The following is a 52,980-nucleotide window of genomic DNA, read 5'->3' on the forward strand; positions in this document are numbered from 1 at the left end:
AACGACGCGGGGTGGAGCAGCTCGGTAGCTCGCTGGGCTCATAACCCAGAGGTCGCAGGTTCAAATCCTGTCCCCGCTACTGAAAGACGAAGGCCTGGATCCTCAAGGATCCGGGCCTTCGTCATGTGTGCGGGTCGATCGTCATGTGTTCAGGTCGATCCCGGGCAAAGGCCGGGTCGTACAACCCATGTGGGGAAGCTGTGTGCTTGAGTTTGCCAAGTCGTCGTGTCGGGAAGTCGACAAACCGCTGAAGTGACCTCACTGGCTGCGGTATACCAGGTGTACGCGGGTTACAGGTGATGCGACGATGGGTCTTATGGGGGACAAGGCAAGGTTGTTGGAGACGGACCGGTTTGTGCATGCGCCCGATGACGGGCGCGAATCCGACCTGCAGATGGACGCGATGGAGGCCGCCGAGGCCGCCGAGGCGTCCGATGCCGTGACCGAGTCCGGCCACCGCCGGGCCGCCGAGGCGGGCGACACCGCCGCGATGAGCGCGCTCGGTGCGATGCTGCTGCGCCGCGGTGACCTCGACGGCGCCGAGCCGCATCTGCGCTCCGCTGCCGCCGCCGGGGACCGCGCCGCGGCCAATAACCTGGGCGTGCTGCTCCACCAGCGGGGCTACGGGGACGAGGCGGCCGGCTGGTGGCGGATCGCCGCCGTGGCCGGTTCCGCCGCCGCCGCGCACGCCCTCGGGCGCCACTACCGCGAGCGCGGCGACGAGCCGGCCGCCGAATACTGGCTGCGCCAGTCCGCCGAGTCCGGCCACTGCCTGGGCGCCTACGCCCTCGCCGACCTCCTGGAGCACCGCGGTGACATCGGTGCCGAGCGCTGGTTCCGTACGGCCGCCGAGCGTGGCCACCGCGAGGCCGCGTACCGCCTGGCCCGGCTCATCGAGGACGGGCGCGACGCGGACCACCGCACGGTCCCCGCGTACGGGGAGCTGAGGCAGCAGGAGGAGGCCGAGCAGTGGTACCGCCAGGCCGCCGCGCGCGGCCACCGGCGGGCCGCGCTCCAGCTGGGCGCGCTGCTGGAGGAGCGCGGTGACGTCCAGGAGGCGGGGCGCTGGTACTTGTCCGCCGCCAAGGACGGGGAGGCGCGCGCCGCCTGTGCGCTGGGCTTCCTGCTGCGCGACGCGGGCGACGAGGAGAGCGCCGCGGAATGGTGGCGGCGCGCCGCCCAGGACGGCGATGGCAACGCTGCCAATGCGCTCGGGGCGCTGCACGCCGACCGCGGTGAGCTGCAGACCGCCGAGCGCTGGTACCGCGTCGCTCTGGACGCCGGGGATGTCAACGGCGCCTACAACATCGGGCTGCTCTGCGCCGGGCAGGGCCGGGAGGGGCGCGGCGAGCAGTGGTACCGCCGGGCCGCCTACGCCGGGCACCGTGAGGCGGCCAACGCGCTGGCCATTCTGCTGCTTCAGCGCGGCGACGCCGCGGGGGCCGAGCCGTGGTTCTCCAAGGCTGCCGAGGCGGGCAGTGTGGACGCCGCGTTCAACCTCGGCATCCTCTTCGCCGGGCGGGGCGCGGAGCGTACGGCGCACACCTGGTACGAGCGGGCGGCCGCGGCCGGGCACACCGAGGCGGCGCTACAGGTCGCCATCGTGCAGCTGCGGGACGGTGAGCTCCAGGACGCGGAGCGGAATCTGCGCTGTGCGGCCGGTGGCGGCAGCGCCGAGGCGGCCTTCCGGCTCGCCGACCTCCTCGACCGCCAGGCGGCGGCCGCGGGCGAGGGGCTGGCGGACGGGGAGCGCGCGGCGGATGACGAGAGCGTGCAGTGGTACGAGCGGGCCGCGCGCCAGGGTCACCGTCGCGCCCAGGTCCGGGTTGGCATGTTCGCGGCGGCGCGCGGGGAGACCGTCGAGGCCGCTGAGTGGTACCGCGCGGCGGCCGAGGCCGGGAGCCGTAACGGCGCCTTCAACCTCGGGCTGTTGCTGGCCCGCGAGGGCAGCCTGCCGGAGGCCGCCCTGTGGTGGCAGCGCGCCGCCGAGGCCGGGCACGGCCGGGCGGCGCTCCGGCTGGCGCTGCTCGCCGCCCGGCGCGGGGCGCTCGCGGAGGCGCAGAGCTGGTGTGCGCACGCCGTGGAGCTGGGCCCGCCGGAGGTGGCGGAGCGTGCGGCGCGGCTGCGTACGGCGCTCCAGGAGGAGCTCAGCGCGTAGCGGGCGGCAGAGGTGTCCGGAAGCCCGGAACCCGGCGAACAGGCCGGGTCCCGGGCCCTCCGGAAGGAATTTGCGCTGGTCGTCGGGCCGGGGTTAAAGTGTGGAACACAACGACGCGGGGTGGAGCAGCTCGGTAGCTCGCTGGGCTCATAACCCAGAGGTCGCAGGTTCAAATCCTGTCCCCGCTACTGAAAGACGAAGGCCCGGATTCTCCGAGAATCCGGGCCTTCGTCGTACTCATCTCCGCAGCCGGTGGCCGACCGCCTCCGCGTACAGACTGCGGTCGACGAGCCGGTTCTCCGGCAGCGGTGCTCCTTTGGTGACGCCGGCGTCGCGGTAGGCCCTCTGGAGCCGGTCCGTGGTGCCCTTTCTGATCTCCCAGTCCATCCGGAGCGAGGGCACCGAGGTGAGGATCTTCGCGTCGACGTCCAGCAGCTTCGCCAGCTCGGCGACGAAGGCCCGGTCGGCCTTGTAGTCGCCGGCGAAGTAGGTGTTGACCGTGCGGAGGTAGGCGCGCAGGAAGGCGACACCGGCGTCCGGGTCCCGCTGGAGCAGCGCCGGGCCGTAGAGGGCGCCGCCGAGGGGTTCGCCCCGGGGCTGGCCGCCGAGGAAGGCGTATTTCCCGTCGCCGTCGACCCGCCGCCAGACCGGGTCGAGCAGCCAGGCGGAGTCCACCCCGCCGCCGGTCAGGGCGGTCAGGACGTCGGCGGAGCCGAGCTGCTGGAAGGCGGCCGAGTCCAGGCGGGCGCCGTGGCCGGCGAAGGTCCTGGCCATCGGGTACATGATCACGGAGCCTTTTCCGATCATGGTGCCCAGCTTCGTCCCCTCCAGGGAGGCCGAAGAGGCGCGCTCCCCGCTCTTGAGGCGCACCCACAGGCCGCTCCGGGACTTCGGGGCGGGGGAGAAGTTGCCGGCCACCCAGCGGAGGTCGAAGCCGCCGTGGACGCCGTTGACGACGGCGGCCTCGGGGGCGGCCCAGAGGGCGTCCAGTTCGCCCTTGGCCAGCAGCGGCAGCGCCTCCGGGGTGGGCAGTACCTTCAGCCGGACATCCAGGCCCTCCTTCTTGAACTCGCCCCTGGAGAGGGCCAGCCGCAGCGGGGCCACGTACTCGGCGTTGAGGGTGCCGGTGGCGACGGTGAGCGTCCGGCGTTTCGTGAGCGGGCGCGGGGCGGGCGCGCCCTTGGCGCAGCGGGCCGGGGCGCGGTCCGGGGCGAGGTCGGCGGGGTCGGTCCAGGCGGCCGGGCCGCAGCCCGCGACGGGCTTGATGGTGCGCGGCCGGGCGGCGGAGGGGTGGCCGTCGGGGGCGGCGCAGCCGGCGGCGAGGGCGAGTGCGGTGATCAGCGCGGCTGTGGTGGTGCGGATGCGCATGGGACCTCCGTACGGGGCGGCGTTCGGTCGGACGGGGTGCGGGATCAGCTCCGGGGGCGGCCGCGGTCACGGGGTGCCCAGGGGGTGAGGAAGCGCCCGGCCAGCCGTACGAGCTCGGAGAAGAGCACACCGAGGACGGCCACGCAGACGATGCCGACGAACATCACGTCGTTCTGGAACAGGGCGCGGGAGTCGAAGATCAGATGCCCGAGGCCGTCGGTGGCGGCGATCTGTTCCGAGGCGACGATGACCAGGACGGCCACGCCCGCGGCGATCCGGGCGCCCACGAGGACGGCGGGCAGCGAGGCGGGCAGCAGGACGTGCCGGAACATCTGCCAGGGGCCCGCGCCGAAGACCTGGCCTGCCTCGCGGTGGCCGGAGGGGATGGCCAGTACTGCCGCCATGGTCGAGATCCAGACGAAGAAGAAGACGGTGGTGGCGACGAGGGCGACCTGCGGGCCCTCGCCGAGCCCGAACATGTTGAGGAAGACCGGCAGCAGGGCCAGCTTGGGAACCACGTACAGGGCGTCCAGGAGGGGTTCGAGGGCGGCCCGTACGAGTGACAGCGAGCCCATCAGCAGGCCCAGGAGATAGCCGGTGACGGTCCCGGCGGCATAGCCGGCCAGCACGCGCCGGAGGGTGGCTCCCATGTCCGGCCACAGTTCGCCGGCCAGGGCGCGGTCCCAGCCGTCGGCCAGGATCGTCGTGGGCGCGGGGTAGATGCGGGCGTCGAGCCAGGTCCGGTCGGCGGCCAGCTGCCACAGCAGCACGAGCAGCAGCGGTACGGCGGCGGCCAGCGAGATCTCCAGGGTGCGCCGACGGCGGTAGGTGCGCCCGGGGCGCAGTTCCCGGGGGCCGGGGCGGCGGACGAGGAGGCGGTCGGCCGCGGCGGGCCGGTCGTCCTCGTGGCCGGGCCGGGGGAGGGCGGCGGTCATACGGAGACGGCCCCCTCGGTGGTCCGGTGCGCGGGGCCGCCCCGGTCGACCTCGTCCCGCAGCAGCTGCCACAACTCCGCCTTGAGGGCGGTGAATTCGGGGGTGGTACGGACCTCGCCGGTGTGGGGGCGGCCGAACGGCGGGCGGCGTTCGGCGATGATCCGGCCGGGGCGGGCGGACATGACCAGCACCCGGTCGCCGAGTACCAGGGCTTCTTCGAGGCTGTGGGTGATGAAGAGGGTGGTGGTGCCGGTGGTCTGGGTGAGGTCGAGCAGTTCGTCCTGGAGGACGGTGCGCAGCTGGGCGTCGAGGGCCGCGAACGGCTCGTCCATCAGCAGGATTCCGGGGTCCACGGCGAGGGCGCGGGCCAGGGCGACGCGCTGGCGCATCCCGCCGGAGAGCGTGGCCGGGTAGGCGCCGGCGAAGTCGGCGAGCCCCATACGGGTGAGCCAGGAGCGGGCCCGTTCGTCGGCCTCCTTACGGGGGACGCGCTGGAGGTCGAGGCCGAAGCGGACATTGCCCAGCACCGTCTTCCAGTCGTAGATGCCGTAGTCCTGGAAGATCATCGCGGCCGGGCGGTCGGCGCTCACCCGGAGTTCCAGTTCGCCGGCGCTGGGGCGCAGCAGCCCGGCGGCGATGCGCAGCAGGGTCGACTTCCCGCAGCCGGAGGGGCCGACGACACAGACGCATTCGCCCGGCGCGATCTCGGCGTCGACGGGGCCGAGGGCGGCCAGCGCCTTGCGGCCGCGGCCGAAGGAGCGGGCCAGGGCGCGGGCGCGCAGGGCGGGTGGGGTGGCGGGGCCGGCGGCCGGTCGGTGCGTCGCGGAGGAAGGGGGCGGCTCTCCCACGGGGTGCTCCTTGCGGAGTGCGGACAGGGTGCCGCCGTGGTGCGCGGCCCGGGGCCGGTGGGGCCCGGTGGCCGGAAAGCGCGGCCCGCCGACGATATGACGGTGCGTCAGATTCGGGCAAGGGGCTTGCGGGCAGGGTTGTGCGGTGTGGGGAGGCGGGGAGGGGTGACGGTGAGGGCGCGGGCGACGGATCGGCCGGGCATGCGAAGGAGCCCACGGCCGGGTGGGCGTGGGCTCGCTGGGGCCTATGAGGTGATCGGGTGCGGGAGCGGCCCGGACGGGGGCCGGCTTGCGCGGGCGTCAGGACGGGGCGCTGCAGGTGGGGCAGATGCCCCGGTAGGTCACGGTGACCTCGGATACCTGGAAGCCGTAGCGCTCCGGCTCGGGCAGGGCGGACAGCGGGTCGCCCTGGAGGTGGACGTCCCGGATCGTGCCGCACTGCGAGCAGACCAGGTGCTGGTGGTCGTGGTGGGCGTTGGGGTCGTAGCGCTTGGCCCGGCCGTCGGTGCTCACTTCGAGCACCTCGCCGAGCGACACCAGCTCGCCCAGGGTGTTGTAGACCGTCGCGCGGGAGATCTCGGGCAGCCGGGACGACGCCAGCGCGTGCACTTCGTCAGCGGTGTAGTGGACGTGGTCCCCGTCGAGGACCTCGGCGACGACGCGTCGCTGCGCGGTCAGCCGCCAGCCGCGTCCCCGGAGCCGTTCAAGCAGGTCACTCATGCCATTCACCTATCAGTCAGATAGACCCAGCGTAGCAGTGGGGGATCCATCACCGGATCGTGTACGAGTTTCACATCCTTCTTGACTTAGACATTGTCCAATGTAGGATCGTGACCGGCGCAAGCCAAGGGCAGGTGGAGAAGACTTTTCAGGAGGCGCACGTGTCGGTAGAGAGCACCACTGGACCGCTGACCACGGAGTCCGGGGCCCCGGTCGGGGACAACCAGAACAGTGAGACGGCGGGCATCGGCGGACCCGGCCTCATCCAGGACCAGCTCCTGATCGAGAAGCTCGCGCACTTCAACCGGGAGCGCATCCCGGAGCGCATCGTGCACGCCCGCGGCGCCGGTGCGTACGGCACCTTCACGGTCACCGCGGACGTGACCAAGTACACCCGCGCCGCGTTCCTCTCCGAGGTCGGTAAGCAGACCGAGACGTTCCTGCGCTTCTCCACGGTCGCGGGCAACCTCGGCTCCGCCGACGCGGTGCGTGACCCGCGCGGCTTCGCGCTGAAGTTCTACACCGAAGAGGGCAACTACGACCTCGTCGGCAACAACACCCCGGTGTTCTTCATCAAGGACGCCATCAAGTTCCCGGACTTCATCCACACCCAGAAGCGCGACCCGTACACCGGCTCGCAGGAGGCGGACAACGTCTGGGACTTCTGGGGCCTGTCGCCCGAGTCCACCCACCAGGTCACCTGGCTGTTCGGCGACCGCGGCATCCCCGCCTCCTACCGCCACATGAACGGCTACGGCTCGCACACCTTCCAGTGGAACAACGAGGCCGGCGAGGTCTTCTGGGTCAAGTACCACTTCAAGACCGACCAGGGCATCAAGAACCTCACGACCTCCGAGGCCGCGGAGACCTCCGGCCTCGACCCGGACAGCCACCAGCGCGATCTGCGGGAGTCCATCGAGCGCGGCGACTTCCCGAGCTGGACCGTCCAGGTGCAGATCATGCCCGCGGCCGAGGCGGCCGACTACCGCTTCAACCCCTTCGACCTGACCAAGGTCTGGCCGCACGAGGACTACCCGCCCATCGAGATCGGCAAGCTGGAGCTCAACCGCAACCCGCAGAACATCTTCGCCGAGGTCGAGCAGTCGATCTTCTCCCCGCACCACTTCGTGCCGGGTATCGGCCCGTCCCCCGACAAGATGCTCCAGGGCCGTCTCTTCGCGTACGGCGACGCGCACCGCTACCGCGTCGGCATCAACGCCGACCACCTGCCGGTGAACCGCCCGCACGCCACCGAGGCGCGCAGCCACGGCCGGGACGGTGTGCTCTACGACGGCCGTCACGCCGGGCGGAAGAACTACGAGCCCAACAGCTTCGGCGGCCCGGTCGAGACCGGCCGTCCGCTGTGGCAGCCGGCCGCCGTGACCGGCCCCACCGGCGAGCATGTCGCGCCCTCGCACGCGGAGGACGACGACTTCGTCCAGGCCGGCACCCTCTACCGCCTGATGGCGGAGGACGAGAAGGAGCGCCTGATCGACAACCTGGCGGGCTTCATCGCCCAGGTCTCCCGCGATGACATCGCCCAGCGGGCGATCGAGAACTTCCGCAAGGCGGACGCGGACTACGGCAAGCGACTGGAAGCCGCGGTCCAGGCCCTGCGCGGCTGAACGGGCGCCCTGTGCGGCTAAACCTCCCCCACGCTTAAGGCGCGGGGGGACCCCCATCGCTTTCGCGGAGGTGGTTGCGCGCCGTGGGGGTTGCTCAATTGTCGCTGCCGTAAATAAGCGAAGAGGCCGGATGCCATGGGGCTTCGGCCTCTTCGTGTTGCGGCTCCGGGGGGGGCGGAGCTGTGTGTGCGTCAGGCGGGTACGGGGCGGGCCCGTTCCGTGGTGGTCGACCAGCAGCGGATGATGTCGCGTACGGAGACCACGCCGACCGGTTCCTGGTCGTTGAGCACGATCAGATGGCGGAAGCCGCCGCGCACCATGGCGTCCGCGGCATCGTCCAGGGTCCAGTCCGGAGCGGCGAAGACCACGTCCGGGGTGGTGTGGGTCTGGGCGGTCTCCCGGTCGGGGTTCTCGCCCGCGCCGAGGGAGTTGAGGATGTCGCGCTCGGTGAGGATGCCGATGCCGCAGGTGTCGTTGTCGAGGACCACGGCCGCGCCGATACGGCGGGCCGCCATCAGCTGCGCCGCCTGGCGGAGGGTGTGAGCGGGCCCGATGGTGAGGACCACCGTGCTCATGGCGTCTTTGACGTGCATGGGCATGGAGTGGAGCCACCTCCTTGGTGAATGTGCTTGCGAAGGGATTCACAAGTTCACAAAGTGGGGGATTCTCATGTTCACATGCCTCCGCCGATGCAACAAGGGGCAACTGCTGGACGGTTGTCCTAATGCGCGCCCCGCCGCAGGTCAGTGCGGGGAGTCGCCGAGATAACCCAGCAGATCCTCGTGCAGCAGACCGTTCGAGGCCGCCGCGTTGCCGCTGTGCGGGCCCGGCTTGCCGTCCAGGCCGGTGAACTGTCCGCCGGCCTCCTTCACCACCACCGCACAGGCCGCCATGTCCCACAGCGACAGCTCCGGCTCCGCGCAGATGTCCACCGAACCCTCGGCGATCATCATGTACGGCCAGAAGTCCCCGTAGCCCCGGGTGCGCCAGCAGTCCCGGCTCAGATCGAGGAAGCCGGCCAGCTTGCCGCGCTCCTCCCAGCCGGTCAGTGACGAGTACGCGAACGAGGCGTCCTGGATGCGGCCGACCTGGGAGACCCGGAGACGGGTCGCGGAGGTCAGGCTGCGGCCGGTGAAGGCGCCCAGGCCGTCGGCGGCCCACCAGCGGCGGTTGAGTGCCGGTGCCGAGACGATGCCGACCACCGGGCGGTCACCGCCCTCCCCGCGCTCCATCAGCGCGATCAGCGTCGCCCAGACCGGCACCCCGCGGACATAGTTCTTCGTGCCGTCGATCGGGTCGATGATCCAGCGGCGCGGCCCCGCGCCCTCGCTGCCGAATTCCTCGCCGAGCACCGCGTCCCGTGGCCGGGCCCGCTGGAGCTGGCTGCGGATCAGCTCTTCGGCGGCCTTGTCCGCCTCACTCACCGGTGTCATGTCCGGTTTGGTCTCGACCTTGAGGTCGAGGGCCTTGAAGCGCTCCATGGTGGCGGCGTCCGCGGCGTCCGCGAGAACATGGCCGAGGCGAAGATCATCGTGATAGTCGGGCATGTGCGAACAGTATCCATTGGTATACGCCGGAGCCACACGACCATGCGCCGCCCGGCGTGTGGCGGCCCGCCCGCCGCTGCCGCGACGGCCCTTGACAGCATCTGGCGGTGCGTCAATTCTGTGCGCACACCGGCTACCCGGGGCCGGCGGCCGGGGAGGCGACGGATGCCCGCAGCGCGTGAATCCTTGCTGGACGCCGCCTACACGGCGCTGACGGAACGGGCCTGGACGGCCGTGCGGATGGTCGATGTCGCGGCCGCGGCCGGGGTGTCCCGGCAGACGCTCTACAACGAGTTCGGCAGCAAGGAGGGGCTGGCCCGCGCCCTCGTCCGCCGGGAGACCGACAACTACCTCGCCGGGGTCGCGCGGGCGCTGTCCCAGGGCTCCCCGGCCGCCGGCGCCAGGCGCGACGCGGCGGGCCGGGTGGCGGCCGCGGCCGCCTGGACACTGCGGACCGCGCGCGCCAACCCGCTGGTCAGGGCCGTACTGACCGGGTGCTGGAGCGACCGGCTGCCGGCCCCCGCGGGCGCCGGTGCCGCGCCGCCGCACTCCAGCCGGCCCGGCATCCCCGCCCAGCGGACCGCGCCGCCGGGCGACGGGCCGCTGCCGGGGCCCGCCGAACTCGTCGGCCGCTTCTGCGACCAGGCGGTCGCGGCGCTGGAACCGGACTGGCCCGAGGAGGCGCTGCCCGCTCTGTGCACCGCCTGCGAGACCGCGGCGCGGCTGACCCTGGCCTGTGTGGTCGCTCCCGTGGCGCCGGGGGCGGCGCCGCCCGCGGAGCGCGTACCGGCCCGGCGGTCGCGCCGGGAGCTGGAGACGGAGGTGGTGTCCCGGCTCGTACGGGGCGCCTTCGCCCGGATGCCGGGCGATGTGCGGCCGGGGGAGCACTGCTGACGAGGCGTCAGCTTCGCGGCGGGAGGGGAACCAGGAGCAGGGCGGCGGATGACGGGCGGGCGGGGACCAGGGCGGCGGACGGCGCCGGGCGAGGGCTGCGGGCGGGGTGCCGGTTCAGTGGGCGGACCCCGACAGCTGGAGTCCGACCACCCCGGCGATCACCATCGTGATGGAGACGATCTTCAGGGTGGAGACCACATCGCCGAGGAAGACCATGCCGTAGATCGCCGTACCGGCCGCACCGATACCCGTCCACACCGCATACGCCGGGCCGACGTCGAGCCGGCGCAGCGCCAGCGTCAGCAGACCGAAACTGCCGAGCGCGAAGGCCGCGAACGCGATGGTCGGGAACAGCCGGGTGAAGCCGTGCGTCAGCTTGAGGCTGACCGCGAAGCCGGTCTCCAGGATCCCCGCCACCACGACCAGCAGCCACGCCATCGCCATGTCCCATTGCCTCCGTCAGCCAGGGCCTGTCCGGCGGACCGACCCAGCGCCTGTCTCAGGTGAGCGACGACGGGGCGTCAGAATCACTCCCTATGGCCCCGTCCGGGCGATCAGGGCGCGATGGACCGCTGCGCCGACCTTGGTGTGATTATGCCTTTACCTCACACGGGCGGCGGCAAACTTCGGCGATCAGTCGCCCTCGCGTCGCTCACGGGTGGCCAGGAGGCGGCGCAGGGAGTAGAGGCGGGCCGGATCGGCGTGGCCGTCGCTGACCCACTCGTCCAGCGCGCAGTCCGGTTCGTCATGGCTACAGGCCCGCGGGCAGTCCGCGGTGCCCGGCTCCAGATCCGGGAAGGCGTGGATGACCCGGGACGGGTCGACGTGATGCAGCCCGAAGGACCGGACGCCGGGGGTGTCGATGACCCAGCCCGAGTCGTCGGGCAGCGGCAGCGCCAGCGCGGAGGTGGTGGTGTGCCGCCCGCGGCCGGTGACCGCGTTGACATGCCCGGTGGCCCGGCGGCGCTCCGGGACCAGGGCGTTGACCAGGGTCGTCTTGCCCACTCCGGAGTGTCCGACGAACGCCGTCATACGGCCCGCGAGGCTGGCCCTGATCCGCTCGGCGGCGCTGCCGTCGGCGAGTTCGTCGCGATTGGTGACGACGTAGGGGACGCCGAGCGCGCCGTAGGACTCCAGCAGGGTGTCCGCGGACGCCAGATCGGATTTGGTCAGCACCAGCAGCGGGTCGAGGCCCGCGTCGTAGGCGGCGACCAGACAGCGGTCGATGAGCCGGGGGCGCGGCTCGGGGTCGGCGAGCGCGGTGACGATCGCGAGCTGGTCGGCGTTGGCGACCACGACCCGCTCGAACGGGTCGTCATCGTCGGCCGTACGGCGCAGCGTCGAGGAGCGCGGCTCGACCCGGACGATCCGGGCGAGGGTGTCCTTGGTGCCGCTCAGATCGCCCACGACGGCGACCCGGTCGCCGACCACCGCGCTCTTGCGGCCCAGCTCACGGGCCTTCATCGCGGTGACCGTACGGCCCTCGATGAGGCAGGTCAGCCGGCCCCGGTCGACGGTCAGGACCAGGCCCTCGCCCGCGTCCTCGTGCTTGGGGCGGCGGTTGGTGCGGGGGCGGTTGCCCTTGGGGTTGGGGCGGACGCGGATGTCGTCCTCGTCGGGGTTCTTTCCGTAGCGGCGCATGGCGGCGTCAGCCTCAGCCTCTCCGGGCCGGCACGGCCGCCGGGTCGAGCATGTCCGTCCACATCGCCGGGAAGTCCGGGAGTGTCTTGGCGGTGGTGGCGACGTTCTCCACTTGCACACCGTCGACGGCCAGGCCGATGACCGCAGCGGCGGTGGCCAGCCGGTGGTCCTCGTAGGTGTGGAAGACCCCGCCGTGCAGGGGGCGCGGGCGGATGTGCAGACCGTCCGCGGTCTCGGTGACATCGCCGCCGAGCTCGTTGAGCTCCTTGGTGAGGGCGGCCAGCCGGTCGGTCTCGTGCAGCCGGAGGTGCGCCACCCCGCGCAGCGTGGAGGGGGAGTCGGCCAGCGCGGCGACCGCGGCGATGCCGGGGGTCAGCTCGCCGACCTCGCTCAGGTCGACGTCGATGCCGTGGATCCGGCCGCTGCCGGTGAAGGTCAGCCCCCGGTCGGTCAGCTCGCACGAACCGCCCATGGTGGTGAAGATCTCGCGCAGCGCGTCACCGGGCTGCGTGGTGTGCTCGGGCCAGTCCGGGATGGTGACCCGGCCGCCGGTGACCAGCGCCGCGGCGAGGAACGGCTGGGCGTTCGACAGATCCGGCTCGACGACCAGATCACGGCCCAGCAGCGCGCCCGGGGTGACCCGCCAGACGTTGGGCTCGCCGCCCGCCTCCGGGGTGTCCACCTGCGCGCCGACGCTGCGCAGCATGTCGACGGTCATCCGGATGTGCGGCATGGAGGGCAGCGCCGCGCCCACGTGCCGGACCTCGACGCCCTGGTTGAAGCGCGGTGCGGACAGCAGCAGCGCGCTGACGAACTGGGAGGACGAGGACGCGTCGATCTCGACCCGGCCGCCGTCCAGGCCGCCGCTGCCGAAGACCGTCATGGGCAGCGCCCCGCGGTTGTCGTCGTCGATCCGGGCCCCCAGGGCGCGCAGCGCGTCGATCACACCGCCGAGCGGACGCTCGTAGGAGCGCGGGTCGCCGTCGAAACGGATCGGGCCGTCGGCGAGCGCGGCGACCGGCGGCAGGAAGCGCATGACCGTTCCGGCATTGCCGACGTCGATGGTGGCCGGGCCGTGCAGGCCCGCCGGGATCACCCGCCAGGCCTCCCCGCCACCGGGCTGCCCGGCGCCCTCCGTGGAACCGGTCGAGCTGGAGGAAGCGGTCTCCTCGATGCCGACGCCCAGGGTGCGCAGGGCCTCGGCCATCAGGAGCGTGTCACGGGAGCGCAGCGGCCGGCGCAGCCAGCCGGGCTCGGCGGAGAGGGCGGCCAGGACCAGGCCGCGATTGGTGACCGATTTGGAGCCGGGCACGGTGACGGTGGCATCGACGGCCCCGGAGGCGAGGGGGGCGGGCCACAGGGCGGGATGTGTGGGGCTCTCGGTCATGCCCTTACTTTAATGGCTGGGCAAGGGTGCCGATCTTGATCAAAAGCGCCGCAACCCCTGTGAAACACGGCACGGGCAGTGCGCTCACGTGCCGGAACCGCGTCGCCGGCGGAACCACCGGCCGGGGCGGCGGCGGAACCGGCCCCCGGCGCGGGGCGGTTGACGTCAGAGACCGAGCAGCCAGCGCCCGCCGCCGATCAGCGAGCACAGCGTCACCACGTGGAAGAGGCCGAGCCAGATGGCCGCCGGGACATGGGTCAGCCGCGCCAACTGGTCCGGGTCGGAGTCCACGGCCCCGCCCCGGCGCCGCTTCCCCTGGAGCTCGAACGGCGGCCGCACCCCGCCCAGCAGGAGGAACCACACCACCACATACGCGAACGCCGCCTGCACATCCGGCGTCGTCAGCCAGGAGACCAGCACGAACGCGGCGCCGGTGAGCACGACCGTGAGCACGCCGTAGGCGTTCCTGATCATGATCAGCATCGCCAGGAGCAGCATGGTGGCGCCCCACAGCAGCGCCGTGATGTGCCCCGCGGCGAGGAGCGCGGCGCCCGCCAGACCGAGCAGCGACGGCGCGATGTAGCCGGCCGCGGCGGTCAGCACCATGCCCAGACCGGTCGGCTTGCCCCGCGAGACGGTCAGCCCCGAGGTGTCGGAGTGCAGCCGGATGCCGTCCAGGCGGCGGCCGGTGAGCAGCGCGATCAGCCCGTGCCCGCCCTCGTGCGCGATGGTGACGGCGTTGCGCGCCAGCCGCCAGGCGGTGCGCGGGACGACGGCGCCGAGCGCGAGCACCGCCGTGGCGATGACCAGCCAGAGCGAGGGATCGGGCTGGGTCCCGAACACGCGGCTCCATATGTCCGTGAGGTGGTCGGTGTCCATGTCTCCCCTTCGTGTGGCATGGCAGTGTGGCACGCATGTGCGGTAGGTATGCAGCGAGTCGTCGCCCCGAGGAGCTGGTGGGACTCTTCGGTGTTCAGCGGTGGGAGCCGGCGGAGACCCTCGCGCCCAGTTGGAACGTGGCCCCGACGGACCCGGTGCACGCGGTGCTCGAACGTCCCCTCAAGGGCGCGGCGGCCGGGGACTTCCCACCGGGCGGTCCGGCGCGCCAGCTGCGGGCGCTGAAGTGGGGCCTGGTCCCCTCGTGGTCGAAATCACCCGAGGGCGCCGCGAAGATGATCAATGCCCGGGCCGAGACGGTGCACGAGAAGCCGTCCTTCCGGCAGGCCTTCGCGACCCGTCGCTGCCTGCTGCCCGGAGACGGGTATTTCGAGTGGGTCACCGACGCCGCGGAACGGCAGCTGGAGGAGCAGGGCAAGAAGAAGCGGCCCCGTAAGCAGCCGTATTTCGTGACGCCCGCGGACGGCTCCGTGATGGCGATGGCCGGGCTGTACGAGTTCTGGCGGGACCGGACGCTGCCCGGCGATCACCCGCTGGCCTGGTGGGTGACCTGCACCGTGGTCACCACGGAGGCCGAGACCACACCGCTGACCGGGGCGGACGGGGGCGACGGGCCGCAGTCGCTGGCCGAGATCCACCCCCGGATGCCGCTGGTGCTGACCCCGGACCGCTGGGACGCCTGGCTCGACCCGGCCCGTACCGACCCGGACGAGGTGCGCGCACTGCTGACGCCGCCGCCGGCCGGGCTGATGCGTGCCCATCCCGTGCCGACCGGGGTCAGCAACGTCCGCAACAACGGTCCCGAGCTGGTCACCGAGCTCGACGGACCCGAGGTCGGCACGCTGTTCTGAGCCGCCGCACCGGCCCGCCGCGCTGCCCTTCCCGCCGCGGCGCGGGCAGGATGGGCGTATGAGCACTGGGGCGAGGGAGACCGAGACGGTCGCGACACCGGCGGGCGATGCCCGGATCACCTGGTATCGCACGGTGGAGCCGGCGCGGGCCGTGGTGGCGCTGAGTCATGGCGCCGGCGGCGGCATCGAGGCGCGTGACCTCCAGGCGCTGGCGGCCGCGCTGCCGGCCCGTGGCTACTGCGTGGCGCTGGTCGAGCAGCCGTGGCGGGTGGCGGGCAAGAAAGTGGCGCCCGCGCCGAAGACCCTGGACACCGGCTGGACCGCGCTGTGGCCGGCGCTGGCGAAGCCGGGGCTGCCGGTGGTCGCCGGTGGCCGGAGCGCCGGGGCTCGGGTGGCCTGCCGTACGGCGCGTGAGCTGGGGGCCCGGGCCGTAGTGGCGCTGAGCTTCCCGCTGCATCCACCGGGCCGGCCCGAGAAGTCCCGGGCCGACGAGCTGACCGGTGCCGGGGTGCCGACGCTGGTCGTCCAGGGCGGCCGGGACCCGTTCGGCCGGCCGGAGGAGTTCCCGCCGGGGACGGAGCTCGCCGAGGTGGCTCACGGTGATCACGGCTTCGCGGTACCGAAGAAGGCAGGCGTCGGGGAGGCGGAGTCGATGGCCGTGATCACGGACGCGGTGGCGGGCTGGCTGGACGGGGTGTTCGGCTGACGGTCCGGCTGCCGGGGCGGCGCGGGCGGTTCGGGTGGCTGCCGGGCCGGTACGTGCCGTAGCGGCGGGCCCCGGCGGCCCGGCGGCCGGGGCGGGCGGCTCCCCGGCCCGCGGGTTCGGCCCGGTTCACCCGTCCTGTCCGCGCGGCCGGGCCCGGACATGCATCCGCTCGCCCTGTCTGCCGAAGAGGCTCAGCAGCTCCACCGGCTCGTCGCCCGCCGGGCCGAACCAGTGCGGCAGCCGGGTGTCGAACTCCGCCGCCTCCCCGGCCCGCAGCTCCACATCGCGGTCGGCGAGCAGCAGCCGCAGCCGCCCGGAGAGCACGTACAGCCACTCGTAGCCCTCGTGTGTGCGCTGCTCACGCGGACCGTCGACCGGATCGAGGATCAGCTTGAACGCCTGCAGCGCGCCCGGCTGCCGGGTCAGCGGGATCACGGTCCTGTCCCCGAGCCGCATCGGGGCCGCCCGCACCCGGGGATCGCCGACCTCCGGCGCCCCCACCAGCTCGTCCAGCGGCACCTGATGGGCCTGCGCCAGCGGCAGCAGCAGTTCGAGGGTGGCCTTGCGGCCGCCGGACTCCAGGCGCGACAGGGTGCTCACCGAGATGCCGGTCGCCTCGGAGAGCGCGGTCAGCGTCACCCCGCGCTCCTGGCGCATCCGCCGCAGCCGCGGGCCCACCTCGGCGAGTACCCGCTCGTATGCCTGATCGTTCACCCTTCTATTGCCGAAGCGGCAAGCGCATTTGTCAACCCATTGTCCGTCCGAAGTCTTGACAGCGGACCGGGAATGCCGCGGCGATCACGGCTGTTGTGCCAGGCGTAGTGCTCGAGTACGTCCGGTGAACGACGAGGAATGGGAGTCCGCCGCATGGGAATCGCTTGCCCGGCCCGCCCGGCCGCCGATCTGCCGTGGTCGCAGATGCAGGTCACGCAGCCCGCCCTGGCTGGAGCGGCGGCGGCACCGGATCGTCGTCTATTCTCCGAATCGGGTGGGTCCGCATCCGGATCCAGGACGGTGTTGGAGGAGGTGGGTCCGGTCACCGGTACCGACGCAGGGACCGACGGCACGGCTGAGGAGCAGGTCCAGGAGAGCGCCGCCGAGCGCAATGCGCGCTTCGAGCGGGACGCGCTCACCTTCCTGGACCAGATGTACTCCGCCGCGCTGCGCATGACGCGCAACCCGGCCGACGCGGAGGACCTGGTGCAGGAGATGTACGCGAAGGCGTATGCGTCCTTCCACCAGTTCCGGGAGGGCACCAACCTCAAGGCGTGGCTCTACCGCATCCTCACCAACACCTTCATCAACTCCTACCGCAAGAAGCAGCGTGAGCCGCAGCGCAGTGCCGCCGAGGAGATCGAGGACTGGCAACTGGCGCGCGCCGAGTCGCATATGTCGACCGGGCTGCGTTCCGCCGAGTCGCAGGCGCTCGACCACCTCCCCGACTCGGACGTGAAGGCCGCACTCCAGGCGATCCCCGAGGAATTCCGTATCGCGGTCTACCTGGCGGACGTGGAGGGCTTTGCGTACAAGGAGATCGCGGACATCATGGGGACACCCATCGGCACGGTGATGTCCCGTCTGCACCGCGGCCGGCGCCAACTGCGCGGCATGCTGGAGGATTACGCCCGTGAGCGCGGGCTGGTCCCGGCGGGGGCGGCGGCCGGTGACCCGCAGGCCGCGCAGACGTCGGACGCGCACGACCGGAAAGGCTCGGGATCATGAGCTGCGGAGAGCCGCACGAGAAGGACTGCTCAGAGGTCCTTGACCACCTCTACGAGTACCTCGACCGGGAGATGCCCGCCGGGGAGTGCGCAGACTTCCAGGTGCATCTCGACGAGTGCTCGCCGTGCCTGGAGAAGTACGGCCTGGAGCAGGCCGTCAAGAAGCTCGTCAAGCGCTGCTGCGGCCATGACGACGTCCCCAGCGATCTGCGCTCCAAGGTCATGGGCCGGATCGAGCTCATCCGGGCCGGGGAGACCGTCCCCGAGGTGAGCGTGCTCGAACAGGCCAAGAAGGAACAGGCCGAGCGCGCGCGGGAGGACGCCGCGGCGTCCGCGGCGGAGGAGGGGACCGGTCCGGCCGACGCGACCGGCTCCACCGATGCACGTACCGGGGCCGCACGGGCCGAATAACGCGGCACATCACCCCAAGGGGTGAGGGGCGGGGCCCTCGTCCCGCCCGATCCGCTGAACCGCCTTCCCCGGCGCCTTCGCCCCTCTATTCTCACCGACCCGAGCGCACTGTGGATGCAGCGCGCCAGGGCCCCGGCTCCCTACGAGCCCGGGGGAGCGGTGGGCAGGGCGAGGAGGCGCGATGCGAGGACTTCCGGCGGCCGCACGAGGGTATATCGGCTGCGCCGCGCCGGCCGCGGCGCTGTGTGCCGCCCCCGCTGTGGGCCTCGGCCCCGGCGCCCCCTGGAGCAGCGCCCTCGCCCTGGCCATCCTGTACGGGCTCTGCGAACAGCTGCGCCGCTGCCGGGCAGGCCGGGCCCCGTACGCCCCCGACTCCGGGGCCCCGGGCGGCTTTCCGACCGGATGGGCCGGCCCCGTTTTGCTCGCCGGGGTCTTTCTGCTGCCGCCGTCGCTGGCCGCGCTGGCCGCGGTCCCCGGCGCGGTGCTCGCACCGGCCGAGCCGCGCTTCGCCGCCGCCCGCCGGCTCTGGCACGCCGCCGAGCTGGCGCTGGCCTGCTGGGCGGCCGCCCAGGTGTTCCGGGTCCTCGGCCACCAGCCGCTGTCCGCACCGCAGTTCCCCGTGGTGCTGCTGCCGGCCGTGGCGGCCGCGGCCACCTTCTGCGGGGTGCTCGCCGTGCTCGACGGCGGGGTGCTGGCCGCCGCCGAGCGGCACCCCCTCCGCACCGCCTGGCGCGGGCTGCTGACCCGTTCCCTGGCGCCGCATCTGGTGCACGGCCTGGCCGGGCTGATGATGGCGGTCCTGTGGTGCAGCTCGTACGGACCGCCGGCGGCGCTGCTGGTGCTGCTGCCGATGTACCTCTCCTGCTGGGCCTTCGACCGGTATCACCGCGAACGCGCCGCCCACCGGGCCACCATCCGCGCCCTCGTCCAGGCCGTGGACATCAAGGACCGCTACACCCGCGGGCACAGCGAGCGGGTCGGCCGCGCCTCGGTGATGATCGCCCGGGAGCTGGGCCTGGCGGAGGACCGCATGGAAGCGCTGCGGTTCGCCGGCATCCTGCACGACGTCGGCAAACTCGGCGTCCCCACCCGGCTGTTGCGCAAGGACGGGCCGCTGACGCCCCAGGAGCGCCGGGTGATCGAGCTGCACCCCGAGTACGGACACGAGATCGTGCGCGGCATCGGCTTCCTGGAGGAGGCGCGGGCGGCGATCCTGCACCACCACGAGCGGCTGGACGGCAGCGGCTACCCCTACGGGCTGAGGGGGCATCAGATTCCGGAGGTGGCACGGGTGGTGGCGGTCGCCGACGCCTTCGACGCGATGACCTCGACCCGTTCCTACCGCCGGGCCCGGCCGGTGCCGGTGGCCGTCGCGGAGCTGCGCAAGTGCGCCGGTGCGCAGTTCGATCCGCGGATGGTCCGCGCGCTGGTGGCCTCGCTCGACCGCTACGGCTGGCATCCGGACCTGGTGACGGCGGCTCCGGAGCCCGGCGCGGGGCGGCCCGAGCGGGAAGACGCCCCGCCGCGGGACGCCGGGGGCGGGGAGCCCGTACCGGTGCCACCCGTGCCGTTGCCCGAACGGGCGGGGCGGGACGGTGGGAAGTGAGCGGCGTCGCGGAGGAGCCCCGGCGCGACCGGGCGGCCGGGCACCGTGCGGCACCGGCTCAAGCGCCCGGCGCCCCGCGCACCGCGGAGCCGGGCACCTGCGGCGGCCGCGCCGTGATCGCCGCGGTCTACGTCCCGGCCGCCGCGCTCGCGTGCTGGTCGCTGGGCCGGACGCTGTGGGACGGGCTCGCCGAGCCGGGGATCGCGCTGGCCTTCGGGGTGCTGATCACGGTGGGTGAGTTGGTGGGGCAGGGGCCCGCCCCGGCGGCCGGGGGCGCACGGGTGCCCGGGGCGCGCGAGGGCGCACCGCTCGGCGCGGCCGGCGCCCTCGCCTACGCCCTGCTCGGCGAGGCCGGCGGACGGCCGACGACCCATGGCGTCCACCAGATCGTGGCCGTGGTCCTGGCGGCCGGTCTGGTCGGCCTCGTCCCGCGGCTCGCACGCGGCGAGGGACCGGCGCTCGACCCCCTGGCGCGCCGGGTACTGACCACCGGCTTCGCCGCCACCTGCTTCCAGCCGCTCTACAACACCGGGACGCTGGGCTCCTGGGTGGCCTCCGGGCCGGTCTACCCGGTCTTCCTGATCGCGCTGCTGGCGCTGACCGCGCTGTGCGACGCGGTCCTGGTGGCCGCGCTCGCCCGGGCCCGCACCGGCTGGCCGTACGGGCCGCTGCTGCGCGACGAGTTGCGCGCACTGCTCGGCATCGGCTCCGCGGTCTGCGCCACCGGGGTGGTGATCTCGCTGGCCACCGCGGTCGCCGGGCTGTGGGCGCTGCCGGTGTTCTGTCTGCCGCTGCTGCTGACCCAGTTCGCCTTCCGCCGGTTCGCGGCCGTCCGCGCCACCTACCGCCAGACCATCGCCTCGCTGGCCCGCTCCACCGAGATCGCCGGCTACACCCCGCACGGCCATGCCCGCCGGGTGGCCGCGCTCAGCCGTGCCGTGGGCCGTGAACTCGGCCTGAACGCACCGGATCTGGATGTGCTCGAACATGCCGCGCTGATGCATGACATCGGCCAGCTCTCCCTGCTGGACCCGGTGCCGGACGGCGCGACCGCGCCGCTGCCGCCCGCCGAACAGCGCCGGATCGCGCTGCTGGGCGGCGCCGTGGTCCGGCAGACCGGCGTCCCCGCCGAGGTCGCGGTGATCGTCGAGCGGCAGGCCGATCCGTATCGCGAGCAGCCGGTCACGGCACGTATCGTCCGCACCGTCAACGCCTACGACGATCTGTCGGGGGAGTCCGCGGGGCCGGGTGACCGGCTGCGCGCCCTGGAGCGGCTGCGGCTGTCCACTGCGCGGGACCACGAGCCCCGGGTCGTCGAGGCGCTGGCCCGGGTCCTGGCCTGCGGCGGCCGGGCCGGGTGAGACGAGCGAGGGGCCCGGCGCGGGATTGTCCCCTCAGGGGAGGCGCCCCCGGCCACCAGCCGAGACCCTACCGACCGCGTATGTCCCGACAATGCCGTAAATACCACCCTGACCGACGCCCGGCGCCCCCCTGCCGACGCCCCATCCGCCCCAGCCGCCACACCCTGCCGTGAGGCCGTCGCCGGGCCCCGGAGGTCGTGGAACCCATGGGTAATGAGCGCCCTCCGAGATGGGCATGGTTGGATGCGAAGGGAGCCCCTCTCAGGGGGTTCAGGGGGTCGGCGAAGGGCAAGGAGCCGCAGGGGGACCGGCAAACCGGGCTGAGCCCGGCGGCAATCTGTGGCAGGTTGTCGAGTGGGCCCCCGGAAGGCCCCGGACGCCGCTCGGGACCCCACCTCAGCGGCATCAAGAGCAACCAGCAGGCGGGAATCGTGAGGATCTTCGGCAAGGTACGGCACCGGCCCTCCGCCTCGTGGCGGCAGGCGACCGACCGCGCTTTCACGCTGATCGGCGACGGCCGTTACGAGGACGCGGGAGCACTGCTGACCCGCGCCGCGGACATGGAGCCGTGGCTCTCGGAGTCCTGGTTCAATCTGGCCCTGCTGCACAAGTTCCGGCACGACTGGGAGCAGGCCCGGGCCGCCGGACTGCGCGCCGTCGCGCTGCTGGACCGCGAGACCGGGGCGCCCGACTGGTGGAACGTCGGCATCGCCGCCACCGCCCTCCAGGACTGGCCGCTGGCCCGCCGCGCCTGGCAGGCGTACGGCCTCAAGGTCCCCGGCGGGGGTTCCCCGTCCGGCGAACCGCTCGGTATGGCCCTGGGCAGCGCCGCGGTCCGGCTCTCCCCGGAGGGCGAGGCCGAGGTCGTCTGGGGCCGCCGGCTGGACCCGGCCCGTATCGAGGTGCTGTCCATCCCGCTGCCGTCCTCCGGGCGGCGCTGGGGCGAGGTGGTGCTGCACGACGGCGTCCCGCACGGCGAGCGGACCACCGCAGCGGGCCCCTCGTACCCGGTCTTCGACGAGATCGAGCTGTGGGCGCCCTCTCCGGTCCCCACCTGGGTGGTGCTCCTGGAGGCCGCCACGGAGGCCGACCGGGACGCCCTGGAGCGGCTGGCGGCCGACGCGGGCTTCGCGGCCGAGGACTGGTCGTCCTCGGTGCGGCTGCTGTGCCGTACGTGCTCGGAGAGCCGGATGCCCAGCGACGAGGGCGAGGGCGAGCATCTCGACCCGCACGATCACAGTGAGCCCGGCCACCCCGGCCCGCTCGGCCACCGCACCGCGGGCTCCGGCTCGCTGTGGGTGCCGGAGCGCGAATGCGGTATCGCGGCGCCGTCCGCGCTGGTCCGGGGCCTGCTGGACGGCTGGGTCGCGGACAGCCCGGACACCCGGGAGTGGCGCGATCTTGAAGAGGTCTGCTGAGGGCCCGGTCGCGCCCCCGTAGGCTGTAGGGCGACTATTCAGGGTTTTCAGGAAGGCGTACGGCGGAGATGGCCCAGCAGCCTGTGTTTGATCAAGACGGTGACCAGCGCGTGGACGAGGAGTTCATCGACGACGTCACCGGCGCCGGGGAGCGGGAGGCCGCCCACCGTGAGCGCGGCACCTCGCGACCGATCACGGTCGTCGGCAATCCGGTGCTCCACAAGGAGTGCAAGGACGTCACGGCGTTCGACGAGGAGCTCGGCCGGCTCATCGACGACATGTTCGCCAGCCAGCGCACCGCCGAGGGCGTGGGCCTGGCCGCCAACCAGATCGGTGTGGACCTGAAGGTCTTCGTCTACGACTGCCTGGACGACGAGGGCGTCCGGCACGTCGGGGCGGTCTGCAACCCGGTGCTGGACGAGCTGCCCGCCGAGCGCCGGATCCTGGACGACTCCAACGAGGGCTGCCTGTCCGTGCCCGGTGCCTACGCCGAGCTGCCCCGCCCCGACTACGCCGTGGTGCGCGGTCAGGACGCCAAGGGCGAGCCGGTCGCGATCCGGGGCACCGGCTACTTCGCGCGCTGCCTCCAGCACGAGACCGATCACCTCTACGGCTACCTCTACATCGACCGGCTCAGCAAGCGGGACCGCAAGGACGCGCTGAAGCAGATGGCCGAGCGGGAGCCCCGCTACCCCGTCGTCGCCAACGACTGAGACGAACGGGCGCCCGGCTGCCGGCCGGGCGCCCGTTCGCGTCACGACCCCTGCTGATAGGCCCGCCAGACCTTCGGCGGCAGGGTCGTGCCCAGCTTGCTCTTCGCGCCCCCGACGCCCTGCATCGGCAGCAGGTCGGGGGTGCCCGCCTTGTTGCGGAACATGGTGACGGCGGTGGTCGGCTCGTTGCCGTCCCCGGTGCCGGGAGCGGGCGTGGGCCCGGGACGGACGCCCGTCCCGTTCTTCGCGCCGGTGCCGGCACCGAAGTCCGGTTCCGCGGCGGACGGACTGCCGATGAACCACGCCGACTTCATCCGGTCGCCCGCCTCCGTGCGGCCCGCCGCCACCGGCTGCTCGGGGACCGGCCCGCCGTCCCGGCCCAGGGTGAGCCAGCCGACGAGCCGCAGGGAGTTCGACACCTCCTCGGCGACCTTGGCATCGAGCACCTGCTCGGCCTCGGGACGGTCCAGCCCCGGCACCTTCTTGCCGTCGTAGGTCATCCCGGACACCGCGTACGGCTCCTGGTGCAGCCCGCCGTTGGCGAAGGTCGTGTAGGCGCTCGCCATCCGGATCGCGCTGGGCGCGGAGGTGCCCAGCGGGAAGGTCTGTTCCAGCTGCGCCATGCTCTCCTTGCGCAGTCCCGACCGCACCGCGAGATCCCGGATCCGCTCCAGCCCTATCTCCTTCCCGGCCTGGACGAAGGGCGGGCTCTGGCCCGCCATCAGCGCCCCGCCCAGCTTCTGTGCCGGGGTCTCCTCGTCGTCCGGCGCGGTCGTGGGGTCCTCGGTGTCGTCGGCCTCCTCGGCCTCCTCCTGGAGCGCGGCCGCCAGCACGAACGGCTTGAAGGCGGACCCGGCCGGGACCGCCGAGGTGTCCGCGTTGTTGCTGAAGTGCTTGGTGGCGTCCGGACCGCCGTACAGCGCGACGATCGCCCCGTCATCGGGGCGTACGGAGGCCGCGCCGAATTGCACAAAGGCATCGGCCTCGCGGCGCTTCGGATCGATCTCCTTCCGGCGGACCTCGTTGACGGCCTTTTCCAGGCGGCGGGTGCGCTCTTTGTCGAAGGTGGTGTGAAGGTGATAGCCGCCGCGCGCCAGATCCTTGGCGGTCAGCCCCGTACGGGCCTTGATGAACTTGTTGGCGACATCGACCAGGTACCCGGTCTGGCCGGCCTGGCTGGTGGGTTTCGACAGTTTCCGGGGCTCCGGGAAGGTGCGGTACTTCGCCCGCTCTTCCTTGCTCATCTTCCCGGTGGCGACCTGCCGGTCCAGTATCCACTCCCAACGCGCCACGGCCCGTGCGTGATTGGCCTTGCTCAGCCCCGGGTCGTACTGCTCCGAACCCTTCAGCACGGCGGCCAGCACGGCTCCCTGGCTGGGGTTCAGCCGGCTGGCGTCAATGCCGTAATAGGCATGGGCGGCGGCCTCGATCCCATAGGAATCGCGGCCGAACCAGCTGGTGTTGAGATATCCGCGCAGAATGTCGTGCTTGGACTTCTGGTTGCTCAGCTTCAGCGCGATGATGAATTCCCGCACCTTGCGGGTGACCGTCTGGTCCTGCGAGAGGTACGTGTTCTTCACATACTGCTGGGTAATGGTCGAGCCGCCCTGGGTGTCCCCGCCGGTGACCATGCTGACCACGGCGCGGCCGATGCCTTTGAGGGAGACCCCGGAATCGCTGTAGAACGTGGCGTTCTCCGCCGCGATCACGGAGTTCTCCACCGAGTCCGGCACCTTGTCGAGGGTGATGTTCTGCCGGTTGACGGCACCCACGCTCACCATTTCGCTGCCGTCGGACCAGTGATAGACGGTGGCCTGCTTGCCCGCCAGCTCATTCTCGTCCGGCACGTCGATCTTCGCGTAGACCACGGCTAACAGCCCGGCCAGGCCGACCAGGCCGAGTGAGAGAACCCCGAGCCACTGACGCCATGACGGCAGCCAGCGGCGCGGGCCCTCCCGCCCCTGCCGCGGATAGTCGAGGAACCGGCGACGCCCCTTCGTTCCCTTCATACCCGGATAGAGAAGGCGGCCCCGGTTCCGGTTGCCGAGGTCACAGAACGCTCATAAACGGCGTGCCACCAGGGAGAAGAGGGGGCGGAGGCCGTCTGTTAGCTCCTGTTGTAGGTCGTGATCTGCATGTTTGGGCGGCTTGTCGCCGAAGAAGGCGGGCGGGCCCGGCATCGGGTTCGGTGGCGGCGTCGCGTCACCAGAGGGCCGATCAACGACCGTCCCCGGTCGGCGGATTACGGCTAACCTCCCCGAAATTCCGCTCCATAAATGATCTGCCGGTACTTCGCTTTACCAAAACTTGTCACCGCTATGCCCGGCTTTGGGCTGGAAGCGTGCTCTCTTCGGTTATCGCCTCAACGCGCTGTATAAGCAATCCCGGGGTCATGGCCTCTCCACTCTCTCGCCTATTGATATGCCCTCAAGGCTGCCTGAAGGCACGTGGCTTGCGCCTAAGCTGGCATGGCAATGGCAGCTTGTGCCGGAGCGGATCCAACGGGGAAGGGGCTGCAGCAGATGGCTGACAAAGAGTCATATGTCGACCACGGTGAGATGATGAAGCTGGCTCGCAGTTTTGAGCAGCACTCCTACGATCTGGAGAAGACGCTCCAGAAGTTCACCGCGGAAACCGGCGAAGAGGCGATCACCGACGGCTTCGGGGTCCTGACCGAGTCGGAAGAGGTGACCTCGGCATATATCGAGTACTCCGCGGATGTGGCCAGTGCCATGAAGGCCATATACACCCATCTCGACGAGATCGGGGCCGCGTTGAAGCAGGTCAGCAGCAACACGGAGGTCAACGATCAGGGCGTCGAGGCGCTCTTCGGGAAAAACGACGGGGGTAAGTGATGAGCGGGGACGAGTCCGTAGCCGAGGAGATCGTAGAACTCGGAATTGAGATCGTCCATCCCGGCGGACGGCCGGACGAGCTGCGCGAGGCCGCCAAGCAGTGGCGCCACCTGAAATCCGAGGTCGACCGGATCTTCGGGGCCCTGGACAAGCAGGTCAACGCCGCGGTGGGGCACACCTGGCGGGGCGAAGCCGCCGAGGCGTTCCAGGAGCACTGGAACGAGTGCAAAAAGGCCGTCGACCCGGTGACCGCGAATTTCGATGAAGCCGCCGAGGGCCTTGAGAAGGCCGCGAAAGCCATCGAGGAGGTCAATGACGAAATCGAGGACATCTACATCGAGATCGGGATCTCCGTCGGTGTCTCGATCGGCATGTCCTTCCTGACCCTCGGTGTCTCCGCCGCGGTCGGTACGGCCCGGGTGGCGATGCTGGCCAAGCGAGCCCTGGACGCGGCGGGCAGACTGGGCAGGATGCTGAGGCTCATTGCCCGGGTCTATCGGGGGATCAAGGGCTCGCGCTACCTCAGGCCGCAGTTGATGCAACGCGGCGTCAAGGCGCTGGAAGGGTTCACGGTGAACACGGCGTCCGGCACGGCCGGCGGTGTGGCCACCAGTCTCCTCTCCGGCAAGGGCCCGGAGTGGGGGACCAATCTCATGGGCGGGATCGGCGGTGCGACCGTCGGCACCGGAGCGGGAAAGGTCGCGACGGCCCTCGGCCGCGGCGATTTCGTCAGCGGTGCGGTGGGCGGTGCGGCCGGCGGCGTCACCGGCGATGTCCTGGACTCCTATCGCAAGGGCGAGGATCTCGACGGGCGGCAGACCGCGATCACCGCCGTCACCGGTGGTGCGGCAGGCGGAGTCGGTGGTTCGGCCCGGGGCTTCGACCGGGAAATGGACCGCATGGCGCGGGACATCAAGATGGAGAATCGCACTCCCGGCAACCATGAGGCGAACATGGACACCGCATGGGGCACCGCTGTCCCCATCGCCGGAGGCGTCTCCGGCAACGAGGGCAAGGACGGATTCGAAGACGTGGACAAGAGCACCAAGGACGGCCGGACGGCAGCCGAGCAGGGCACCAAGGGCCGGAACGAGACGACCACCGACGAGGTACGAGATGTCTTCGGCTGACCAGGCCGCGACCGGGGCCGCGCCTGCCCTTCAGCGGGTGGGCGCGGCCCCGCGCCGGGCCGGGGCGTGGTGCGCCGCACTGGGGTTGGCGGCCCTCACCGCCGTCTTGCCGCTGTGGCTCTTCTGGCCGGACCCACAGCCACGGCGGACGGCGATACTTGTCGCGCTGGGGTGCGCACTGGCCTGTGCCGGCGGCATCGCCTTGTTCCCGCGCGCGGCAGGGGGACGGCGGCCGTACGCCGCGATCTCCGTCGCCGAGTTCTCGGAGGGAGCGGGCGGACCCCGGGCCGTGGAAGCGGACGGGCCGCCCCGGGTGCTGCCCTCGCGCCGCGGTGTGCAGGCGCGTTCCCTGGCGTGGTACCTCGGCGTCTGCACGGTGCTGGTGACCCTTTTCGCCCTCGTGACGGGGACGCCCCAGCGGCCGGAACAGATGCAGCGGATCGTGGACGCCGGGGCGGAGTTCGCGGCCGTACCGATCGAGAAGGTCGGCGATGTCCGGCTGCACGATCCGAGCAAGGGCCACGACTACTACACCTCCACGGCGGTCGTCCGGCTTGCCCCGAAGACGGGCGGGCGGCCGGCCACGGCAACCGTCCATCCGGTCACCCCCGACCGTCCGCGCGCCGGGGGCACGGTCTCGGTCCTCTACGCCCCGGCGCGTCCCGGACTGGGCGCCTTGGCGGGCGACGAGCGCAGCCTCGGTGATGCGCTCAAGGGCGCCACGATGGGGACCGGTCAGGTCTGGATCGTCGGCATCGCCTGGGCCGCCGGCCTGGTCCTCTCCGTGGTCGGCCTCTCCCTGCGCCACGGGTTCCGTCCCTTTTCCCGGCTGGGCCGCGCCGACAGGGCGGTACGCGGGAAATACCTGGGGCCTGATTTCTGGCGGCGGGGGGACAGCAAAGAGCCCTGCTTGAAAATTGTCACCGGGTCCTCCCGCACCGCGCATTTCCTGGCCAATGTCATGGCGGAGCATGTCCCCGATTCCCTGACGGGGCAGGAGGTGTGGCTGTGCTGGGACGCGCGCCAGGGCGCCGACGGCGGGCGGCTCTCCGGGGGTGCCACACCGGCGGCGCTGGTGACCGACGACGGCTGCGTGCTGCACGGAATGCTCAAGGCCGATGATGCGCAGATGCTGGCCGCCGAGGGCGTCGCCGTCGAGAAGGCCGCCGCGGGCAACGGTGCGCCGCGCGCTCTGCGGCTGTGGGACCCGCACTCCGCCTGGCTGCTTTACGTGCCACTGGCCGTGCCGCTTCTCGCCGCGGTGCTCATCGGCTGTGCCGCGCTGCTGACCTTCGACCTCACGGGCGTCTGGCGCTGGGTGACCGGCATCGCCGGCGCCGTCGCCGGGCTGTCGCTCGGCCATCTCGCGATGAACGCCCCGTACCCGTCGGTCGTGCGCGCGGCCCTGTCCCCGAACGGGACGGATCCGGACTGAGGTCCCGCCGGGGCCGGGCAACGCGTCCCACAGGGAAACGGATCGCGGCAGACAAAGGGGCCCGCCCACGGCATCGCGCCGCGGGCGGGCCCCTTCGCCCGGACTACCGGACCGGCGGCCTACCGGCCTACCGGCCTAGAAGTCGTCGTCGAAGGAGACCGAACCCTCGACGGCGACCTGGTAGGCGGATGCCCGGCGCTCGAAGAAGTTGGTCAGCTCCTGGACGTTCTGGAGCTCCATGAAGGAGAACGGGTTCTCCGAGCCGTAGACGGGCGCGAAGCCGAGCCGCTGGAGCCGCTGGTCCGCGACGCACTGGAGGTACTCGCGCATCGACGCGGTGTTCATGCCCGGCAGGCCCTCACCGCACAGGTCGCGGCCGAACTGGAGCTCCGCCTCGACGGCCTCCTTGAGCATCTCGGTGACCTGCTGCTCCAGCTTGTCGTCGAAGAGCTCGGGCTCCTCCTGGCGCACGGTGTCCACCACCGAGAACGCGAACTCCATGTGCATGGACTCGTCGCGGAAGACCCAGTTGGTGCCGGTGGCCAGCCCGTGCAGCAGCCCGCGGGAGCGGAACCAGTACACGTACGCGAAGGCGCCGTAGAAGAACAGCCCCTCGATGCAGGCCGCGAAGCAGATCAGGTTGAGCAGGAAGCGGCGCCGGTCGGCCTGGGACTCCAGCCGGTCGATGCTCTCGACCGAGTCCATCCACTTGAAGCAGAACTCCGCCTTCTCGCGGATGGAGGGGATGTTCTCCACCGCCGCGAAGGCCGCGGCCCGGTCGTCCGGGTCGGGAAGGTAAGTGTCCAGCAGCGTCAGATAGAACTGGACGTGCACGGCCTCCTCGAAGAGCTGACGGCTCAGGTACAGCCGCGCCTCGGGGGAGTTGATGTGCTTGTACAGCGTCAGCACGAGGTTGTTGGCGACGATCGAGTCGCCGGTCGCGAAGAACGCCACCAGCCGGCCGATCATGTGCTGCTCACCCGGCGAGAGCTTGGCGAGGTCGGCGACGTCCGAGTGGAGGTCGACCTCCTCCACGGTCCAGGTGTTCTTGATGGCGTCCCGGTAGCGGTCGTAGAACTCCGGGTACCGCATCGGACGCAGGGTCAGCTCGAAGCCCGGGTCGAGAAGGTTCTTCTCGCCGGTCGTGGCGGTGTGGGCCGCGGCGGCGTTCGTTTCCGGTGCGGTGGTCATTACTGGCAGGCCTCGCAGGACTCGGGGTTTTCCAGGGAGCAGGCGACCGCCTCGGGGTCGGTGGCCTGCTGCGGGACGGGGGCGGGGGCGGCGGCCGCGGTGCCGCGCGCCGACTGGGCGATCCGGGTCGCCGGCCGCGAACGCAGGTAGTACGTCGTCTTGATGCCGCGCTTCCAGGCGTAGGCGTACATCGAGCTGAGCTTGCCGATGGTCGGGGACGCCATGAACAGGTTCAGCGACTGGCTCTGGTCCAGGTACGGCGTACGGGCCGCGGCCATGTCGATCAGCGCGCGCTGCGGGATCTCCCAGGCGGTGCGGTACAGCGCCCGGATCTCCGCCGGGATCCACTCGACGTCCTGCACCGAGCCGTTGGCCTCGCGCAGCGCGTCCCGGGTCCGCGCGTCCCACAGCCCCAGCGCCTTGAGCTCCTCGATCAGATACGCGTTGACCTGGAGGAACTCACCGGACAGCGTCTCGCGCTTGAAGAGGTTGGAGACCTGCGGCTCGATGCACTCGTACACGCCCGCGATCGATGCGATGGTCGCGGTCGGCGCGATCGCCAGCAGCAGCGAGTTGCGCATGCCGGTCAGGGCGATACGGCTGCGCAGCGCCGCCCAGCGGTCGGCCCAGCGGGGCTCGGCGTTCGGGTAGTGGTCCGGGTGCAGCACGCCACGGGCGGTGCGGGTCGCGGACCACGCCGGGTGCGGGCCGTGCCGCTCGGCGAGGTCGGCGGACGCCTCGTAGGCGGCGAGCATGATCCGCTCGGAGATACGGGTCGACAGCTCCTGCGCCTCGGGCGAGTCGAAGGGCAGCCGCAGCCGGAAGAAGACGTCCTGGAGGCCCATCAGGCCCAGACCGACCGGGCGCCAGCGGGAGTTGGACGTCCCGGCCTGCTCGGTCGGGTAGAAGTTGATGTCCACCACGCGGTCGAGGAAGGTCACGGCCGTGCGGACGGTCGCGTCCAGCCGCTCCCAGTCCATCTCACCGTTGTCGCCCAGGTGCGCCGCGAGGTTGACCGACCCGAGGTTGCAGACCGCGGTCTCCCCGTCGTTCGTCACCTCCAGGATCTCCGTGCACAGGTTGGACGAGTGCACGACCTGGCCGCGCTCGGCGGTCTGGTTGGCGGTGCGGTTGGCGGCGTCCTTGAACGTCATCCAGCCGTTGCCGGTCTGCGCCAGGGTGCGCATCATGCGGGAGTACAGCACCCGGGCCGGGATCTGCTTGAGCGCCCGGCCCTCGGCCTCCAGCTTCCGGTAGGCGGCGTCGAATGCGTCGCCCCACAGGTCCACCAGCTCCGGGGCGTCCGAGGGCGAGAACAGCGACCAGTCGGCGTCCGCCTCCACCCGGCGCATGAACTCGTCCGGGATCCAGTGCGCGATGTTCAGGTTGTGCGTACGGCGCGCCTCCTCACCGGTGTTGTCGCGCAGCTCCAGGAACTCCTCGATGTCCGCGTGCCAGGTCTCCAGGTAGACGCAGGCCGCGCCCTTGCGCCGGCCGCCCTGGTTCACGGCCGCGACCGAGGCGTCCAGGGTGCGCAGGAACGGCACGATGCCGTTGGAGTGCCCGTTGGTGCCGCGGATCAGCGAACCGCGGGCGCGGATGCGGGAGTACGAGAGGCCGATGCCGCCGGCGTGCTTGGAGAGCCGGGCGACCTGGTGGTAGCGGTCGTAGATCGAGTCCAGCTCGTCCAGCGGCGAGTCCAGCAGATAGCAGGACGACATCTGCGGGTGGCGGGTGCCGGAGTTGAAGAGGGTGGGGGAGGAGGGCAGGTAGGACAGCGAGCTGGTGAGCCGGTAGAGCTCGGCGACGTCGTCCAGCGCGCGGTCGCTGTGGTCCTCGGCGAGACCGCAGGCCACCCGGAGCAGGAAGTGCTGCGGGGTCTCGATGACCTGACGGGTGGTGGGGTGCCGCAGCAGGTAGCGCGAGTGCAGGGTGCGCAGCCCGAAGTACCCGAAGCGGTCGTCGGCCCCGTCGGCGAGCGCCCGGTCGACCAGCGCGTCCAGCCGGGCGGCGTGCGCCCGGACGAACTCCGCGGTCTCGTCGGCGATCAGCCCCTCGCGGTGGCCGACCTCGACGGAGGCGGAGAAGGCGACCGCCCCCTGTCCGGCCGCCTCCTCCGAGATCGCGAGGGTGAGCAGCCGCGCAGCCAGCTTGGAGTACTGCGGCTCGTCACCGATCAGACCGGCCGCGGCATCGGTGGCCAGCGACCGCAGTTCGGCCTCGTCGGAGCCGGCGTGCCGGCCGCGCAGGGCGGCGGCGGCCACCTTGCCGGGGTCGGTCGCGGTCAGGTCCTCGGTCAGCTGGGTCAGGGTGCGCAGCAGGGCGACACCCGGCCCGTCCTCGCCCGGTCCGCCGTCGGCGGTACCGGGAGGCGTGGCCACCACGGGCGGCACGGCCTCGGCGTCTGACGCGGGCTCCGTTGGCGCGATGGTCACGCGATGCTCTCCCTCACTCGGCGGGGGCCGGGAGGGAGGGACGCGACGGGCGCACGCGGGCATGCGGCACCCCATGACGCGCAGGGGTGCGCGGGCACACCGCGCGGCGTCCACCGGCCCAACCCTCGGGGCCCGGACGTATCGACGACCGCACCCCTTGCGGTGCGGACGTACCGTCGGCAGGTCCTCGGACTACACGGGCACGCGCCCAGGGCCGGTATCCGCCCGGCCGAGCGCGCTCCTACACCGTTGCGGGACAGTTCCGGATTCCCACCGGATTCCCCTGCGGCGACAGCGAGGACGAGCATACATGTGGGGGTGGCCCCTCAAGTGCACCCCCACATCTAGTGTGTCGTGAGTGATCACACAGTGTCTGTCAGTGGCCTCGGCTATGGTCGGTGACAGTTCTTTGTTCCGTCCCGTGGAAGAAGGAGAAGGCCTCATGGCCGCGCTCGCCGACCGGCCACACATCATGGAGGCCGAGCATTTCGAAGAGGCCGCCCGGATACTCGCCCGCCTGGAAGAAGGCGCGCGATTGGAACTCATCGACGGGAAGGTCAAGAGCAAGCCCATACCGGACGGGGATCACGGTCGGATCATCGAGTGGCTGACACGCATCTGCATTCAGTCACGACCTGAGCTGTGGCTCTACCCGGATCAGGGACTCAAGGCGGAGGAGTACCGCGGTGGCCGGGCCCGGCCGGACGGGGCACTCTCCGTCAGTGGTGCCTTTGCCGGCCAGGGGGAATGGGTCGACCCTGAGCCGGTGTTGATGGTTGTCGAGGTCACGTCCTCCGACTCCGACACGCACCAGCGTGATCGCGTGGAGAAGCCCCGTGCGTACGCGGGAGCCGGTATCCCGCTCTATCTGCTCATCGACCGGCAGGAATGCCAGGTGTCGCTCTACAGCGAACCCGACGGCACCCGCTACGAGGACGTCCGCACCGTCCCGTACGGCAAGCCCCTCCACCTCCCCGACCCCGTAGGCATCACCCTCGAAACCGAGCAGCTGAAGAACTGGGTGAACTGAACGGCGAACGGCAACGGGCCGCCGCGTCCCGGGGGAACGCGACGGCCCGTTGCCGGAAGCCGGCCGGCCGGTGGCTCAGTGCCCCGCCGGTGCCTTTTCCGTGGCCGGCGGGAGTTCGACGGCGACGCCCTCGTCGCCGGCGTCCGCCGTGTAGTCGGCGGGGCTGGTCTCGTCGATGCCTTCGGGGGCCTTGGCGGCCTTCAGGGCGAAGGTGAGGACGACGGTGACCACGACGTTCAGTACGAACGCGGTCAGGCCGATGTAGCCGATCTCGCCGATGCCGGGGATCTCCGCGCTGGAGCCGCCGAAGTGCTTCTGGGTCGGGCTGGCGACGCCGTAGGCCGCGAGCGTGCCGTAGAGCATGCCGACCGCCCAGCCGGCCAGCAGCGCCCAGCGGTGGAACCAGCGGGTGAAGAGGCCGCCGACCAGGGACGGCATGGTCTGCAGGATCCAGATGCCGCCCAGCAGCTGGAAGTTGATCGCGACGGTCTTGTCCATGGTGAGGACGAAGACCAGCGCGCCGACCTTCACCAGCAGCGAGACCAGCTTGGCGACCTTGTGCTCCTGCTCGGGCGTGGCGCCCGGCTTGAGGAAGTCCTTGTAGACGTTGCGGGTGAAGAGGTTGGCCGCGGCGATCGACATGATGGCCGCGGGAACCAGCGCGCCGATGCCGATCGCGGCGAACGCCACACCGGAGAACCAGCTCGGGAACATGTCCTCGAACAGCTGCGGGATGGCCAGCTGCGGGTTGCCCTGGATGTCCGTGCCGGCCTTGATCGCCATGAAGCCGAGCAGCGCCAGCAGGCCCAGCATGAGGGAGTACAGCGGCAGGATGGTGGTGTTGCGGCGGATCACATTGCGGCTGCGCGAGGACAGCGTCGCGGTGATCGAGTGCGGGTACATGAAGAGCGCCAGCGCCGAGCCGAGCGCCAGGGTCGCGTACGCCCACTGGGCGTTGGGGCCGCTGATCAGCTCACCGCGCGGTTTGCCGGGCACGGCACCGGGCTGGGCCAGCGCCTTGCCGGCCGAGTCGAAGATCGCGTCAAAGCCGCCCAGCTTGATCGGGATGTAGATGATCGCCACCGCGATGACGAGGTAGATCAGCCCGTCCTTGACGAACGCGATCAGCGCCGGCGCCCGCAGCCCCGAGGAGTAGGTGTACGCGGCCAGCACGGCGAACGCGATCAGCAGCGGCAGGTCCTTGACGAACCAGTTGGTGTGCTCGCCCCCGCCGATGCCCATCACGTCCAGGACGGCCTGGATGCCGACCAGTTGGAGGGCGATGTACGGCATCGTGGCCAGGATGCCGGTGAGCGCCACGGCCAGCGACAGGCCCTTGGAGCCGAAGCGGCCGCGGACGAAGTCGGAGGTGGTGACGTAGCCGTGCTTGTGCGAGACCGACCACAGGCGGGGGAGGAAGGTGAAGATCAGCGGGTAGACCAGGATCGTGTACGGCACGGCGAAGAAGCCGGCCGCGCCCGCCGCGTAGATCGCCGCCGGGACGGCCACGAACGTGTAAGCCGTGTAGAGGTCCCCGCCCAGCAGGAACCACGTCACCCAGGTGCCGAAACTGCGGCCGCCCAGGCCCCATTCGTCGAGGTTGGCGGACTCCTCGGCCTTGCGCCAGCGGGCGGCCAGGAAGCCCATGACCGTCACGGCCAGGAAGAAGAAGACGAAGACGGCCAGGGCGACGCCGTTGATGCCCTGGGTCTGGGAGGCGGCGAGCGCGCTCGTGGGAGTCACTGGTCCGCACCGCCCTTGCGGGCGCGCTGCTCACGCTGCACGAGCTTGTAGGCGAGGGTGGTGAGCGCGGTCGAGATCAGCACCCACAGCATCTGGTACCAGTAGAAGAACGGGATCCCGATGACCGTCGGCTCGATCTTGGCGTACGAGCTCACCCACAGCATCGCCACGAACGGAGCGATCAGGCAGAGTCCGGCCACCACACGCGTGGGCGTGACGACCTGTCTGCGAACCGGTGATGCGGCTGACTGGGTCATGACCGTGGCTCCGTCCCCTGGCTGTCTCCTGTGCGATCGGCTGGAAATCTATGGCAGGGCAGTGGCACGCGTCACTAGCTGTCCGCATATCGGTATCAAGAATCCACCCGGCCGCGACCTGCGCCGCCGGCCCCAGGGGGCGGATCCGGCGGCGGCAGGGCAAGGGAAGTCCGGGCGGAGCGCTGTCCGCCCGGCGCGGGTCGTGGGTCAGTCCGTGGGGCGTTGCAGCCGGGCGACGAACTTGTAGCGGTCGCCGCGGTAGACCGAGCGCACCCACTCCACCGGCTGCCCCTGTGCGTCGAGCGAGTGCCGGGAGAGCATCAGCATCGGCAGTCCGACGTCCGTGCCCAGCAGGCCGGCCTCGCGCGGGGTGGCGAGGGAGGTCTCGATGGTCTCCTCGGCCTCCGCCAGCCGGACGTCGTACACCTCGGCCAGCGCGGTGTAGAGGGAGGTGTACTTGACGAGGTTCCGGCGCAGCGCGGGGAAGCGCTTCGCCGACAGATGGGTGGTCTCGATGGCCATCGGCTCACCGCTGGCCAGCCGCAGCCGTTCGATGCGCAGCACCCGGCCGCCGGTGGCGATGTCCAGCAGGCCGGCGAGCCGGTCGTCCGCGGTGACATAGCCGATGTCCAGCAGCTGGGACGTCGGCTCCAGGCCCTGGGCCCGCATGTCCTCCGTATAGGAGGTCAGTTGCAGGGCTTGGGAAACCTTGGGCTTGGCGACAAAGGTGCCCTTGCCCTGGATGCGCTCCAGTCGGCCCTCGACCACCAGCTCCTGGAGGGCCTGACGCACCGTCGTGCGCGAGGTGTCGAACTCCGTGGCGAGGGTCCGTTCGGGCGGGACCGGGGTGCCGGGCGGCAGGGTCTCGGTGATTTCCAGCAAGTGCCGCTTGAGCCGGTAGTACTTGGGCACCCGTGCGGTCCGCGTGCCGCCGCTCTCGGCACTGCTGCCCCCGTCCGTGTCCATGACCCGCCTCTCCGACTCCTGTCGTGCTGCCGTCACCGGCGCCTCCGTACGTAGCGGCTCACATCGTGGCACGGGTGGGTTTCCCGTGCTTCCTTACAGGCCCCGGCCCGCCGGATGTCGGTCAGGTAACGGACCTGGCAGCGACTCTTATACACCCTTGACACCCCTAAAGGTCTAGGCCAAGCTGCGGGCACTGGTCTAAACCATTAAAGACCACACACCCGGCCTTTGGGGGGAGAGCGCAATGAAGCGTGGGCTCGTGGCGGCGACGGCGGTCGTGGGAATGCTGGTGGGTGTCACTGCCTGTGGGTCCGGCGGCGGCACGAAGACGGGCGCGGACGGTTTCAAGGGCCAGAAGCTGACCGTCTGGGTGATGAACGGTTCGAATCCGGCGCAGTGGACCGAGCAGGTCTCCGCGCAGTTCAAGAAGAAGACCGGCGCCACCGTCGAGTTCAAGGTCCAGCAGTGGAACGGAATTCAGCAGAAGCTGAGCACCGCCCTTTCCGAGGATACCCCGCCGGATGTCGTCGAAATCGGCAACACCCAGACCGCCGCCTATGCCAAGGCCGGTGCCCTGGCCGAACTCGGCGATCTGAAGAAGGAGATCGGCGCTGACTGGAACGACGCGTTCAACAAGGCGTCGCTCGTGGACGGAAAGCAGTACGCACTCCCGTGGTTCGCCGGAAACCGGGTGGTGATGTACAACAAGAAGATCTGGGCCGAGGCCGGCCTCAAGAAAACTCCCCGGACCCGCAGCGAGCTCTTCCGGGCCTTTGCCACCATCAAGAAGAAGACCGACGCCGAGCCGCTGTATCTCCCCGGCCAGAACTGGTACTTCTTCGACGGCCTGACCCTCGGCACCGGCGCCGACCTCGTAAAGCGGCAAAACGGCAAATGGGTCTCCAACCTCGGCGATCCCAAGGTCGCCAAGGCCATGGACATCTACCAGCAGTACCAGGCCTTCAGCACCGCCCCCAAGAACAAGGACGAGGCCACCCCACAGCAGGCCGAGATCTTCGCCAAGGGCCGTACCGGCGCCCTCATCGCCATGGGCTACGAGGCCGCCACCGCCCTCAAGGCCAATCCGCAGATGAAGAAGGACATCGGCTTCTTCACCATCCCCGGGGAGACCGCGGACAAGCCGGAGGGGGTTTTCCTCGGCGGCTCCAACTTCGCCGTCGCCGGAATGGGCAAGAACCAGGAACTCGCCAAGGAATTCCTGAAGGTCGCCCTGTCGAAGCAGAACGACCGGCAGATGGTGAAGGAGTCCGGCTGGGCTCCGAAGTCCCCTGACCTGGCCGGTGCCGCACAGGAGAATCCGGCCGTGGCGGCCGCGGCGCCGGCGGCGGAGAAGTCCGGGGGCACCACACCGCTGATTCCCCAGTGGGCCGCGGTGGAGAACATTCCGAACCCGATCAAGAGCTATATGACTGCTGTTCTGGGCGGTAAGTCGCCGGCCGATGCCGCCAAGGACGTCGAGCCCGAGATCAACGCACGGCTCGCCCAGCAGTAACGGACGCCCGGGGGAGCGCCCACCGGGCGCCGGGTGCCGGCCGGCCGTCCCCGGCCGGCACCCGGGCACCGCGAACGCACCGAGTTCTGACGGGATACGAGGGGGAGCAGGGGCCCATGGCAGTGCAGCTCGACGGAGCGGTGGAGCAGACCGCGCCGCGGACCGGCAAGGGCGGCGCACCGCCCATCCGGCGCGGCGGAGGCAGCCGGCGGGCCGCACGCGGTGCCCCCTACCTCCTGTTGCTGCCGGCCCTGCTGGCGACCGCGGTCTTCCTGGGCTGGCCGATGGTCCGCAACCTCCTGCTCTCCTTCCAGAACCTCAATATGAAGGAGCTGATCCAGCACCTCACCGACTGGCGCGGCATCGGCAACTACCAGGAGATCCTGGGCAGTGAGCAGTTCTGGCGGGTCACCCTGCGCACCCTCGTCTTCACCGCCGTCAATGTCGCCCTGATCATGATTCTCGGCGTGCTGATCGGCCTGCTGCTGGCACGGCTCGGCACGACCATGCGCCTCACGCTCTCCGCCGCGCTGGTGCTCGCCTGGGCGATGCCGACGATTGCCGCCACCACCGTCTTCCAGTGGCTCTTCGACTCCCGCTACGGCGTCGTCAACTGGCTGCTGGACAAGCTCGGTGCGCACTCCATGGCCCACTACGACTGGGTCGGAAGCCAGCTGTCGACGTTCTTCGTCATCACCGTACTGATCGTCTGGCAGTCGCTGCCCTTCGTGGCCCTCAACCTCTACGCCGCCACCACGACCATCCCCAGGGAGCTCTACGAAGCGGCCCGGATGGACGGCGCCGGCACCTGGAAGGTCTTCACCTCCGTCACCTTCCCCTTCCTCAAGCCGTTCTTCCTCGCGACGACGTTTCTGGAGGTCATCTGGGTCTTCAAGGCGTTTCCGCAGATCTTCGCCATCAACGAGGGCGGCCCCGACCGGCTCACCGAAACACTGCCGATCTACGCCTTCACCGAGGGCGTCGGCAACCTCCACTTCGGCATGGGCGCCGCGATCTCGCTGCTGACGATCGTGGTGCTGCTGGTCATGACCGCGTACTACCTGCGGCTGACGGTCACCCAGGAAAAGCAGGAGGAGAACGAGCTGTGAAGCACTCTCTCGCCGGCCGTGTCTGGCCCAATGCCACGGCGGCCGTGCTCGCCCTCGGCTTCCTCTTCCCGGTCTACTGGATGTTCAATACGGCCTTCAAGCCGACCCGGGACATCATCACCGAGGACCCCGTGTGGTTCCCCTTCCACGGCACCCTCGAACACTTCGCGACGGCCGTGCGCGCTCCGGACTTCTGGATCCTGGCCGGCAACTCGGTGCTGGTGACCGTCGTCGCCGTCGGCCTGTCGCTGATGATCGCCCTCTGCGGGGCGTTCGCGCTGACCCGGATGCGCTTCCGGGGCCGAAAGGGCATCCTGTTGACGTTCATGGTCGCCCAGATGGCTCCCTGGGAGGTCATGGTGATCTCCATCTACCTGATCGTCCGGGACGCGGACCTGCTCAACAGCCTGCTGCCGCTCACCTGCTTCTACACGCTGATGGTGCTGCCCTTCACCCTGCTGACGCTCCGGGGCTATGTCGCCGCGGTGCCCAGGGAGCTGGAGGAGTCCGCGATGGTCGACGGCTGCTCGCGCCGCCAGGCGTTCCTCAAGGTGGTCTTCCCGCTGCTGGCGCCCGGCCTGATGGCCACCTCGCTCTTCGGATTCATCACCGCCTGGAACGAATTCCCGCTGGTGCTGGTCCTCAACAAGGAACCGGCCACGGGCACCCTGCCGCTGTGGCTCTCGCAGTTCCAGACCCAGTTCGGGGACGACTGGGGTGCCACCATGGCCGCCGCCTCGATCTTCGCAGTCCCCATCCTGGTCCTCTTCCTGTTCCTGCAACGCAAGGCGGTCGGCGGTCTCACCTCCGGCGCAGTGAAGGGATAACGCAGCTCATGACCCCTCTCGTACGCTCCGTACGCTCCGCCGGCACCCTCACCCGCGATGCCCTCGCCGTCCTCCAGCCCGGCTTCACCGGCACCACCCCGCCCGACTGGCTGCTGCGGCGCCTCGGCGAGGGCCTGGTCTCGGTCGGCCTCTTCGGCCGCAATGTCGCCGACCCGGCCCAACTCGCCGCGCTGACCGGCCGGTTGCGCGCCGAACGCGAGGAACTGATCGTCGCCATCGACGAGGAGGGCGGCGATGTCACCCGCCTCGAAGTGCGCGGCGGCTCCTCCTTCCCCGGCAACCATGCGCTCGGCGCCGTCGACGACACCGAGCTGACCCGCGCGGTCGCCCGCGAACTCGGCCGCCGGCTGGCCGACTGCGGTATCAACCTCAACTGGGCCCCCTCCGCCGACGTCAACTCCAACCCCGCCAACCCGGTCATCGGCGTCCGCTCCTTCGGCGCCGACCCGCAGCTGGTCGCCCGGCACACCGCCGCCTACGTCGAGGGCCTCCAGTCCGCCGGTGTCGCCGCCTGCACCAAGCACTTCCCCGGCCATGGCGACACCGCCGTCGACTCGCACCACGATCTGCCGCGTATCGCCGCCGGTCTGCTCACCCTCCAGGAACGCGAACTGGTGCCGTTCCGCGCCGCCGTCGCCGCCGGCACCCGTGCCGTGATGAGCGCCCACATCCTGCTGCCCGCACTGGACGCCGAGCACCCGGCCACGCTCAGCCCGGCCGCGCTGCACGGTCTGCTGCGGGCCCCCGAAGCCGAGGGCGGCCTCGGCTTCGACGGGCTGATCGTCACCGACGGGATGGAGATGCAGGCCATCTCCGCCACCTACGGCATCGAGCGCGGCAGCGTGCTCGCCCTCGCGGCCGGTGCCGACGCCATCTGTGTGGGGGGCGGGCTGGCGGACGAGGGCATCGTGCTGCGGCTGCGTGACGCCCTGGTGCGGGCGGTGCGCGAGGGCGAACTGCCGGAGCAGCGGCTCGCCGACGCCGCGGCACGGGTGCGCGCCCTGGCCGGCCGGGCCCGGAACACGGGCGTGGGGGAGGGGGTCGCGCCCGCTCCCGGCATCGGCCTCACCGCGGCCCGGCGCGCCCTGCGCGTCACCGCCGCCGGCCCGTACCGGCCCCTGACCGAGCCCGTCTACGTCGCTGCCTTCACCCCCCTCGCCAACATCGCCGTGGGCGACGAGACCCCCTGGGGCGTCGCCGCCGAACTGGCCCGCCTGCTCCCGGGCACCGAGACCGCCACCTGCACCGGCGAGGCCGCCGCCGCGGCCGGTACCGCCGCCCTGGTCGATGGCCTGCTCACGGCCGCCGCCGACCGCCGCCTCGTCGCCGTGGTCCGCGATGTTCACCGCCACCCCTGGATGGCCGACGCGCTCCACGCCCTCCTCGCCGCCCGCCCCGACACCGCCGTCATCGAAATGGGCGTCCCCCAGGCCCCACCCCGGGGCGCCCCCCACCTCGCCACCCACGGCGCGGCCCGCGTCTGCGCCCAGGCCGCTGCCGAGGCCCTCACGGGCCGGAGGTCGTCCCCCGACGGGTGATCAGACGCCGCCGCCGGGCCGGGGCACGGTGGCACGGGGCGCCTGGTCTGTGCGGCCCCCTGCCGTTGCCCGTCCCCCCCGGCAGGGCCTACAGGCCCTGCCACTCCGGCTTCGCCGCATACGTGGCGCGGAAGTAGTCCGCGAGCTTCAGCTTGGCGGCCGCGGCCTCGTCCACGACGACCGTCGCATGCGGGTGGAGCTGGAGCGCCGAGGCCGGGACCAGCGCGGCGACCGGGCCCTCGACGGCATGGGCCACCGCGTCGGCCTTGCCCTCGCCGGTGGCGAGCAGCACCAGATGGCGGGCCTCCAGGATCGTGCCGATGCCCTGGGTGATGACGTGGTGCGGCACCTCGTCGAGGCTGTCGAAGAACCGGGCGTTGTCCTCCCGGGTCTGCCGGGTCAGCGTCTTGATGCGGGTACGCGAAGCCAGCGAGGAGCAGGGCTCGTTGAAGCCGATGTGCCCGTCCGTGCCGATACCGAGCAGCTGGAGGTCCACACCACCCGCCTCGCGCAGCGCACGGTCGTACGCCTCACAGGCGGCCTGCACATCCTCCGCCGCACCATCCGGGCCCATGAAGGACTCCTCGGCGAGGCCGAGCGGTTCGACCACCTCGCGCAGGACCACCGAACGGTAGGACTCGGGGTGTCCGGCCGGCAGTCCGACGTACTCGTCGAGCTGGCAGATGCGCGCCCGCGAGGCGTCCACGTCGCCGGCCCGGACCTTCGCCGCCAGCGCCTCGTAGATGGGCAACGGGGTGGAGCCGGTGGCCACACCGAGCAGCGCGTCGGGCTTACGGCGCACCAGGGTGGCGATGGCCTCCGCGATCAGCTCGCCGCCCGCCACGGCATCCGGAACGATGACAACTTCCACGCTTGGCCTGCCGTTCTGGAGAATGATCCATGTGGTATAGACCAATCTAGCAGAGGGTGACCCCAGGAACCCGTCGCCACATCCGAACGGCCGGTCAAGTTTTCCGGCCTCCGCCAGCCCCCGGCCGGCAGCCCGCACCGGCAGCCTCCACCGCCGTACGGCACTCCGTCAGAGCAGCGCCCCGCCCGTCGCGTCGATCCACTGCCCCGTCACCCAGCGACTGTCGTCCGAGGCGAGGAAAGCCACGATGTCGCCGATGTCGGTGGCGTCCGCGACCCGGCCCAGCGGGGATATCTCGCTGACCCGCTGCCGCGCCGCGGCATTGGCCTCCCCGCGCAGCCATCCGGCATTCATGTCGGTGTTCACCGCGCCGGGCGCCACCGCGTTGACCGTGATCCCGCGCGGGCCCAGGTCCTTGGCGAGGGTCGAGGTGAAGACGTCGATCGCACCCTTGGTCATGGCGTACGCGATCAACTCGGGCTTGGCCGCGCCCCGCGTCAGACCGGTCGAGGTGTTGATGATCCGGCCGCCGTCCCGCAGCCGGGGCAGCGCCTGCTGGGCGATGAAGAACGGCGCCTTGGTGTTGACCGCGAAGAGGGCGTCGAAGTCCTCCGGCGTCACCGCCTCGATCCGCTTCAAGGTGCCGTCGACGGCCTTGTTGATCCCGGCGTTGTTGACCAGGATGTCCAGCCCTTCGGCCTGCGCGTCGAAGGCGGCCCACAGTGCTTCGGCGTCCCCCGGCACCCCCAGCTCGGCCTGGAGCGCGAAGGCCTGACCCCCGTTTCCCTCGATCGCCGCGACCGTCTCCTTGGCCGCGGTCGCGTCCCGTCCGTAATGCACGCCGACCCGCGCGCCCTCCCTGGCGAGCCGTTCCGAGATGGCCCGGCCGATCCCCCTGCTTCCGCCTGTCACCAGTGCCGTCTTGCCGCTGAGCGCAGTCATGGCAGTGCCCCTCCCGATCCCCGTGCGGATGTCCCCTGACGTATGCGGATGCGCGCCCGACGTGCACCGACGTGCGCGCTCCCGCACCGAACGATTTATATATCGCTCGTTACAAAAAACCGTAGCACGTGTTCCGTACCGCCCGCTATAAAATTCTTCCCATGGCGACCAAGGAGACGAAACAGCGCGGGCGGCCCCGGTCCTTCGACCGCGAGACGGCCCTGGAACAGGCGGTCCGGTCCTTCTGGGAGCGGGGCTACGAGGCCACCTCGATCTCCGACCTCACCCGCGCCATGGGCATCAGCGCCCCCAGCCTCTACGCCGCCTTCGGCGACAAGCGGGCCCTGTTCGGCGAGGTCGTGGCCGAGTACGGCCGGCTCTACGGAGGCTTCCTCACCCGCGCCGTGGCCGAGGAGTCGACCGCCCGCCGGGGCGTCGAACGGGCCCTGCGCGAGGCCGCGGCCGAATACACCCTGCCCGGCCGCCCCCGCGGCTGCCTGGTCATCAGCGCCGCCCTGAACATCTCGCCCGCATCGGCCGAAGTCGCCGACTCCCTGCGGGAGATGAGGCTGTCGAACGTCCGGGAGATCGCCGGCGCCATCCGTGCGGACATCGCCTCCGGCGAACTGCCCCCTGATACCGACGCCGGCGCGCTGGCCGCCTACACCGGCGCCGTCATCCAGGGCATGTCCCAGCAGGCGCGCGACGGCGCGGAGCGGACGGAGCTGGAGGCGATCGCCGAGCTGGCGCTCAAGGCGTGGCCGCGGAAGACGGGCGGGGAGGTCCGCTGAAGACCCCCGGAAGCACCCGCGGGCCGCGGCGCCGGGACAGGACCCTCAACCTGTCCGGCACCGCAGCCCGGAGCTGACATCGGCCGATCCCGTCCAACGGCGGGCGGCGCCCCTGTGTGCGGTAGGGGAGCATCCCGTCCTGGGACCGGTCGATCGGAGGCCAACGGCGCAGTCAGGGCAGAGAGCGCCTTCGGCCTCGTTCCGCTCTCCTGTGCGGGGAGGGCGGAGGTCTTTGCTGAATTCTGGACTAGACCATTCTCACTTGTCCATGCCCGTGCAGATACAACACATACACCGTACGCCGGTAGGCTCCAAGACGTGCCCTCCATGAACGATCTCGTACGCCAGCACACCGCTCTGAGCGACACCGACCTCGAGTGGCTCCATCTGCTGGTCTCGGAGTGGCAGCTGCTCTCCGACCTCTCCTTCGCCGATCTTGTGCTGTGGGTGCCCACTCTCGATGGCACCCGCTATGTATCGGTGGCCCAGATGCGGCCCAATACGGGGCCCACCTCCTACCAGGACGACATGGTCGGCCATCTCGTTCCCCGGGGCCGCCGCCCGATGCTGGACTCCGCCCTGGACGAGGGCCGCATCGTGCGCGAGGGCGACCCGGAGTGGCGGGAGGAGGTCCCGGTGCGGGTCGAGTCCATCCCGGTGCGCCGCGAGGGCCGGGTGCTCGGGGTGATCGCCCGCAATACCAATCTGCTGACCGTACGCACCCCCAGCCGGCTGGAGCTCACCTACCTCCAGAGCGCCTCCGACCTCGCCCAGATGATCGCTGCCGGAACGTTTCCCTTCCCCGGCCAGCAGGTCGACATGGATGCCTCACCGCGCGCCGGCGACGGACTGATCCGGCTCGACGCGGACGGCATCGTCCAGTACGCCAGTCCCAATGCCCTCTCCGCCTATCACCGGCTCGGCCTCGCCGCCGACCTGGTGGGCCACCATCTCGGCCAGGCCACCGCCGAACTGGCGCCCGCCCGCGGCCCCGTGGACGAGGCACTGGTCAAGCTCGCCAGCGGCTGGGCCCCCAGGGAGTTCGAGGTCGAGGGCGACGACGGTGTGATCCAGTTGCGCGCCATTCCCCTCAAGCCCAAGGGGACGCACATCGGTTCACTGGTCCTGCTGCGCGATGTGACCGAACTGAGACGTCGCGAGCGGGAGCTGATCACCAAGGACGCCACCATCCGGGAGATCCACCACCGGGTGAAGAACAATCTCCAGACGGTCGCCGCGCTGCTGCGGCTGCAGTCCCGCCGGATGGATTCCGAACAGGGCCGCGAGGCGCTCAACGAGGCCGTACGCAGGGTCGGTTCGATCGCGATCGTGCACGAGACGCTGTCCCAGACCCTCGACGAACGGGTGGAGTTCGACGAGATCGCGGACCGGGTGCTGGCCATGGTCGCGGAGATCTCCCCGGGCAAGGTGACCACCCGCCGCACCGGACGCTTCGGCATCCTGGACGCCGAGGTGGCCACCCCGCTGTCGATGGTGCTCACCGAGGTGCTGCAGAACGCCCTGGAGCACGCCTTCGACCAGGTGGAGCGGGGCGTGGTCGAGGTCGGCGCGGTGCGCGGCGGCAGCCGTACCGAGCCGCGGCTGCTGGTCACCGTCCAGGACAACGGCCGCGGTCTGCCCGAGGGTTTCGATCCGCATCGCGCCGGAAACCTGGGGCTCCAGATCGTACGGACCCTGGTTGAGGGGGAGTTGGGCGGAAAGTTCGACATGGTGCGGGCGCCCGAGCGCGGGACGCAGGTCATCCTCGACGTGCCGGTGCGTGCCGAGAAGCAGCACTGAGATTCCGGGGCCGGCGGCCGCGCCCGTACCGGCCCTGAACAGCAGGAAGCCCCGGACCATGCGGTCCGGGGCTCAAAGCTGTGTCGATGCGATAACGACCGGGCTTGTCAGCGCCGGGGGTGCATCGGGTGTACTGCGCGCTGCGGCTCGGGGGCCACGGGGCTGCTGGCTCAGGCGCTGGCGTTGCGCGCCCGGTTGCGAGCTGCACGGCGCTTCATCGCGCGGCGCTCGTCCTCGCTCAGACCACCCCAGACGCCGGAGTCCTGGCCGGACTCGAGCGCCCACTGCAGGCACTGCTCCATGACGGGGCAGCGGCGGCAGACGGCCTTGGCTTCCTCGATCTGCAGCAGCGCAGGACCGGTGTTGCCGATAGGGAAGAAGAGCTCGGGGTCTTCCTCGCGGCAAACGGCGCGGTGACGCCAGTCCATGGCTGCTCCATCTCCTCGTGTGACGGGATCGTTGCTTGTGAATGTGAACGCTTTCACGAATCCCTCCACAAGGGAAGGGCCGAAATCCAGTCGTGAACTGGCGCGGTCCTGTGGAATGAGGAGGAGGATTCGGGCTCTCAAGGGGGCCGGTAGAGCGGCCGTCCCGATCGCCATGAAGAGACTCGCAAACCTCGGCGGCGGATACAACCCCTTCCGGAAACTTTTTTTTGAATCCTTGGTGTCGCCTAGCTCACAGCCGTCATTCCAGGGGGTGGAAACCAGTCTAAACGTTCGAGTGAAAGGACTTTGGGCCCTACTGCTCACACAATCACACGCAGTGCACGGCGTACGCCTGTGAACGTCACACTCGTACGCAGTCCCAGGTGGTCACCGTCCATCTGGAAGGGCAGGGGAACCTGCGAATGCAAGGTGAAGTTCGTGAGGTCGTGAAGTGAGAGGGCGTGTTTGCCATGGGGCCCGCGCTCGGGCGTTGACGTCAGCAACTGGGTCGCATAGCGGGCCACCGCGGACGGTGAGAGCTTGCTCAGTGCGAACAGATCCAGGGCCGTGTCGAACGAGGCGTCCGGGGAGGGGTAGATCGGACGGTTGCCCAGGTAGGTCCACGGGGCGGTGTTGCAGATTATGGCCAGCGTCAGGTTCTCGACGGTCTCCGCGCCGCCGTCGGTCCCGCCCGGGCGTTCGAGGGTGAGGATGCCCCGCCGGCGGTTCGCCTCGACCAGGAACTGCCGTACGACCTGTCGCATATACAGGGCGTGGGTCGAACGCTTGCCGCGTTCGCGCTGCTGCTCGACCCGGCCGACGACGCCGGCATCGAATCCGAAGCCCGCGCAGAAGGTGAACCAGCGCTCCGGTACGCCCTCGTCCTCGCTGCCCGGGGTGCCCGCGGCGAGCCCGAGGCCGATCGTCCGCTCACTGCCGTCGCGCAGCGCGTCCAGCAGGGCGCCGGTGGCCTCCACGACGTCATTGGGGAGCCCGAGCGCGCGGGCGAAGACATTGGTGGAGCCGCCGGGGACGACCGCCAGCCGCGGGTGCGAGTCGGGATCGGGGCCGTTGGCCAGCAGACCGTTGACGACCTCGTTGACCGTGCCGTCGCCGCCGAGTGCCACCACCAGGTCGGTCTCGCCGCCCTCGGTGGCCTCCTGGGCGAGATCACGGGCGTGCCCGCGGTACTGCGTCTGTGCGACCTCCAACTTGAGGTCGCTGGCGAGTGCGTGGGTCAGCACGTCACGGGTGCGGGCACTGGTGGTGGTTGCTGCGGGATTGACCACGAGAAGTGCGCGCATATGCAGCAGCGTACCTACCTGCGGGTACCGGCCTCACGCCCCGTCCGGCTCCGGGGCGTCCCCGGAGGTCGGGGCGGCCGGCGCTACCCTGCTGGGGTGAGCAGTCAGCAGAAGCAGTCCGCGTCCCGAGCCGCCGGCGCCCCCACCGCGACCGCGTCCACCGTGCCGACCGGCCCGCGACCTGCCCGGCTGAGCGCCGCGGCGGCCCTCACCGCCGTCGAAGGGCTCGCCCTGGCCGCCCTCGGCGGCTACATGCTGATCATGGGTCTCGCCGGTTCGCCGGACAGCCCGCAGCAGGCGGAGATGGGCGGGCTCACCGTCCTCGCGCTCGCCGTGCTGCCGCTGGTGGCCGCCCGGGGGCTGTGGCTGCGCCGCCGCTGGAGCCGCGGCCCCTCGCTGATCACCCAGATCGTGGCGCTGCCGGTGGCCTGGACGCTGGTCAACGGCGGCGGTGCGCTGATCGCGGCCGGTATCGGACTGGCCGTGGCCGCGCTGGTCGTGCTCGTGCTGCTGGTCAACCCGACGGCCACCGAGGCGCTGGGTATCGGGCCACGCGAGACGCCCTGAGGAGAGGGCGGGGCGCGCGTCGCGGGTTCCGGCCCGGCAGATCCCTGGAACGCACGGTGGGCGGGGCCTTCGAAGGCCCCGCCCACCGCATGTGTGCGCCGTTCACTCCTCGACGAGGAGCTTGTCGCGCAGCTGGGCCAGAGTGCGGGCCAGGAGGCGGGAGACATGCATCTGGGAGATGCCGACCTCCTGCGCGATCTGCGACTGGGTCATATTGCCGAAGAAGCGCAGCAGCAGGATCTTCTTCTCCCGCGGCGGGAGATCCTCCAGCAGCGGCTTGAGGGACTCGCGGTACTCCACGCCCTCCAGCGCCTCGTCCTCGGCACCGAGGGTGTCGGCGACCGCCGGGGACTCGTCGTCGGTGTCCGGGACGTCCAGGGAGAGGGTGCTGTAGGCGTTGGCGGACTCCAGGCCCTCCAGGACCTCCTCCTCGGAGATCGCCAGATGCTCGGCCAGCTCATGCACCGTGGGCGCCCGGCCGTGCCGCTGGGACAGCTCGGCGGTCGCGGTGGTCAGCGACAGCCGCAGCTCCTGGAGGCGACGCGGGACGCGGACCGCCCAGCCCTTGTCGCGGAAGTGCCGCTTGATCTCGCCGACCACGGTGGGGGTGGCGTACGTGGAGAACTCCACGCCGCGCTCCGGGTCGAAGCGGTCGACGGACTTGATCAGACCGATGGTGGCGACCTGGGTCAGATCGTCCAGCGGCTCGCCACGGTTACGGAACCGGCGGGCCAGATGCTCGACGAGCGGGAGGTGCATACGAACGAGGGTGTTGCGCAGCTCCGCACGCTCCGGGGAGCCGTCGGGCAGCTTGCGCAGCTCATAGAACATCGCCCGGGCGCCGCTGCGGTCCTGCGGCTCCTGGGAATGCTGTTGATCCTGCTGCTTGTCGTCGGGGGCCGGCGCATCGTGCTGCTGCGCCTGCTGCCCCGGCTGCTCGCTCTGCTCCATGTGGTCCGCCCGCTCTGCCTGCTCCGCCGCGTCCAACCGGCCGCCGTGGTCGTCTACGCCCACCGGATGCGGCCGGGCCTGCTGCTCGGGGATGGTCGCACTGCGCGCCATCCTCCCGCCGCGTTCGAGATCTTTCACGGGGCCCCCTGTTCGGTCATGACGGTCCGGGACCGGCGCCGCGCTCCTTGTACAGACTGATGGTGACCGTTTGGTCCTCGGAGACGGTGGAATCGACCTTGCCGGCGAGTGCGGAGAGCACCGTCCAGGCGAAGGTGTCGCGCTCCGGGGCGCGGCCGTCGGTCGTCGGGGCCGACACGGTGACCTGAAGTGCGTCATCGATGAGGCGGAAGACGCAGCTCAGCACACTGCCGGGGACGGCCTGTTGCAGGAGGATCGCGCAGGCCTCGTCGACCGCGATACGCAGATCCTCGATCTCGTCGAGGGTGAAGTCCAAGCGGGCTGCGAGCCCGGCCGTGGCCGTACGCAGCACGGACAGGTAGGCACCCGCAGCGGGCAGACGGACTTCCACGAAGTCCTGAGTCCCGGGCTCGCCTGCGATCTGGGACACCCTCACCTCCAAGGTGGCACAAGCTGGTTGAGCTGGAATGCGCGATATTCGCGTTGTTCGGGATATTCGCGCCGGACTTTTCTCCCCTCGGACGAAAGGAGAACGATTCGGCGCGACACATGGTTCGGCTGTGACGCTATCGCGATCTGTGGGCCGGTGTCGCCCGGAAGGAGTACCAGTCCGCGCGGCGATCCAGCCCCGGGTCGCCCGGCACCCTCGCTGTCACTGATTGTAAAGCCACGGGTACGGACAGTGGCTAGGGGTGTGCACTGTCAAATCGATACCGATTACGCTCCGTTGACGCGCGAAGCGTCCGCGAGGTGGTGCAGTGCTTTTCCAGTGAGCCGGAAGACCGTCCATTCGTCCATGGGCTGCGCGCCGATCGACCGGTAAAAACCGATGGACGGTTCATTCCAATCCAGGACTGACCACTCGAAACGCTCATAGCCGCGGGCCACACAGATCTTCGCGAGGGCCGCGAGCAGGGCCTTGCCGTGGCCGCCGCCGCGCGCCTCGGGGCGGACGTAGAGGTCCTCCAGATAGACACCGTGCGTGCCCGTCCACGTCGAGAAGTTCCGGAACCACAGGGCAAAGCCCACCGGGGCGTCGCCGTCCTCCGCGATCAGTGCGAAGGCGGCCGGCTGCGGCCCGAAGAGGGCCTCCTTCAGCTGCGCCTCGGTGGCCTGCGCGGCCTCGGGGGCGCGCTCGTACGCGGCCAGCTCGCCGATCATGGCCAGGATGACGGGGACATCGTCGGGTGTCGCTTCGCGGATCATGTGTGAAGGCTAAACGGACGCCGGTGATCGCTTCACACCAGTTTCTGGTCGGTGAAGCACCAGCGCCAGGAGCCACCCGGTTCGAACGTCCGCATCACGGGATGGCCGGTCTCCTCGAAGTGCCTGGTCGCGTGCCGGAACGGCGAGGAGTCGCAGCAGCCGACATGGCCGCAGGCCAGGCACAGCCGCAGCTGTACGGGGTGGCTGCCGACGGCCAGGCACTCCAGGCAGGTGGCGCTCTGCGGTGCCGGTTCGGGGCGCGGCAATTCGGCAACGTGGGTGCACTCGCTCATGATGGCCAGGTTAGATCGCCGGGATGCCCGGTGAAGCGTACGGGGACGGGACGGGCCGATGGCTGTCATGCCGCTGTTTTTGCTGGTCGCGGGGAGCGCGGCGGTGGCCGGACTGGCACGCCGTACACCGGTCCCCGCGCCGCTGCTCCTGGTCACCGCCGGGCTCGCGGCCTCCTACGTCCCCGGCATCCCCGACTACACCCTCGATCCGCACATCGTGCTGCCGCTGGTGCTGCCGCCGCTGCTGCACACCGCGGCGCTGGACAGCTCGTATCTGGGGCTGCGGGCCAATCTGCGGCCGGTGGCCCTGCTGTCGGTGGGCTATGTGCTGTTCGCGACGTTCGTGGTCGGCTACGCGGCCTATCTCGTCATCCCGGGGCTGCCGCTGACCGCCGCCCTCGTCCTGGGGGCCGTCGTCGCCCCGCCGGACGCCGTCGCGGCCACCGCCATCGCCCGCAAAATCGGGCTGCCGCACCGGATCACCACGATCCTTCAGGGCGAGTCGCTGTTCAACGACGCCACCGCGATCACCGCGTACAAGGTCCTGGTGGCCGCGGCGCTCGGGACGGGCGTCTCCTGGGGCGACGGGATCAAGCAGTTCGCCATCGCGTCCGTAGGAGGCATCGGCGTCGGCCTCCTCCTCATGGTGCCGCTGCACTGGCTGCGCGTCCGGCTGCGGGAGTCGGCGCTCCTGGAGAACACCCTCTCGCTGCTCATCCCGTTCGTCGCCTACGCCGCCGCCGAGCAGCTGCACGCCTCCGGGGTGCTCGCCGTCGTCGTGGTCGGCCTCTACCTGGGGCACCGCTCCTGGCAGGTCGGCTTCGAGACCCGGCTCCAGGAGGACGCCGTCTGGAAGATGGTCTCCTTCATCCTGGAGTCCGCGGTCTTCGCGCTGATCGGGCTCCAGCTGCCCGTCGTGGTGCGCGGACTGGGGGAGTTCAGCGGGGCGCAGGCCCTCGGGTACGCGGCCGTGCTGTTCGCCGTCGTGGTCCTGTCGCGGTTCGTGTGGGTCTTTCCCGCGACGTTTCTGCCGCGCCTGCTGTCGGCCCGGATCCGCACCCGCGAGCCGGAGGTGACCTGGACCGCGCCGGTCATCGTCGGCTGGGCCGGGATGCGCGGGGTGGTGTCGCTGGCCATCGCGTTCTCCATCCCGGCCGCCCTGCACGGCGGGGCGTCCTTCCCGGCGCGCAACCTGGTGCTCTTCCTGACCTTCACCACCGTCATCGCCACCCTCGTCATCCAGGGGCTGACCCTGCCGCCGCTGATCCGTGCGCTGAAGCTGCCACGACCGGACGCCCAGGCCGAGACGCTCGCCGAGGCGCAGGCCCAGAACGAGGCCTCGCGAGCCGCCGAGGAGCGCCTGGAAGAGCTCCTCCAGGACCCGCGCAACGCCCTGCCGGGGCCCCTCGTCGACCGGTTGCGCAGTGTCTTGGAACGCCGCCGCAACTCCGTGTGGGAGCGGCTCGGCGCGGCCAACGAGATCACCGGGGAGTCCGCCGACGAGACCTACCGGCGGCTGGCCAGGGAAATGATCGAGGCCGAGCGGCGGGTGTTCGTCCGGCTGCGGGACGACGGCGGGATCGACGACGAGATGCTGCGGACGCTGCTGCGCCGACTGGACCTGGAGGAGGCCACGGCGTATCGGGAGGGGGCTTCCTAGGGCGGGTGCCGTCGCGGTCCCGGCCGGGCCGTGGCATCTGGGGAGCGTGCGCTGCGCGAGATGCGTCGGCCAGGTGATCCGTGCAGGTCAGGGCCGTGGTCGGCGGAGGCGGGCCGCGGGCCGGGGGTGGCTCACGGGGTGCCGGTGACCACGGCGGCCACGGTGCTGCGGGGGGCGAAGGCGCCCTCCTCGGCCAGGGTCGTCAGCCCGTGGAGCAGCTTGGCGACGTAGACCCGCTCCAGCGGCAGGCCGTGCCGGTCCTCGAAGGCCGTGGCGAAGGCGTCGAGTTCCGGGGTGCTGCGGGCGTATCCGCCGCAGTGGAAGCGGTCCTCCAGCCGCCAGTCGCCGCGCGGGCCGCCGAACGCCGCGCGCTGTAGTTCCCCGACCGTCTCCTGGAGGAAGTGCGGCCGGCCGCCCTTCAATACGGGGAAGCCCAGGGCGCGCTGCCCCGGCCCCAGCCCCGCGGCGAGCCCGGCGAGGGTGCCGCCCGTGCCGCAGGCCACCGCGACCGTGTCCGCGGCCCCGCGCAGCTCCCGGCCCAGCTCCGTACAGCCCTCTACGGCAAGGGCGTTGCTGCCGCCCTCCGGTATGAGCCGGAACGCGCCGAAGCGGTCGCGCAGCTCGGCGAGCACCTCCGGGTCGGCCCGCCGGCGGTAGCGGGCCCGGTCGATGAAGTGCAGCCGCATCCCGTCGGCGGCGCAGCGGGCCAGCGACGGGTTGCGCGGTGCCTCGGCCAGCTCGTCGCCGCGGACCACGCCGATGGTGGCGAACCCGAGCAGCCGGCCGGCCGCGGCGGTGGCCCGCAGATGGTTGGAGTACGCGCCGCCGAAGGTCAGCAGCGCCCGCTCACCCGCCGCGGCCGCGGCCCGCAGATTCGGCGCCAGCTTGCGCCATTTGTTGCCCGGGAGCTCCGGGTGGATCAGATCGTCCCGCTTGAGCAGCAGCCGCACGCCCCGGCGGGCGAACCGCTCGTCCTCGATCTCCTGGAGGGGGGAGGGAGGACGGGGCCGGAGGGCGGCGGCGAGGTCTACGGGGTGGGTCACCCGTCCATTGTGGCCGTTGTTGCCGCGAAGCTCCGGGGGTGGGGGGGGGGGGGGGGGGGGGGGGGGGGGGGGGGGGGGGGGGGGGGGGGGGGGGGGGGGGGGGGGGGGGGGGGGGGGGGGGGGGGGGGG

General features: G+C 71.1%; 49 protein-coding genes, 2 tRNA genes and 1 riboswitch. Of the genes, 25 read left to right on the forward strand and 26 right to left on the reverse strand.

Features of this window, described 5'->3' with window-relative positions:
* Window positions 1-5: 5 nt before the first annotated feature.
* From ACZ4XD_RS31900 to ACZ4XD_RS31910, 3 genes are all read left to right on the forward strand, one after another.
* Window positions 6-79 (forward strand) — tRNA-Met (locus tag ACZ4XD_RS31900).
* Window positions 80-307: 228 nt separating this feature from the next.
* The gene (locus tag ACZ4XD_RS31905; protein ID WP_468047840.1) at window positions 308-2,158 is read left to right on the forward strand and encodes a sel1 repeat family protein; all 1,851 of its coding nucleotides are present in this window, start codon (window positions 308-310) and stop codon (window positions 2,156-2,158) included.
* Window positions 2,159-2,272: 114 nt separating this feature from the next.
* Window positions 2,273-2,346 (forward strand) — tRNA-Met (locus ACZ4XD_RS31910).
* A gap of 49 nt (window positions 2,347-2,395) precedes the next feature.
* Here ACZ4XD_RS31910 and ACZ4XD_RS31915 read toward each other — a convergent pair.
* The 4 genes from ACZ4XD_RS31915 to ACZ4XD_RS31930 form a co-directional block, all read right to left on the reverse strand.
* On the reverse strand, window positions 2,396-3,526 hold the full coding sequence (locus tag ACZ4XD_RS31915; RefSeq protein WP_468047842.1) for an ABC transporter substrate-binding protein: 1,131 nt from the start codon (window positions 3,524-3,526) through the stop codon (window positions 2,396-2,398).
* Window positions 3,527-3,570: 44 nt separating this feature from the next.
* Window positions 3,571-4,461, reverse strand: a complete 891-nt coding sequence (locus ACZ4XD_RS31920; protein ID WP_468047844.1) for an ABC transporter permease — start codon at window positions 4,459-4,461, stop codon at window positions 3,571-3,573.
* Window positions 4,458-5,309: an ABC transporter ATP-binding protein gene (locus ACZ4XD_RS31925; RefSeq protein ID WP_468047847.1), complete on the reverse strand. Its 852-nt coding sequence runs from the start codon at window positions 5,307-5,309 to the stop codon at window positions 4,458-4,460. Before ACZ4XD_RS31925 ends, ACZ4XD_RS31920 begins: the two co-directional genes overlap by 4 nt.
* A 300-nt stretch (window positions 5,310-5,609) precedes the next feature.
* On the reverse strand, window positions 5,610-6,029 hold the full coding sequence (locus ACZ4XD_RS31930; RefSeq protein WP_423671777.1) for a Fur family transcriptional regulator: 420 nt from the start codon (window positions 6,027-6,029) through the stop codon (window positions 5,610-5,612).
* 161 nt (window positions 6,030-6,190) lie between these two features.
* Between ACZ4XD_RS31930 and ACZ4XD_RS31935 the strand changes: the two genes are divergently transcribed.
* A complete protein-coding gene (locus tag ACZ4XD_RS31935) occupies window positions 6,191-7,654 on the forward strand; it encodes a catalase (RefSeq protein WP_468047850.1) in 1,464 nt (487 codons plus the stop codon).
* Window positions 7,655-7,845: 191 nt separating this feature from the next.
* On the opposite strand, the gene ACZ4XD_RS31940 is transcribed toward ACZ4XD_RS31935, so the two are convergent.
* Together ACZ4XD_RS31940 and hisN are read right to left on the reverse strand one after the other, a co-directional pair.
* Complete coding sequence (locus ACZ4XD_RS31940; protein ID WP_251085915.1) at window positions 7,846-8,247, reverse strand: CBS domain-containing protein; 402 nt, start codon at window positions 8,245-8,247, stop codon at window positions 7,846-7,848.
* A gap of 150 nt (window positions 8,248-8,397) precedes the next feature.
* Entirely contained in the window at window positions 8,398-9,201 is an 804-nt protein-coding gene (gene hisN, locus ACZ4XD_RS31945; protein ID WP_468047852.1) for a histidinol-phosphatase, read from the reverse strand.
* 165 nt (window positions 9,202-9,366) lie between these two features.
* Here hisN and ACZ4XD_RS31950 point away from each other — a divergent pair, with 165 nt between their 5' ends.
* A complete protein-coding gene (locus tag ACZ4XD_RS31950) occupies window positions 9,367-10,095 on the forward strand; it encodes a TetR/AcrR family transcriptional regulator (RefSeq protein WP_468047854.1) in 729 nt (242 codons plus the stop codon).
* 114 nt (window positions 10,096-10,209) lie between these two features.
* Here the strand turns inward: ACZ4XD_RS31950 and ACZ4XD_RS31955 are convergent, their stop codons facing one another.
* The 4 genes from ACZ4XD_RS31955 to ACZ4XD_RS31970 form a co-directional block, all read right to left on the reverse strand.
* Window positions 10,210-10,533 carry a DMT family transporter gene (locus ACZ4XD_RS31955; protein WP_468047915.1) on the reverse strand — a complete coding sequence of 108 codons (324 nt, stop codon included), beginning with the start codon at window positions 10,531-10,533 and terminating at the stop codon, window positions 10,210-10,212.
* Window positions 10,534-10,728: 195 nt separating this feature from the next.
* Window positions 10,729-11,736 carry a ribosome small subunit-dependent GTPase A gene (rsgA, locus tag ACZ4XD_RS31960; RefSeq protein WP_468047856.1) on the reverse strand — a complete coding sequence of 336 codons (1,008 nt, stop codon included), beginning with the start codon at window positions 11,734-11,736 and terminating at the stop codon, window positions 10,729-10,731.
* A 13-nt stretch (window positions 11,737-11,749) separates the two neighbouring features.
* A complete protein-coding gene (gene aroA / locus ACZ4XD_RS31965; RefSeq protein WP_468047858.1) occupies window positions 11,750-13,123 on the reverse strand; it encodes a 3-phosphoshikimate 1-carboxyvinyltransferase in 1,374 nt (457 codons plus the stop codon).
* A gap of 165 nt (window positions 13,124-13,288) precedes the next feature.
* Window positions 13,289-14,002 (reverse strand): M50 family metallopeptidase, encoded by a 714-nt coding sequence (locus ACZ4XD_RS31970; RefSeq protein WP_468047860.1) that lies wholly within the window; start codon window positions 14,000-14,002, stop codon window positions 13,289-13,291.
* Between the two features lie 35 nt (window positions 14,003-14,037).
* On the opposite strand from ACZ4XD_RS31970, the gene ACZ4XD_RS31975 reads away from it, so the two are divergent.
* The gene (locus ACZ4XD_RS31975; RefSeq protein WP_468047862.1) at window positions 14,038-14,871 is read left to right on the forward strand and encodes an SOS response-associated peptidase; all 834 of its coding nucleotides are present in this window, start codon (window positions 14,038-14,040) and stop codon (window positions 14,869-14,871) included.
* Window positions 14,872-14,929: 58 nt separating this feature from the next.
* Entirely contained in the window at window positions 14,930-15,577 is a 648-nt protein-coding gene (locus ACZ4XD_RS31980) for an alpha/beta hydrolase family protein (protein ID WP_468047864.1), read from the forward strand.
* Window positions 15,578-15,703: 126 nt separating this feature from the next.
* Here the strand turns inward: ACZ4XD_RS31980 and ACZ4XD_RS31985 are convergent, their stop codons facing one another.
* Entirely contained in the window at window positions 15,704-16,291 is a 588-nt protein-coding gene (locus ACZ4XD_RS31985) for a helix-turn-helix domain-containing protein (protein WP_468047866.1), read from the reverse strand.
* A 312-nt stretch (window positions 16,292-16,603) separates the two neighbouring features.
* Between ACZ4XD_RS31985 and ACZ4XD_RS31990 the strand changes: the two genes are divergently transcribed.
* The 6 genes from ACZ4XD_RS31990 (at window position 16,604) to def (ending at window position 22,807) form a co-directional block, all read left to right on the forward strand.
* Window positions 16,604-17,299, forward strand: coding sequence for a sigma-70 family RNA polymerase sigma factor (locus ACZ4XD_RS31990; protein ID WP_190142293.1), 696 nt, complete (start codon window positions 16,604-16,606; stop codon window positions 17,297-17,299).
* On the forward strand, window positions 17,296-17,709 hold the full coding sequence (gene rsrA, locus ACZ4XD_RS31995; RefSeq protein ID WP_468047868.1) for a mycothiol system anti-sigma-R factor: 414 nt from the start codon (window positions 17,296-17,298) through the stop codon (window positions 17,707-17,709). Before ACZ4XD_RS31990 ends, rsrA begins: the two co-directional genes overlap by 4 nt.
* A gap of 181 nt (window positions 17,710-17,890) precedes the next feature.
* Window positions 17,891-19,315 (forward strand): HD-GYP domain-containing protein, encoded by a 1,425-nt coding sequence (locus tag ACZ4XD_RS32000; RefSeq protein ID WP_468047870.1) that lies wholly within the window; start codon window positions 17,891-17,893, stop codon window positions 19,313-19,315.
* On the forward strand, window positions 19,312-20,676 hold the full coding sequence (locus tag ACZ4XD_RS32005; protein ID WP_468047872.1) for an HD-GYP domain-containing protein: 1,365 nt from the start codon (window positions 19,312-19,314) through the stop codon (window positions 20,674-20,676). Before ACZ4XD_RS32000 ends, ACZ4XD_RS32005 begins: the two co-directional genes overlap by 4 nt.
* A 431-nt stretch (window positions 20,677-21,107) precedes the next feature.
* Window positions 21,108-22,094 (forward strand): tetratricopeptide repeat protein, encoded by a 987-nt coding sequence (locus ACZ4XD_RS32010; protein WP_018089486.1) that lies wholly within the window; start codon window positions 21,108-21,110, stop codon window positions 22,092-22,094.
* A 68-nt stretch (window positions 22,095-22,162) separates the two neighbouring features.
* Window positions 22,163-22,807 (forward strand): peptide deformylase, encoded by a 645-nt coding sequence (gene def, locus ACZ4XD_RS32015; protein ID WP_468047875.1) that lies wholly within the window; start codon window positions 22,163-22,165, stop codon window positions 22,805-22,807.
* A 41-nt stretch (window positions 22,808-22,848) separates the two neighbouring features.
* On the opposite strand, the gene ACZ4XD_RS32020 is transcribed toward def, so the two are convergent.
* On the reverse strand, window positions 22,849-24,816 hold the full coding sequence (locus tag ACZ4XD_RS32020) for a transglycosylase domain-containing protein (RefSeq protein WP_468047877.1): 1,968 nt from the start codon (window positions 24,814-24,816) through the stop codon (window positions 22,849-22,851).
* A gap of 513 nt (window positions 24,817-25,329) precedes the next feature.
* Between ACZ4XD_RS32020 and ACZ4XD_RS32025 the strand changes: the two genes are divergently transcribed.
* The 3 genes from ACZ4XD_RS32025 to ACZ4XD_RS32035 are packed head-to-tail and all read left to right on the forward strand — an operon-like array spanning window position 25,330 to window position 28,227.
* Complete coding sequence (locus ACZ4XD_RS32025) at window positions 25,330-25,662, forward strand: hypothetical protein (RefSeq protein ID WP_251084093.1); 333 nt, start codon at window positions 25,330-25,332, stop codon at window positions 25,660-25,662.
* Entirely contained in the window at window positions 25,662-26,792 is a 1,131-nt protein-coding gene (locus tag ACZ4XD_RS32030; protein ID WP_468047879.1) for a WXG100 family type VII secretion target, read from the forward strand. Before ACZ4XD_RS32025 ends, ACZ4XD_RS32030 begins: the two co-directional genes overlap by 1 nt.
* A complete protein-coding gene (locus ACZ4XD_RS32035) occupies window positions 26,779-28,227 on the forward strand; it encodes a hypothetical protein (RefSeq protein ID WP_468047881.1) in 1,449 nt (482 codons plus the stop codon). Before ACZ4XD_RS32030 ends, ACZ4XD_RS32035 begins: the two co-directional genes overlap by 14 nt.
* A 135-nt stretch (window positions 28,228-28,362) precedes the next feature.
* Here the strand turns inward: ACZ4XD_RS32035 and ACZ4XD_RS32040 are convergent, their stop codons facing one another.
* Together ACZ4XD_RS32040 and ACZ4XD_RS32045 are read right to left on the reverse strand one after the other, a co-directional pair.
* Window positions 28,363-29,418: a ribonucleotide-diphosphate reductase subunit beta gene (locus ACZ4XD_RS32040; protein ID WP_042148479.1), complete on the reverse strand. Its 1,056-nt coding sequence runs from the start codon at window positions 29,416-29,418 to the stop codon at window positions 28,363-28,365.
* Window positions 29,418-31,853, reverse strand: a complete 2,436-nt coding sequence (locus ACZ4XD_RS32045) for a ribonucleoside-diphosphate reductase subunit alpha (protein WP_468047883.1) — start codon at window positions 31,851-31,853, stop codon at window positions 29,418-29,420. Before ACZ4XD_RS32045 ends, ACZ4XD_RS32040 begins: the two co-directional genes overlap by 1 nt.
* Before the next feature lie 161 nt (window positions 31,854-32,014).
* A riboswitch (cobalamin riboswitch) is annotated at window positions 32,015-32,167 on the reverse strand.
* Window positions 32,168-32,295: 128 nt separating this feature from the next.
* On the opposite strand from ACZ4XD_RS32045, the gene ACZ4XD_RS32050 reads away from it, so the two are divergent.
* Window positions 32,296-32,883 (forward strand): Uma2 family endonuclease, encoded by a 588-nt coding sequence (locus tag ACZ4XD_RS32050; RefSeq protein ID WP_468047886.1) that lies wholly within the window; start codon window positions 32,296-32,298, stop codon window positions 32,881-32,883.
* A 75-nt stretch (window positions 32,884-32,958) separates the two neighbouring features.
* Here ACZ4XD_RS32050 and mctP read toward each other — a convergent pair whose 3' ends face one another.
* The 3 genes from mctP to ACZ4XD_RS32065 all read right to left on the reverse strand — a co-directional run bounded on the left by mctP (window position 32,959) and on the right by ACZ4XD_RS32065 (window position 35,849).
* Complete coding sequence (gene mctP / locus ACZ4XD_RS32055; RefSeq protein ID WP_468047917.1) at window positions 32,959-34,584, reverse strand: monocarboxylate uptake permease MctP; 1,626 nt, start codon at window positions 34,582-34,584, stop codon at window positions 32,959-32,961.
* 38 nt (window positions 34,585-34,622) lie between these two features.
* Entirely contained in the window at window positions 34,623-34,883 is a 261-nt protein-coding gene (locus tag ACZ4XD_RS32060) for a DUF3311 domain-containing protein (RefSeq protein ID WP_468047888.1), read from the reverse strand.
* A 207-nt stretch (window positions 34,884-35,090) separates the two neighbouring features.
* Window positions 35,091-35,849: a GntR family transcriptional regulator gene (locus ACZ4XD_RS32065; protein ID WP_251085912.1), complete on the reverse strand. Its 759-nt coding sequence runs from the start codon at window positions 35,847-35,849 to the stop codon at window positions 35,091-35,093.
* A 244-nt stretch (window positions 35,850-36,093) separates the two neighbouring features.
* On the opposite strand from ACZ4XD_RS32065, the gene ACZ4XD_RS32070 reads away from it, so the two are divergent.
* The 4 genes from ACZ4XD_RS32070 to ACZ4XD_RS32085 all read left to right on the forward strand — a co-directional run bounded on the left by ACZ4XD_RS32070 (window position 36,094) and on the right by ACZ4XD_RS32085 (window position 40,857).
* Window positions 36,094-37,362, forward strand: a complete 1,269-nt coding sequence (locus ACZ4XD_RS32070) for an extracellular solute-binding protein (protein WP_468047890.1) — start codon at window positions 36,094-36,096, stop codon at window positions 37,360-37,362.
* Window positions 37,363-37,478: 116 nt separating this feature from the next.
* A complete protein-coding gene (locus ACZ4XD_RS32075) occupies window positions 37,479-38,471 on the forward strand; it encodes a carbohydrate ABC transporter permease (protein ID WP_468047892.1) in 993 nt (330 codons plus the stop codon).
* Complete coding sequence (locus ACZ4XD_RS32080; RefSeq protein ID WP_468047894.1) at window positions 38,468-39,298, forward strand: carbohydrate ABC transporter permease; 831 nt, start codon at window positions 38,468-38,470, stop codon at window positions 39,296-39,298. The genes ACZ4XD_RS32075 and ACZ4XD_RS32080 overlap by 4 nt, the downstream gene beginning before the upstream one ends.
* Window positions 39,299-39,306: 8 nt before the next feature.
* Window positions 39,307-40,857, forward strand: coding sequence for a glycoside hydrolase family 3 protein (locus ACZ4XD_RS32085; RefSeq protein WP_468047896.1), 1,551 nt, complete (start codon window positions 39,307-39,309; stop codon window positions 40,855-40,857).
* Window positions 40,858-40,945: 88 nt separating this feature from the next.
* Here ACZ4XD_RS32085 and nagB read toward each other — a convergent pair whose 3' ends face one another.
* Together nagB and ACZ4XD_RS32095 are read right to left on the reverse strand one after the other, a co-directional pair.
* A complete protein-coding gene (gene nagB, locus ACZ4XD_RS32090) occupies window positions 40,946-41,728 on the reverse strand; it encodes a glucosamine-6-phosphate deaminase (protein ID WP_042148508.1) in 783 nt (260 codons plus the stop codon).
* Window positions 41,729-41,896: 168 nt separating this feature from the next.
* Window positions 41,897-42,670 carry an SDR family oxidoreductase gene (locus ACZ4XD_RS32095; protein WP_468047899.1) on the reverse strand — a complete coding sequence of 258 codons (774 nt, stop codon included), beginning with the start codon at window positions 42,668-42,670 and terminating at the stop codon, window positions 41,897-41,899.
* Between the two features lie 161 nt (window positions 42,671-42,831).
* Between ACZ4XD_RS32095 and ACZ4XD_RS32100 the strand changes: the two genes are divergently transcribed.
* Window positions 42,832-43,461 (forward strand): TetR/AcrR family transcriptional regulator, encoded by a 630-nt coding sequence (locus ACZ4XD_RS32100; protein WP_468047902.1) that lies wholly within the window; start codon window positions 42,832-42,834, stop codon window positions 43,459-43,461.
* A 327-nt stretch (window positions 43,462-43,788) separates the two neighbouring features.
* Window positions 43,789-45,261: a sensor histidine kinase gene (locus tag ACZ4XD_RS32105; RefSeq protein WP_386686526.1), complete on the forward strand. Its 1,473-nt coding sequence runs from the start codon at window positions 43,789-43,791 to the stop codon at window positions 45,259-45,261.
* A gap of 170 nt (window positions 45,262-45,431) precedes the next feature.
* On the opposite strand, the gene ACZ4XD_RS32110 is transcribed toward ACZ4XD_RS32105, so the two are convergent.
* Together ACZ4XD_RS32110 and ACZ4XD_RS32115 are read right to left on the reverse strand one after the other, a co-directional pair.
* A complete protein-coding gene (locus ACZ4XD_RS32110; protein WP_003983230.1) occupies window positions 45,432-45,689 on the reverse strand; it encodes a WhiB family transcriptional regulator in 258 nt (85 codons plus the stop codon).
* A 320-nt stretch (window positions 45,690-46,009) separates the two neighbouring features.
* Entirely contained in the window at window positions 46,010-46,993 is a 984-nt protein-coding gene (locus tag ACZ4XD_RS32115; RefSeq protein ID WP_468047905.1) for a diacylglycerol/lipid kinase family protein, read from the reverse strand.
* A 96-nt stretch (window positions 46,994-47,089) separates the two neighbouring features.
* Here ACZ4XD_RS32115 and ACZ4XD_RS32120 point away from each other — a divergent pair, with 96 nt between their 5' ends.
* Window positions 47,090-47,560 carry a hypothetical protein gene (locus ACZ4XD_RS32120; protein ID WP_042149893.1) on the forward strand — a complete coding sequence of 157 codons (471 nt, stop codon included), beginning with the start codon at window positions 47,090-47,092 and terminating at the stop codon, window positions 47,558-47,560.
* Window positions 47,561-47,662: 102 nt separating this feature from the next.
* Here ACZ4XD_RS32120 and ACZ4XD_RS32125 read toward each other — a convergent pair whose 3' ends face one another.
* The 4 genes from ACZ4XD_RS32125 to ACZ4XD_RS32140 all read right to left on the reverse strand — a co-directional run bounded on the left by ACZ4XD_RS32125 (window position 47,663) and on the right by ACZ4XD_RS32140 (window position 50,148).
* On the reverse strand, window positions 47,663-48,622 hold the full coding sequence (locus tag ACZ4XD_RS32125; RefSeq protein ID WP_468047920.1) for an RNA polymerase sigma factor SigF: 960 nt from the start codon (window positions 48,620-48,622) through the stop codon (window positions 47,663-47,665).
* 43 nt (window positions 48,623-48,665) lie between these two features.
* A complete protein-coding gene (locus tag ACZ4XD_RS32130) occupies window positions 48,666-49,079 on the reverse strand; it encodes an ATP-binding protein (RefSeq protein ID WP_042148531.1) in 414 nt (137 codons plus the stop codon).
* 287 nt (window positions 49,080-49,366) lie between these two features.
* Window positions 49,367-49,855, reverse strand: a complete 489-nt coding sequence (locus tag ACZ4XD_RS32135; RefSeq protein WP_468047908.1) for a GNAT family N-acetyltransferase — start codon at window positions 49,853-49,855, stop codon at window positions 49,367-49,369.
* A gap of 32 nt (window positions 49,856-49,887) precedes the next feature.
* Complete coding sequence (locus ACZ4XD_RS32140; RefSeq protein WP_042148536.1) at window positions 49,888-50,148, reverse strand: UBP-type zinc finger domain-containing protein; 261 nt, start codon at window positions 50,146-50,148, stop codon at window positions 49,888-49,890.
* 58 nt (window positions 50,149-50,206) lie between these two features.
* On the opposite strand from ACZ4XD_RS32140, the gene ACZ4XD_RS32145 reads away from it, so the two are divergent.
* A complete protein-coding gene (locus tag ACZ4XD_RS32145) occupies window positions 50,207-51,808 on the forward strand; it encodes a Na+/H+ antiporter (RefSeq protein ID WP_468047910.1) in 1,602 nt (533 codons plus the stop codon).
* Window positions 51,809-51,939: 131 nt separating this feature from the next.
* Here the strand turns inward: ACZ4XD_RS32145 and ACZ4XD_RS32150 are convergent, their stop codons facing one another.
* Window positions 51,940-52,851, reverse strand: a complete 912-nt coding sequence (locus tag ACZ4XD_RS32150; protein WP_468047912.1) for a 1-aminocyclopropane-1-carboxylate deaminase/D-cysteine desulfhydrase — start codon at window positions 52,849-52,851, stop codon at window positions 51,940-51,942.
* Window positions 52,852-52,980: the final 129 nt, after the last annotated feature.

It is taken from the genome of Streptomyces sp. NPDC029466, from assembly GCF_055574515.1.

Coding starts and splice junctions, on each gene's coding strand:
- ACZ4XD_RS32000 (WP_468047870.1), top strand. CDS start 17,891: ATGCGAGGACTTCCGGCGGCCGCACGAGGGTATATCGGCTGCGCCGCG.
- ACZ4XD_RS31940 (WP_251085915.1), bottom strand. CDS start 8,247: ATGCACGTCAAAGACGCCATGAGCACGGTGGTCCTCACCATCGGGCCC.
- ACZ4XD_RS32065 (WP_251085912.1), bottom strand. CDS start 35,849: ATGGACACGGACGGGGGCAGCAGTGCCGAGAGCGGCGGCACGCGGACC.
- ACZ4XD_RS32140 (WP_042148536.1), bottom strand. CDS start 50,148: ATGAGCGAGTGCACCCACGTTGCCGAATTGCCGCGCCCCGAACCGGCA.
- ACZ4XD_RS32060 (WP_468047888.1), bottom strand. CDS start 34,883: ATGACCCAGTCAGCCGCATCACCGGTTCGCAGACAGGTCGTCACGCCC.
- ACZ4XD_RS31980 (WP_468047864.1), top strand. CDS start 14,930: ATGAGCACTGGGGCGAGGGAGACCGAGACGGTCGCGACACCGGCGGGC.
- ACZ4XD_RS32105 (WP_386686526.1), top strand. CDS start 43,789: ATGAACGATCTCGTACGCCAGCACACCGCTCTGAGCGACACCGACCTC.
- ACZ4XD_RS32050 (WP_468047886.1), top strand. CDS start 32,296: ATGGCCGCGCTCGCCGACCGGCCACACATCATGGAGGCCGAGCATTTC.
- ACZ4XD_RS32125 (WP_468047920.1), bottom strand. CDS start 48,622: ATGGCGCGCAGTGCGACCATCCCCGAGCAGCAGGCCCGGCCGCATCCG.
- def (WP_468047875.1), top strand. CDS start 22,163: ATGGCCCAGCAGCCTGTGTTTGATCAAGACGGTGACCAGCGCGTGGAC.
- ACZ4XD_RS32085 (WP_468047896.1), top strand. CDS start 39,307: ATGACCCCTCTCGTACGCTCCGTACGCTCCGCCGGCACCCTCACCCGC.
- ACZ4XD_RS31975 (WP_468047862.1), top strand. CDS start 14,038: ATGTGCGGTAGGTATGCAGCGAGTCGTCGCCCCGAGGAGCTGGTGGGA.
- ACZ4XD_RS32145 (WP_468047910.1), top strand. CDS start 50,207: ATGGCTGTCATGCCGCTGTTTTTGCTGGTCGCGGGGAGCGCGGCGGTG.
- ACZ4XD_RS31970 (WP_468047860.1), bottom strand. CDS start 14,002: ATGGACACCGACCACCTCACGGACATATGGAGCCGCGTGTTCGGGACC.
- aroA (WP_468047858.1), bottom strand. CDS start 13,123: ATGACCGAGAGCCCCACACATCCCGCCCTGTGGCCCGCCCCCCTCGCC.
- hisN (WP_468047852.1), bottom strand. CDS start 9,201: ATGCCCGACTATCACGATGATCTTCGCCTCGGCCATGTTCTCGCGGAC.
- rsrA (WP_468047868.1), top strand. CDS start 17,296: ATGAGCTGCGGAGAGCCGCACGAGAAGGACTGCTCAGAGGTCCTTGAC.
- ACZ4XD_RS31915 (WP_468047842.1), bottom strand. CDS start 3,526: ATGCGCATCCGCACCACCACAGCCGCGCTGATCACCGCACTCGCCCTC.
- ACZ4XD_RS31920 (WP_468047844.1), bottom strand. CDS start 4,461: ATGACCGCCGCCCTCCCCCGGCCCGGCCACGAGGACGACCGGCCCGCC.
- ACZ4XD_RS32035 (WP_468047881.1), top strand. CDS start 26,779: ATGTCTTCGGCTGACCAGGCCGCGACCGGGGCCGCGCCTGCCCTTCAG.
- rsgA (WP_468047856.1), bottom strand. CDS start 11,736: ATGCGCCGCTACGGAAAGAACCCCGACGAGGACGACATCCGCGTCCGC.
- ACZ4XD_RS31930 (WP_423671777.1), bottom strand. CDS start 6,029: ATGAGTGACCTGCTTGAACGGCTCCGGGGACGCGGCTGGCGGCTGACC.
- ACZ4XD_RS32040 (WP_042148479.1), bottom strand. CDS start 29,418: ATGACCACCGCACCGGAAACGAACGCCGCCGCGGCCCACACCGCCACG.
- ACZ4XD_RS31950 (WP_468047854.1), top strand. CDS start 9,367: ATGCCCGCAGCGCGTGAATCCTTGCTGGACGCCGCCTACACGGCGCTG.
- ACZ4XD_RS32070 (WP_468047890.1), top strand. CDS start 36,094: ATGAAGCGTGGGCTCGTGGCGGCGACGGCGGTCGTGGGAATGCTGGTG.
- ACZ4XD_RS32135 (WP_468047908.1), bottom strand. CDS start 49,855: ATGATCCGCGAAGCGACACCCGACGATGTCCCCGTCATCCTGGCCATG.
- ACZ4XD_RS32095 (WP_468047899.1), bottom strand. CDS start 42,670: ATGACTGCGCTCAGCGGCAAGACGGCACTGGTGACAGGCGGAAGCAGG.
- ACZ4XD_RS32110 (WP_003983230.1), bottom strand. CDS start 45,689: ATGGACTGGCGTCACCGCGCCGTTTGCCGCGAGGAAGACCCCGAGCTC.
- ACZ4XD_RS31955 (WP_468047915.1), bottom strand. CDS start 10,533: ATGGCGTGGCTGCTGGTCGTGGTGGCGGGGATCCTGGAGACCGGCTTC.
- ACZ4XD_RS32075 (WP_468047892.1), top strand. CDS start 37,479: ATGGCAGTGCAGCTCGACGGAGCGGTGGAGCAGACCGCGCCGCGGACC.
- ACZ4XD_RS32025 (WP_251084093.1), top strand. CDS start 25,330: ATGGCTGACAAAGAGTCATATGTCGACCACGGTGAGATGATGAAGCTG.
- ACZ4XD_RS32030 (WP_468047879.1), top strand. CDS start 25,662: ATGAGCGGGGACGAGTCCGTAGCCGAGGAGATCGTAGAACTCGGAATT.
- ACZ4XD_RS32100 (WP_468047902.1), top strand. CDS start 42,832: ATGGCGACCAAGGAGACGAAACAGCGCGGGCGGCCCCGGTCCTTCGAC.
- ACZ4XD_RS32115 (WP_468047905.1), bottom strand. CDS start 46,993: ATGCGCGCACTTCTCGTGGTCAATCCCGCAGCAACCACCACCAGTGCC.
- ACZ4XD_RS32020 (WP_468047877.1), bottom strand. CDS start 24,816: ATGAAGGGAACGAAGGGGCGTCGCCGGTTCCTCGACTATCCGCGGCAG.
- ACZ4XD_RS31905 (WP_468047840.1), top strand. CDS start 308: ATGGGTCTTATGGGGGACAAGGCAAGGTTGTTGGAGACGGACCGGTTT.